At 59.7% G+C, this 42,855-nt stretch carries 42 protein-coding genes and 1 tRNA gene; 36 read left to right on the top strand and 7 right to left on the bottom strand.

What is annotated here, in order from left to right; translation table 11 throughout:
• The 15 genes from AAC126_RS09315 to AAC126_RS09245 all read left to right on the top strand — a co-directional run.
• Positions 1–1,040: deoxyguanosinetriphosphate triphosphohydrolase (locus AAC126_RS09315; RefSeq protein ID WP_339852543.1), on the top strand; the 1,040-nt coding region annotated here is incomplete at its 5' end.
• Positions 1,041–2,798, top strand: coding sequence for an arginine--tRNA ligase (gene argS / locus AAC126_RS09310; protein WP_339852542.1), 1,758 nt, complete (start codon positions 1,041–1,043; stop codon positions 2,796–2,798).
• Positions 2,795–3,724, top strand: coding sequence for an SPOR domain-containing protein (locus tag AAC126_RS09305; RefSeq protein WP_339852539.1), 930 nt, complete (start codon positions 2,795–2,797; stop codon positions 3,722–3,724). Before argS ends, AAC126_RS09305 begins: the two co-directional genes overlap by 4 nt.
• A gap of 14 nt (positions 3,725–3,738) precedes the next feature.
• Positions 3,739–4,767 (top strand): beta-N-acetylhexosaminidase, encoded by a 1,029-nt coding sequence (gene nagZ / locus AAC126_RS09300; RefSeq protein ID WP_339852537.1) that lies wholly within the window; start codon positions 3,739–3,741, stop codon positions 4,765–4,767.
• Positions 4,767–5,474, top strand: coding sequence for a site-2 protease family protein (locus AAC126_RS09295; RefSeq protein WP_339852535.1), 708 nt, complete (start codon positions 4,767–4,769; stop codon positions 5,472–5,474). The genes nagZ and AAC126_RS09295 overlap by 1 nt, the downstream gene beginning before the upstream one ends.
• Positions 5,475–5,482: 8 nt before the next feature.
• The gene (locus AAC126_RS09290; protein ID WP_339852533.1) at positions 5,483–6,277 is read left to right on the top strand and encodes a ScpA family protein; all 795 of its coding nucleotides are present in this window, start codon (positions 5,483–5,485) and stop codon (positions 6,275–6,277) included.
• The gene (gene scpB, locus AAC126_RS09285; protein WP_339852530.1) at positions 6,274–6,933 is read left to right on the top strand and encodes an SMC-Scp complex subunit ScpB; all 660 of its coding nucleotides are present in this window, start codon (positions 6,274–6,276) and stop codon (positions 6,931–6,933) included. Before AAC126_RS09290 ends, scpB begins: the two co-directional genes overlap by 4 nt.
• Before the next feature lie 138 nt (positions 6,934–7,071).
• The gene (locus AAC126_RS09280) at positions 7,072–8,136 is read left to right on the top strand and encodes an ABC transporter ATP-binding protein (protein WP_339852527.1); all 1,065 of its coding nucleotides are present in this window, start codon (positions 7,072–7,074) and stop codon (positions 8,134–8,136) included.
• A 124-nt stretch (positions 8,137–8,260) separates the two neighbouring features.
• The gene (tatA, locus tag AAC126_RS09275; RefSeq protein WP_339852524.1) at positions 8,261–8,500 is read left to right on the top strand and encodes a twin-arginine translocase TatA/TatE family subunit; all 240 of its coding nucleotides are present in this window, start codon (positions 8,261–8,263) and stop codon (positions 8,498–8,500) included.
• Positions 8,501–8,589: 89 nt separating this feature from the next.
• Entirely contained in the window at positions 8,590–9,060 is a 471-nt protein-coding gene (gene tatB, locus AAC126_RS09270; protein ID WP_339852521.1) for a Sec-independent protein translocase protein TatB, read from the top strand.
• A 3-nt stretch (positions 9,061–9,063) separates the two neighbouring features.
• A complete protein-coding gene (tatC, locus tag AAC126_RS09265) occupies positions 9,064–9,885 on the top strand; it encodes a twin-arginine translocase subunit TatC (RefSeq protein ID WP_339852520.1) in 822 nt (273 codons plus the stop codon).
• Between the two features lie 102 nt (positions 9,886–9,987).
• Positions 9,988–11,277, top strand: a complete 1,290-nt coding sequence (gene serS / locus AAC126_RS09260; RefSeq protein ID WP_339852517.1) for a serine--tRNA ligase — start codon at positions 9,988–9,990, stop codon at positions 11,275–11,277.
• A gap of 14 nt (positions 11,278–11,291) precedes the next feature.
• Complete coding sequence (gene surE, locus AAC126_RS09255) at positions 11,292–12,095, top strand: 5'/3'-nucleotidase SurE (protein ID WP_339852514.1); 804 nt, start codon at positions 11,292–11,294, stop codon at positions 12,093–12,095.
• Positions 12,095–12,739, top strand: a complete 645-nt coding sequence (locus AAC126_RS09250; protein WP_339852511.1) for a protein-L-isoaspartate(D-aspartate) O-methyltransferase — start codon at positions 12,095–12,097, stop codon at positions 12,737–12,739. The genes surE and AAC126_RS09250 overlap by 1 nt, the downstream gene beginning before the upstream one ends.
• Before the next feature lie 129 nt (positions 12,740–12,868).
• Positions 12,869–13,933, top strand: coding sequence for a peptidoglycan DD-metalloendopeptidase family protein (locus tag AAC126_RS09245; RefSeq protein ID WP_339852508.1), 1,065 nt, complete (start codon positions 12,869–12,871; stop codon positions 13,931–13,933).
• A 27-nt stretch (positions 13,934–13,960) separates the two neighbouring features.
• On the opposite strand, the gene AAC126_RS09240 is transcribed toward AAC126_RS09245, so the two are convergent.
• On the bottom strand, positions 13,961–14,818 hold the full coding sequence (locus AAC126_RS09240; RefSeq protein ID WP_339852505.1) for an ATP-binding protein: 858 nt from the start codon (positions 14,816–14,818) through the stop codon (positions 13,961–13,963).
• Positions 14,819–15,107: 289 nt separating this feature from the next.
• On the opposite strand from AAC126_RS09240, the gene yajC reads away from it, so the two are divergent.
• From yajC to AAC126_RS09210, 6 genes are all read left to right on the top strand, one after another.
• Complete coding sequence (gene yajC / locus AAC126_RS09235; RefSeq protein WP_339852502.1) at positions 15,108–15,458, top strand: preprotein translocase subunit YajC; 351 nt, start codon at positions 15,108–15,110, stop codon at positions 15,456–15,458.
• An 84-nt stretch (positions 15,459–15,542) separates the two neighbouring features.
• On the top strand, positions 15,543–17,114 hold the full coding sequence (gene secD, locus AAC126_RS09230) for a protein translocase subunit SecD (protein WP_339852499.1): 1,572 nt from the start codon (positions 15,543–15,545) through the stop codon (positions 17,112–17,114).
• A gap of 12 nt (positions 17,115–17,126) precedes the next feature.
• A complete protein-coding gene (gene secF, locus AAC126_RS09225; RefSeq protein WP_339852496.1) occupies positions 17,127–18,098 on the top strand; it encodes a protein translocase subunit SecF in 972 nt (323 codons plus the stop codon).
• A gap of 4 nt (positions 18,099–18,102) precedes the next feature.
• On the top strand, positions 18,103–18,480 hold the full coding sequence (locus tag AAC126_RS09220; RefSeq protein ID WP_339852494.1) for an Mth938-like domain-containing protein: 378 nt from the start codon (positions 18,103–18,105) through the stop codon (positions 18,478–18,480).
• Positions 18,473–19,411: a squalene/phytoene synthase family protein gene (locus AAC126_RS09215; RefSeq protein WP_339852492.1), complete on the top strand. Its 939-nt coding sequence runs from the start codon at positions 18,473–18,475 to the stop codon at positions 19,409–19,411. Before AAC126_RS09220 ends, AAC126_RS09215 begins: the two co-directional genes overlap by 8 nt.
• 8 nt (positions 19,412–19,419) lie before the next feature.
• Positions 19,420–20,268, top strand: coding sequence for a squalene/phytoene synthase family protein (locus AAC126_RS09210; RefSeq protein WP_339852490.1), 849 nt, complete (start codon positions 19,420–19,422; stop codon positions 20,266–20,268).
• 1 nt (position 20,269) lies between these two features.
• Here the strand turns inward: AAC126_RS09210 and trmFO are convergent, their stop codons facing one another.
• Positions 20,270–21,655 carry a methylenetetrahydrofolate--tRNA-(uracil(54)-C(5))-methyltransferase (FADH(2)-oxidizing) TrmFO gene (gene trmFO / locus AAC126_RS09205; protein WP_339852487.1) on the bottom strand — a complete coding sequence of 462 codons (1,386 nt, stop codon included), beginning with the start codon at positions 21,653–21,655 and terminating at the stop codon, positions 20,270–20,272.
• 184 nt (positions 21,656–21,839) lie between these two features.
• Here trmFO and AAC126_RS09200 point away from each other — a divergent pair, with 184 nt between their 5' ends.
• Positions 21,840–23,060 (top strand): hypothetical protein, encoded by a 1,221-nt coding sequence (locus tag AAC126_RS09200; protein WP_339852484.1) that lies wholly within the window; start codon positions 21,840–21,842, stop codon positions 23,058–23,060.
• Between the two features lie 12 nt (positions 23,061–23,072).
• Here the strand turns inward: AAC126_RS09200 and AAC126_RS09195 are convergent, their stop codons facing one another.
• Positions 23,073–23,954: a DMT family transporter gene (locus AAC126_RS09195; RefSeq protein WP_339852481.1), complete on the bottom strand. Its 882-nt coding sequence runs from the start codon at positions 23,952–23,954 to the stop codon at positions 23,073–23,075.
• Positions 23,954–24,862 (bottom strand): DMT family transporter, encoded by a 909-nt coding sequence (locus AAC126_RS09190; protein WP_339852478.1) that lies wholly within the window; start codon positions 24,860–24,862, stop codon positions 23,954–23,956. Before AAC126_RS09190 ends, AAC126_RS09195 begins: the two co-directional genes overlap by 1 nt.
• A 159-nt stretch (positions 24,863–25,021) precedes the next feature.
• Between AAC126_RS09190 and AAC126_RS09185 the strand changes: the two genes are divergently transcribed.
• Positions 25,022–25,288 carry a helix-turn-helix domain-containing protein gene (locus AAC126_RS09185; protein ID WP_339852475.1) on the top strand — a complete coding sequence of 89 codons (267 nt, stop codon included), beginning with the start codon at positions 25,022–25,024 and terminating at the stop codon, positions 25,286–25,288.
• A gap of 7 nt (positions 25,289–25,295) precedes the next feature.
• On the opposite strand, the gene uvrA is transcribed toward AAC126_RS09185, so the two are convergent.
• The gene (uvrA, locus tag AAC126_RS09180) at positions 25,296–28,160 is read right to left on the bottom strand and encodes an excinuclease ABC subunit UvrA (protein WP_339852472.1); all 2,865 of its coding nucleotides are present in this window, start codon (positions 28,158–28,160) and stop codon (positions 25,296–25,298) included.
• A gap of 183 nt (positions 28,161–28,343) precedes the next feature.
• On the opposite strand from uvrA, the gene ssb reads away from it, so the two are divergent.
• The 10 genes from ssb to AAC126_RS09130 all read left to right on the top strand — a co-directional run bounded on the left by ssb (position 28,344) and on the right by AAC126_RS09130 (position 37,499).
• Positions 28,344–28,871 (top strand): single-stranded DNA-binding protein, encoded by a 528-nt coding sequence (gene ssb / locus AAC126_RS09175; protein WP_339852471.1) that lies wholly within the window; start codon positions 28,344–28,346, stop codon positions 28,869–28,871.
• 178 nt (positions 28,872–29,049) lie between these two features.
• Positions 29,050–29,778, top strand: coding sequence for a haloacid dehalogenase type II (locus AAC126_RS09170; RefSeq protein ID WP_339852468.1), 729 nt, complete (start codon positions 29,050–29,052; stop codon positions 29,776–29,778).
• Entirely contained in the window at positions 29,765–30,916 is a 1,152-nt protein-coding gene (locus AAC126_RS09165) for a CoA transferase (protein WP_339852467.1), read from the top strand. The genes AAC126_RS09170 and AAC126_RS09165 overlap by 14 nt, the downstream gene beginning before the upstream one ends.
• A 38-nt stretch (positions 30,917–30,954) precedes the next feature.
• Positions 30,955–31,857: a LysR family transcriptional regulator gene (locus AAC126_RS09160; protein WP_339852465.1), complete on the top strand. Its 903-nt coding sequence runs from the start codon at positions 30,955–30,957 to the stop codon at positions 31,855–31,857.
• Positions 31,858–31,976: 119 nt separating this feature from the next.
• Positions 31,977–32,804 (top strand): class I SAM-dependent methyltransferase, encoded by an 828-nt coding sequence (locus AAC126_RS09155; protein ID WP_339852462.1) that lies wholly within the window; start codon positions 31,977–31,979, stop codon positions 32,802–32,804.
• A 159-nt stretch (positions 32,805–32,963) separates the two neighbouring features.
• Positions 32,964–35,726, top strand: coding sequence for a DNA gyrase subunit A (gyrA, locus tag AAC126_RS09150; RefSeq protein ID WP_339852460.1), 2,763 nt, complete (start codon positions 32,964–32,966; stop codon positions 35,724–35,726).
• Between the two features lie 16 nt (positions 35,727–35,742).
• Complete coding sequence (gene coaD / locus AAC126_RS09145) at positions 35,743–36,249, top strand: pantetheine-phosphate adenylyltransferase (RefSeq protein WP_339852458.1); 507 nt, start codon at positions 35,743–35,745, stop codon at positions 36,247–36,249.
• A gap of 73 nt (positions 36,250–36,322) precedes the next feature.
• A tRNA-Lys gene (locus tag AAC126_RS09140) sits at positions 36,323–36,398 on the top strand.
• Between the two features lie 437 nt (positions 36,399–36,835).
• Positions 36,836–37,171 carry a hypothetical protein gene (locus AAC126_RS09135; protein ID WP_339852457.1) on the top strand — a complete coding sequence of 112 codons (336 nt, stop codon included), beginning with the start codon at positions 36,836–36,838 and terminating at the stop codon, positions 37,169–37,171.
• 94 nt (positions 37,172–37,265) lie between these two features.
• Positions 37,266–37,499 (top strand): hypothetical protein, encoded by a 234-nt coding sequence (locus AAC126_RS09130; RefSeq protein WP_339852455.1) that lies wholly within the window; start codon positions 37,266–37,268, stop codon positions 37,497–37,499.
• Between the two features lie 5 nt (positions 37,500–37,504).
• Here the strand turns inward: AAC126_RS09130 and AAC126_RS09125 are convergent, their stop codons facing one another.
• Positions 37,505–38,686, bottom strand: coding sequence for an aminotransferase class V-fold PLP-dependent enzyme (locus tag AAC126_RS09125; RefSeq protein ID WP_339852453.1), 1,182 nt, complete (start codon positions 38,684–38,686; stop codon positions 37,505–37,507).
• A gap of 75 nt (positions 38,687–38,761) precedes the next feature.
• Between AAC126_RS09125 and AAC126_RS09120 the strand changes: the two genes are divergently transcribed.
• Positions 38,762–39,634, top strand: a complete 873-nt coding sequence (locus AAC126_RS09120) for an alpha/beta hydrolase (RefSeq protein WP_339852450.1) — start codon at positions 38,762–38,764, stop codon at positions 39,632–39,634.
• A gap of 74 nt (positions 39,635–39,708) precedes the next feature.
• A complete protein-coding gene (locus AAC126_RS09115; protein WP_339852449.1) occupies positions 39,709–40,428 on the top strand; it encodes a DUF502 domain-containing protein in 720 nt (239 codons plus the stop codon).
• Here the strand turns inward: AAC126_RS09115 and recG are convergent.
• The gene (gene recG, locus AAC126_RS09110; RefSeq protein ID WP_339852446.1) at positions 40,425–42,506 is read right to left on the bottom strand and encodes an ATP-dependent DNA helicase RecG; all 2,082 of its coding nucleotides are present in this window, start codon (positions 42,504–42,506) and stop codon (positions 40,425–40,427) included. The two genes, AAC126_RS09115 and recG, sit on opposite strands and share 4 nt — an antisense overlap.
• Positions 42,507–42,628: 122 nt before the next feature.
• Between recG and AAC126_RS09105 the strand changes: the two genes are divergently transcribed.
• On the top strand, positions 42,629–42,855 hold a 227-nt coding region (locus tag AAC126_RS09105), incomplete at its 3' end, for a succinate dehydrogenase assembly factor 2 (RefSeq protein ID WP_339852445.1).

The following is a 42,855-nucleotide window of genomic DNA, read 5'->3' as shown; positions in this document are numbered from 1 at the left end:
ACAAGACCCAGGTCTTCGTCTATCACGAGGGCGATTATTACCGCACCCGGCTGACCCACAGCCTTGAGGTGGCGCAGATTGCCCGTTCCATCAGCCGCTCCCTTGGCCTGAACGAGGATCTGGCGGAAGCCTTGGCTCTGGCGCACGATCTTGGCCACACCCCGTTCGGCCATGCTGGCGAGGATGCCCTGCACGCCGTGATGGCGCCTTATGGCGGCTTCGATCACAATGTACAGACGGTTCGGGTTCTGACCCTGCTGGAACAGCGCTACGCGGCGTTTGATGGCCTTAACCCGACATGGGAAACCCTCGAGGGGATCATCAAGCATAACGGTCCGCTGACGGATCGGGATGGCAACGGTGACGTACCCCCGATCATTACCGAACTCGACTCGAAACTTTCATTGCAGTTAGGTGGTTTTGCCAGTGCGGAAGCCCAGATAGCGGCGCTTTCCGACGATATCGCCTATCACGCGCATGATATTGACGACGCGCTGCATGCAGATCTTTTCGAAATCGAAATGATGCTCGATGTGCCGCTTATCGGCCCCATCGTTTCGGAAGTGATGGACAGTTACGGCACGCTCTCCCGTTCCAAGATGGCGCAGGAGATCGTCCGCCGTCTGATCGGCGCCATGGTCGAGGATCTGTTGGGTGAAAGCAGGCGGAGACTGGCGGAACACAGCCCGAACTCGGCCGATGATGTGCGCGGCGCTCCGGTTCCGCTGATCTCTTTTTCTGCCGGGATGGAAGAACAGAATCGCACATTGAAAGCATTTCTGTTCCACAACATGTATCGTCATTACAAAGTCAATCGCATGGCCAGCAAGGCCCGGCGTGTGGTTACGGAAATGTTCGAATTGCTGATGGCGGAGCCCAATTGTCTCCCGGCGCAATGGCAGCGCACCGGCAACGATCAGCCGGGCCAGATTGACGATACGAAACAGGCGCGCCTTGTCGCCGACTATATCGCAGGCATGACCGACCGCTTCGCGGTGATTGAGCATGCCCGTCTCTTTGATCTAAATGCGAAGACTTAAATGAACGTTTTCAGGTACTTTCAAAATAAACTTGATGCAGAACTAGAGGCTTTGTCCAGCGAAGGGGCACTACCTTCCGGCATGGATATCAGCCGCGCGAGCGTCGAGCCCCCGCGCGATCCAAGCCATGGCGACATTGCCACGAACGCCGCGATGGTGCTGGCCAAGCCCGCGAAAATGAAGCCGCGCGACATTGCCGAGTTGCTGATCGTGAAGATGCGCGGCTGGGAAGAGGTGAGCGAGGCAGAAATCGCCGGACCCGGTTTCATCAATCTGCGGATCGTCGACGGCTTCTGGCGCAATGCCATTGCCGGGCTGCTCAAGGATGGCGTGTCTTACGGCCAGTCGGATGTCGGTGCGGGCAAGAAGGTGATGGTGGAATACGTCTCTGCCAACCCGACGGGTCCGCTGCACGCGGCCCATGCCCGTGGCGCCGTGGTCGGCGACGCGCTGGCTGCATTGCTCGCCAAGGCCGGTTTCGACGTGACCCGGGAATATTACATCAACGATGCCGGTGCCCAGGTCGATACGCTCGCCCGCTCTGCCCATCTCCGTTACCGGGAAGCGCTGGGTGAGGATATCGGAACCATTCCGGAAGGCTTCTATCCGGGTGAATATCTGAAAGAGGTCGGCGAAGCGCTGGCAGCGCGCGATGGTAAAAAATGGCTGGATGAGCCGGAAGAGATCTGGCTGCCGGAAATCCGGGCATTCGCCATTGCGCAGCAACTTGCGGGGATCAAGGACGATCTCGGGCTGCTTGGCGTTGATATGGAGATCTACAGCTCCGAAAAGGCATTGGTTGATGCCGGAGCCGTCGACGCCGTGATGCGGACGCTGGAAGAGCGCGACCTGCTCTATACCGGTGTGCTGCAGCCGCCAAAAGGCAAGACGCCTGACGATTGGGAGCCGCGCCCGCAACGCCTGTTCAAGGCGATGCAGTTCGGTGACGATGTCGATCGTCCTATCCAGAAATCGGATGGGAGCTGGACTTATTTCGCCAACGACGTGGCTTATCACCTCGACAAGTATAATCGCGGTTTCACCGAGATGATCGATGTCTGGGGGGCGGATCACGGCGGTTACGTGAAGCGCATGAAGGCCGCGGTTAAGGCGGTGACGGGCGGCGAGGGCGCGCTTGATGTGAAGCTCTGCCAGCTCGTGCATCTGATGGATGGCGGCAAACCGGTGAAGATGTCGAAACGGGCGGGAACGTTCGTGACCCTGCGCGATGTCATCGATTCGGTCGGTAAGGACGTCTTGCGCTTCATCATGCTGACCCGGCGGAACGACCAGACCCTCGACTTCGATTTCAAGAAGGTCACGGAGCAGAGCCGGGAAAACCCTGTTTTCTATGTGCAATATGCCCATGCGCGCTGCCATTCAGTGTTGCGTCATGCCGCTGAAGCGCTTGATGGTGCGGATCTTTCCGACGCAGGGCTGGCCCCGGTAGTGCTGGACGGCTTGACCGATCCGGCCGAGCTTGGTCTCATGAAACTGTTACTCGGATGGCCTCGCACGGTCGAAGGCGCCGCTGAAGCGCATGAACCGCACCGGATCGCCTTTTATCTCGGCGAGGTCGCCGCTGGTTTCCACGGATTGTGGAACAAGGGCAAGGAAGACACGACTTTGAGGTTCCTGGTCGATAATGATCCCGAGTTGACGATGGCCCGGCTCGCGCTGGTCCGGGCAACGCAGACGGTCATTGCCTCCGGCCTCTCGGTCATCGGGGTTGAACCCGTGGAGGAGCTGCGCGCATGAGCTTGCATTCGGGAGCACCGGAACGGCCGCGGATGATCGAGGAAGAGGACCGCCCCGGCCCGCCGCCGCTGATGTCCGAAGAAAAGAACAAGGGCAGGGGATTGACCATCCTTGCCGCGACGCTTGCCGTTGCCGCCTTCGCCGGTGTTGTCTGGTACGCCTATGACCAGGGACGCCGCATCGGCAGTGAAACCGCTGCCCCGCTGATCAAGGCGGGGACGGAGCCAACGAAGGTCCGGCCGGTTTCCCCGGGGGGGATGGAAGTTCCGCACCAGGACAAGCTGGTGCTTGACGATCTCGGCTCTGGCCGTGGGGCGCAGAACGGGCAAAACCGGGTCGAGAGGCTGCTGCCGCCTCCGGAAACGCCTTTGCCGCCGCCAGAGCCATTGAATATTCCGGCAAATAATTCTGCAGAAGCTCCGGCCCCAACACCGGCTCCGAGCGCCTCTGCGGAAACACCGCCGGCACCTCAGACCGGATCAACGGCAACCGCTGCCATCCCGCCGGCTAAAAAACCGGAAGAGACTGTGAGCAAAGCTCTGGTCCCGCCGCCGCCACCAGCCGTACCGCCGGCCAAGGCGGAAGAGCCAGCACCGGCGCCGAAAGTTGCGGCGCCTGCAGCACCAAAACCGGCCCCGGAACCGGCCCCAGCGCCCGCTCCGGCCCCGAAGGCTGTGGCGAGTGGGGGCTTCAACATTCAGATAGCGGCCCTTCGCACCGAAGATGCGGCGGAAAAAGAATGGAAGCGCGTCCAGGCCGGGAACAGCTCCCTTCTTAACGGACTTAGCCCGACCTATCAGCGGGTGACCACTTCCAATGGCGTGTTTTTCCGTGTCCAGGGCGGCCCGTTGACCGAAAGCGCGGCACGGGATGCCTGTGCCGCCTTGAAGGCAAAGGGCCAGGCCTGCCTCGTGGTGAAACGCTAAAACGGGAAACGCCAATGCGCGCCCTGATCCTTGGCTGTGCCGGACCGGAACTGAACCGGGCCGAGCGGCAGTTTTTCATTGATACCGATCCTTTCGGTTTCATCCTGTTCCAGCGCAATTGCGAAAGCCCCGAACAGATCCGGATGCTGACGGAAGACTTGCGCGATTGTGTTGGCCGTCATGCTCCGGTGCTGATCGATCAGGAAGGCGGGCGTGTTCAACGCCTGAAACCGCCGCAATGGCGTGCCGCGCCGCCTGCAGCCATGTTCGGCGAACTCTATGCCGAAGACCCCGTAAGGGCGGAACAGGCGGCACGGGTCAATGCCCGGCTGATTGCCGCCGAGCTCTCGGCCTGCGGTGTTGATGTCGATTGTCTGCCGCTGCTGGATGTACGGCAGCATGGCGCGCATGATGTCATCGGTGACCGCGCTTTTGCCTATACGCCCGAGATCGTTTCACGGCTTGGGCGTGCGCAGTCGGAAGGCCTTGCGGCCGGCGGCGTGGCCCCCGTGATGAAGCATATCCCGGGACATGGCCGGGCGGGTGTGGACAGCCATCATGCCCTGCCGCGGGTCGATACCGGACGGGAAGAGCTGACGGAGATCGATTTCGCGCCGTTCAAGGCCCTCAGGGACCTGCCGATGGCGATGACGGCCCATGTCATCTATGAGACGCTGGATCCGGAGCGGGTAGCCACGGTGTCTCCCAGGATTATCGACGAGATCATCCGGGCGGAAATCGGTTTCGATGGCCTGTTGATGAGCGACGATATCTCGATGAAGGCCTTGGCGGACCCGTTGGAGGTTTCCACGGCACGTGCCCTTGAAGCGGGATGCGATGTCGTCCTGCATTGCAACGGCGATATGGCGGAGATGCAGATGGTTGCCGGCGCGGCTCCCGCTCTCTCCGGTTCAGCATTAGCGCGAGCTGAAGCCGTTCTCGGCTTCCTCGATCGCATACGAAGGGACTCTCGGCCGATGCCGTTCGAGGAATTGCTTGCTTCCTTTGCAGAACTCACGGGCACCAGTCAGGCCGCGACCTGATGGAAGACCTGATTTCGAACGTCCTCTTCACCGCATCTATCTGGGCTTTGCCCGTCCTGATCGCGATCACGCTGCACGAGGCAGCCCACGGCTATGTCGCCAACATGCTGGGGGATCCGACGGCGCGTCTGCTGGGGCGTGTGACGCTCAATCCCTTTGCCCATATAGACAAGTTCGGCACGATTATTCTGCCGATGCTGTGCCTGATTTCAGGCTGGGCACTGGCCGGGGCACCTTTCGTCTTCGGATATGCCAAGCCGGTCCCGGTTGCCGTCTCCCGGCTGAATAATCCCCGCCGCGACATGATGCTGGTCGCCGCCGCCGGTCCGGCCATCAATGTGGTGTTGGCCTTCTGTGCGGCCGCGCTGTTGCATACGGTCCCCTGGTTCCCGGACTGGTTCAGCGCCTGGTGGCAGGCGACGCTGATCAACGGCATTTTGCTCAATCTCGTGCTGGCTGTGTTCAACATGTTACCGATTCCGCCGCTGGACGGCGGGCGGATCGTCACCGGTCTGCTGCCTTACGATTTGGCCGTCCGTTATTCCAAGCTTGAACGCTATGGTCTGTTCATCGTTATCGGGGTGATGTTCCTGGTACCCTATATCGGTCGGGAACTCGGGCTTGATCTGGGCTACGCCATGCAGCTGATCATGTTCTGCGTGAAATATCTGCTACACTTCATCCTGATGCTCACGGGACAACTCTGAGGCGGGGAATGAGCGACGGTTTCGAAAGCCCTGTTCCGGAACACCGCCGGCGGCGGGAGCCGGTTCAGCTTTCACTGTTTCTGAATATCGACGGTTTCGAAGGGCCAATCGATGTTCTGCTGCAGCTGGCGCGGGACCAGAAGGTCGATCTCATTCATGTCTCGGTGCTGCAGCTTGCGGAACAGTATCTTGGTTTCGTCAATCAGGCCCAGAAACTCAATCTTGAACTCGCCGCCGATTATCTGGTGATGGCTGCCTGGCTCGCCTATCTGAAATCGCGTCTGCTTCTGCCGCCTGAGGAGAAGGAAGAGGAGGAGCAGAGCCCGGAAGACATGGCCGAGGCCTTGCGATTCCAGCTCATGCGCCTGGAGGCGATGCAGCAGGCCGGTGAGGCCCTGATGTCCCGACCACAGTTCGGCGCGGACTTCTTCGCCAGAGGGCAGGGTGAAAGTATTTCCGTTCGCAAGCGCCCGATCTATGACGTGACGCTCTATGAGTTGTTGCGGGCCTATGCGGATCACCGGGTGCGCCATGACAGGCTGGCCCTGCGCATTGAGGCGACACACCTCTATTCCGTCGAGGATGCGGTCCAGCGCCTGAGCCGTGTGCTCGGTGCCGTGCCGGAATGGCAAACCCTGTTCTCCTTCCTGCCGAGCGGTCTGCGCAAGGGATTGCGCCTGCGCTCCGCCGTTGCCTCGACCTTTGTTGCCTCCCTGCAACTGGTGAAGGACGGGAAGGCGGAGATTAATCAGGCCGGAAATTTCGCCCCGATCTACTTCCGCTCCCGGGAGGGTGATGCGTGAGTTCTGAAATCCCTGAAAACACCGGGCCAAGCCGGGCTGAACGGATCGTCGAAGCCCTGTTGTTCGCCAGCAAGGACCCGTTGCCGGTCTCTGAAATCGCCGAACGGCTGCCTGATGGTGTTTCCGCCGAAAGCGTTCTGGAAAAATTGCAGACACGCTATGCCGCACGCGGCGTTCATCTGGTGCAGATCAAGGAGCGCTGGGCCTTCCGGACCGCTCCCGACCTGGGAGACGCGCTGCGGGTCGAGATGGCCGTGCGCCGGAAGCTGTCCCGTGCGGCGGTCGAAACCCTGTCCATCGTCGCCTATCATGAGCCGGTCACGCGGGCGGATATCGAAGAAATTCGCGGTGTCGCGGTCAGCAAGGGGACGCTTGATGCGCTGCTTGAAGCCGGCTGGATCCAGCCGCGCGGACGGCGTCAGGTACCGGGGAGGCCGCTGACCTGGGGGACGACGGACGCGTTCCTTGACCATTTTGGGCTGACGGCTCTCAGCGACTTGCCGGGGCTGGAAGAATTGAAGGCAACGGGCATGCTGGACAAGCGGCCGGGCCTGACCTCGATCACCATGGGCGATGATGATGATATCGATCCGGATGATGGCGAAGACGGGGATGACGGTCAGTTCGACCTGCTGGAGACCGAAGACGGGGCATAAGGGAAAGATGTGATCAGTTCTGCGCTTGAGCCCTTCTGCGCCTTCTGATACCTCCCTGTCTGTCATGACATTGCAAATTAATCGCGTTTCACCGCGTACCGGATCAATCCCTACAAGCATCAGAGGCGGGAACGAAGAATGACATCTGTTCTTCGTCTGCAGGGCGTTAGCCATCAGTTCGACAACATTCGTGTTGTCGATGATCTGACCCTGGATATCGCGCAGGGTGAGGTGGTCTGCCTGCTGGGGCCATCCGGCTGCGGCAAAACCACGGCGCTCCGTATTGCGGCCGGCCTGGAGCCGCTGCAAACCGGCCGGGTGCTGATGGGAGAGACCGAAGTCGCCGCGCCGGGCCGGCAGGTCCCGCCCGAGCAGCGCGGTATTGGCCTGGTTTTTCAGGATTACGCATTGTTTCCGCATCTGAGCGTGGCCGACAATGTGGCTTTCGGTCTTTCGGACCTGGCAAAGCCGCTCCGCCGGGAGAAAGCGCTCACTGAATTACGCCGTGTCGGTATGGACAGTGCCGCAAACAAATTTCCGCATGAGTTGTCCGGCGGCCAGCAGCAGCGTGTCGCGCTGGCGCGGGCACTTGCACCAAACCCGCGTATCATCCTGCTGGATGAGCCTTATTCGGGCCTGGACAGCGCGCTCCGGGCCCAGGTGCGTGACGACGTGCTGCATCTCCTGAAGGAAAGCGGGGCCGCCACGCTGATGGTCACGCATGATCCGGAAGAAGCCATGTTCATGGCGGACCGGATTGCCGTCATGCGTGACGGACGGATCGAACAGGAGGGCTCTCCTCACGACCTTTATTGTTATCCGAATTCGGCATTCGTCGCTGGTTTCTTCGGCGAGGTAAACGCCTTTACGGGGCCCGTAAGGGATGGCCATGTAGAGACGCCGGTTGGTCTTGCGGCGGCGGGGGATTTGCCGGAAGGGGCGCAGGCAACAGTGATTATACGGCCTGAAGGCTTGCGCGTGACGACCCAGAAATCCGGCGAGAACCTCTATACGGCCAGAGTTATGCAGGCGCGTCTTCTGGGGCGTAGCAGCCTGATCCATTTGCATGTCCAGTCCGGCGAGAACGGGAGTACAAAGGAATGGCATTTCCACTCTCGGATGCCCGGGATATTCCTGCCGGATGCCGGTACGCGGCTGCATGTGGAATTCGACCTTGGGCAAATCTTCGTGTTTCCCGCGTAGCACGGTTGAATTCGTTAGGCGAAAAGCCCTGCGGGACATTGCAGTGGACCTATGATCATGCCTATATACGGCAAAAGTCCCGTTACGGGACGTAACAAATCTAGACAGACGGGAGCGTTCGCTCATGGGATTCGGTAGTATTTGGCATTGGCTCGTTGTCTTGCTGGTCGTCGTTGTACTTTTCGGCGGTAGCGGGAAGATTTCCTCGCTGATGGGCGATTTCGGCAAGGGCCTGCGCAACTTCAAGAAAAGCATCAAGGATGAGGACGGGGATCAGGCAGCCGAGGGCGATTCCTCGAAGAGCCTTAACTCCGAGCAATCCGCTGCCGCACAGCCCAAGGCTGATGAAGCACAGAAAAGCTGACGGACCCCTCTTGGTTAACCGGCCCATATGCCGGAAACTGACCACGTACGGGCCTACAGGTACCGTCGCGTGAATAATGGTATGCGCTGATGTTTGATCTCGGCTGGCAGGAATTTATGCTGATCGCGTTTGTCGCGGTGGTCGTTGTAGGCCCCCGTGACCTGCCGCGCGTCGTACGCTCGGTCAGCACCTATCTCCGGAAGGCGCGGTCGATCGCGCGCGATTTTCAGAACAGTCTGGAAGAAGTCGCCCGAGAGGCCGAACTCGACGACCTCCGCAAGGAAGCCAAAAGTATCTCCAGCGGAGATATCGAAAAGCGCATCAACGACTGGGTGGACCCGGAAGGGGACACCAAGAAGGAGATGGAGCGCATCGCCAGTCAGGCGCGGGATGTCGCATCTTCACGCCCGGTAGAAGCGGCTAAGCCTGAAGCCAAGCCCAAAACCAAGACTGAAGCGAAGGCCGAGACAAAAGCGCCGGATACAGCCAAATCGGCCGAAGCGACCCCCTCTAAATCTGACGGTAAGAGCGGGCAGGAAAGCGCCGCGGCAGGACAATGATCCATGAGTGAGGATATCGAAGAGAAGCGGATGCCGCTGCTGGACCATCTGGTCGAATTGCGCAGCCGCCTGATCTACTCCTTTGCTGCTTTCATCATCGCATTCTTTATCTGTTATGCGTTCGCGGAGCCTATTTTCTCGTTCCTGGTTGAGCCGCTTGCCAGCCTGACCGAGGGTGAGCCCGGCCGGAGGATGATCTATACGGCGCTGCACGAGGCTTTCTTCACTTACCTGAAGGTCGCCTTCTTCGCCGCTGCCTGCCTGGCTTTCCCGATCATCTCGATGCAGCTCTGGAGCTTCATCGCGCCCGGTCTCTACAAGGATGAGAAGACCGCATTCCTGCCGTTTTTGATCGCAACGCCGATCCTGTTCACCATCGGCGCGGCCATGGTCTATTACCTGGTCATTCCGCTGGCCTGGAAGTTCTTCCTCGGCTTCGAGCATCCGGGCACGGACGGATCGCTGCCACTGGTGCTTGAGCCGAAGGTCGATCAGTATCTCTCGCTGGTGATGCGCCTGATTTTCGCCTTTGGCGTCTGTTTCGAGTTGCCCGTGCTGATCATCCTGCTGGCCAAGGTCGGCATGGTGAGTTCCAAGGGGCTCGCCAAGAAACGGAAATATGCGATTCTCATCGCGTTCGTCGTCGCCGCCGTGCTGACGCCCCCGGATGTGATCTCCCAGATCCTGCTCGCCATTCCGGTCGCGATTCTCTACGAGATCTCGATCATCGGTGCGCGCATCATCGAAAAAAAGCGCGGCACTCAGGCCGATGACGACGATGATGACGAGGACGAAGGCGAGACCTCGTCTAGCACCGCCACCTGATAGAGCGAGGCCCCGGCAACTGACCGGGGCCTGCCGCTGGACCCGTCGGGTGGCACTGCCTATAAGATCAAACAGAATTTCCGAACAGAATGGACGTGTGAGATGCACGATATCAGATGGATTCGCGAGGACGGAGCCGCCTTCGACAAGGCCATGGCGCGCCGCGGGTTTGCCCCACAGGCGGACACGATCCTCGAGCTGGACAAGCAATGGCGCGATACGACGACCGAGCTGCAGAGCCTGCAGCAACGGCGTAACGAAGCCTCCAAGGAAATCGGCAAGGTGAAATCCCAGGGCGGCGATGCAGATGCCCTGATGAAGGAAGTCGCCGACATCAAGGACCGGATGCAAAGCCTTGAGGAAGAGGGGCGTGCCTTCTCCGAAAAGCTGGATGCCGTTCTGTCGGGTCTGCCGAACAAGCTGGATGACGATGTGCCGGACGGTCCGGACGAGAGCGCCAATGTGCTCTTGCGGACGGTTGGGGACACGCCCCGGACGAACGAAGCCTCCCCGGATCATGTCGCCATCGGCGAAGGTCTCGGCATGATGGATTTCGAAACGGCCGCCAAGCTCTCCGGCGCCCGGTTCTCGCTGCTGCGCGGTCAGTTGTCCCGTCTGGAGCGGGCACTGGCGAACTACATGCTCGATATCCATACGGGCGAGTTCGGCTACACCGAAGTATCCCCGCCTTATCTGGTGCGGGACACGGCGCTTTACGGCACCAGCCAGCTTCCAAAATTCGGCGAGGATCTGTTCAAGACCACGGGCGACCACTGGCTGATCCCGACGGCGGAAGTGCCGCTGACCAATATCGCTGCCGGAGAGATCCTGGCGGAAGAGGAACTGCCGCTCCGTTTCACGGCCTATACGCCCTGTTTCCGGTCGGAAGCGGGCTCGGCCGGACGCGATACACGGGGCATGATCCGGCTACACCAGTTCAGCAAGGTCGAGCTTGTCTCCGTCACGCATCCGGACAAGTCGATGGAAGAGCATGAACGGATGACCGGTTGCGCCGAGGAGATGCTGAAACGTCTCGGACTTTCCTATCGTGTCGTCACGCTCTGTTCGGGTGATACCGGGTTCGGCGCGCGCAAGACCTACGATATCGAGGTCTGGCTACCGGGGCAGGATGACGGCAAGGGCATGTACCGGGAGATTTCCAGCTGCTCCAACTGCGGTGATTTCCAGGCCCGTCGCATGAAGGCTCGCTACCGGGTAGATGGCGGCAAGCAGACCGGCTTCGTGCATACCCTGAACGGCTCCGCCCTGGCGGTTGGCCGGACATTGATCGCCGTGCTTGAAAATTATGCCGAAGCAGATGGTTCGGTCAGCATTCCGGAAGTGCTGCGTCCCTATATGGGTGGGCTCGAGAAGATCTCGGCCGAACGCTGAGCGGGGAGCGCGACATGACCTGGCCGCTCGATGTCAGCAAGGCCCGCATCCTGATTTCGAACGATGACGGTTATTACGCACCGGGACTGCAGGTCCTGGTGCGTATGGCCCGGTCGCTGACGGAAGATGTCTGGGTGGTGGCGCCGGAGACGGAGCAGAGCGGGGCCGGGCACTCGCTGACCTTGCGCAGACCTCTACAGGCCCGGGAGCATCAGCCGAACTGGTTTTCCGTGAACGGTACGCCAACAGATTGCGTGCTGCTTGCGGTGAACGAGCTGATGAAGGAAAAGCGCCCCGATATCGTTCTGTCCGGGGTGAACCGGCACGGTAATCTTGCGGATGACGTGACCTATTCCGGCACCGTGTCGGCTGCCATGGAAGCCACCATTCTCGGTGTGCCGGCGGTCGCCTTCAGCCAGGAGCTGATCGAGGGGCAGCCGGCGGACTGGACTCCGGCGGAAACATATGGCCCCAATCTTCTGCGCCGGATTTTACATGAAGGTTTCCCGCCTAACACATTGTTAAACGTGAATTTTCCGCCCGTTCCCGCCGATCAGGTGAGGGGAATTCAGGTAACCACACAAGGCCGCCGCAAAAGCGGAGACGATATTCTTGAGGTGACAGACCCGCGCGGCTCGCGGCATTACTGGATCGGTCATATGCAGAGCATGAAGCCCTACGCGGAGGGGACCGACCTTGCCGCGATCGATGCGGGCTATATCTCGGTCACGCCGATCAAGATGAACATGACCGATCATGAGACTCTGGAGACACTCCAGGACGCCTTTCAGCTGGAAAAACAACCGACTGAGTCGTGATGATCCTCGAGGAAAGCAAGATACGCCTGATCATGGAGCTGCGGCGCGAGGGAATCGCCGACAGTGACGTATTGGGCGCTATCGAGCGCGTTCCACGGGAGATCTTCATCCCGTCGCCGATCAAGACCTTCGCCTATGACAACAGGGCGCTTCCCATTGGGGCGGGGCAAACCATCAGCCAGCCCTATGTGGTTGCTTTCATGACCCAGGTTCTTGCGCTGAATGACCGCTGCAAGGTTTTGGAGATCGGGACCGGGTCCGGCTACCAAACCGCCATACTCGCCCGTCTGGCACGCCGTATCTACACAGTGGAACGGCATCGCAGCCTGTCCGAGGAGGCGGCGGAACGATTCGCGACTCTCGATCTGCATAAGGTGGTGACCCGGGTCGGCGATGGCAGCAAAGGCTGGCCAGAACAAGCGCCATTTGACCGGATCATTGTTACCGCAGCATCCGAAAGCGTGCCGGAGCTCCTGCTGGAACAACTGGGCGAGGGCGGTATAATGGTTGTTCCGATCGGCCCGCAGGACGGCACCCAGCACATCCATCGCTTCACCCGGACGGAAGACGGCATTAAGGATGATTGCCTGCTTCCGGTGCGATTCGTGCCTTTGGTTGAGAGCGAAGTGCGGGACAGTGCCTGATTGTTCCAGCGTTCAGTGGCTCTTGGCGCGGGCTTGCGGGCACCGCTTGAGCGGGCGGTTGGCAAAACCTAAACTGGCCTGATGGCGATGACGGTTCCACATTTTCGAAATTGGACGGCCCTTCTTGTCGTGGCCGGTCTGCTGACTGCCTGCGGCGCGGGCGGACCGCGTCTTGCCTATAGCCCGTCTGAAAAGCGCTCAGCCCATCTTGCCATCCCGTCGGGCGGGCGGATCAGCGCTGGCCCGAATGACACGGTCTATGAGATTTCCCGGCGCTACGGAGTGCCTGTGCGGGATATCATCATCGCCAATCAGCTACAGCCGCCCTACAAGCTGTATGTCGGACAGGACCTCCGCCTGCCGGCGCCGAGCAGCTATCTGGTACGGCCGGGTGATACGGTTTTCTCGATCTCGCGGCGCTTCAATGTCGATATGCGCACGGTCGTGCAGATGAATGACATCACACCGCCTTACCAGATCAGGGTCGGGCAGGAGATGCGGCTGCCATCGCAGGAGATCGCGAAAGGCGGAGCCGTCGCCTCCAACACGCGGTCATCTCTCAATGTACCGCAATTCCCGAAGGGGCCGGGAACGCGCGGAAGCACGACCAGAACAGCATTGCTCTCGCCGGGAACCGTGGCCTTGCCGTCGCTCAATCCGCGTAATGAGGCGCCGTCCGGGCAAACAGCGGCAGTGCTTCAGCCTCCCGCACCCCGCGCACAGACTTCGCAGCCCGCTGCGGTGCCCGCGCCGCCCGCACCTAAGGCGAAAACCGGCCTTGAGGTCGCAAAAATACGGCCTCCCGAGCGTGCCGGCTCAAAATTTCACTGGCCCGTCCGGGGGCGTGTCATTGCGAATTTCGGCCCACGCCAGGGCGGACTGCATAATGACGGCATCAATATAGCCGCGCCACGAGGCGCGGCCGTGGCCGCTGCCGATAACGGGGTGGTTGCCTATGCCGGTGACGGGCTCCCGGGATTCGGAAAGCTTTTGCTGCTGAAACATGCGAATGGCTGGATCACGGCCTATGCCCATAGTGACCGGTTGCTCGTCACGCGGGGCGAGGTCGTCAAGCGCGGCCAAACCATTGCGACAGTCGGGTCCAGCGGCAATGTGGATCAGCCGCAGCTCCATTTCGAGGTGCGCAGGGAAAAGCGGGCGGTCGACCCGCGCCAGTATTTAGACAGAACCTGACCCCGGCAGAACCCGGTTTTCAGCCGGTCAGGCCAATTTCTTGCCGAGATCGCCGGCAAGATCCTGAATGAATTGCCAGGCAACACGGCCGGAGCGGGCACCGCGGGTGACCTGCCATTCCTTGGCCTTGGCGCGAAGGTCCTCCGTGCTGATCGGCAGATCATAGGCCGAGGCGTAGCCTTCGATCATGGCCAGGAAGGTATCCTGATCGCAGGAATGGAAGCCGAGCCACAGGCCGAAGCGATCAGACAGCGAAACCTTTTCCTCGACAGCCTCGCCGGGGTTGATCGCCGTCGAGCGCTCATTGTCGATCATGTCGCGCGCCATCAGATGGCGGCGGTTGGATGTCGCATAGAACAGCACATTGTCGGGCCGGCCTTCGACGCCGCCTTCCAGGACCGCTTTCAGGGATTTGTAAGAATTGTCGGCGAAATCGAAGGACAGATCGTCGCAGAACACGATCAGGCGGCGCTCCGTATCGCGTGCCAGGTTCAGCAGGCGCGGCAGGGTTTCCAGATCCTCGCGATGAATTTCCACCAGGGCGAGGATGCCGTCGCGCTTCTCGTTGACCTCGGCGTGCACGGCCTTGACCAGCGAGCTTTTGCCCATGCCGCGCGAGCCCCAGAGCAGAGCGTTGTTGGCGGGCAGGCCACGGGCGAACCGGTCCGTGTTCTCGCGCAGCTGATCGAGTTGCGGGCCAACTCCCTTGAGGAGAGAGATATCTACGCGATTGATCTTCCTGACCGGATCGACCTGTCCTGCCTGGGCATTCCAGACAAAGCCTTCGGCATCCCCGAGATCGGCGGCCTTGGCCGGCGGCGGGGCGATGCGCTCAAGCGCATCTGCAATACGGGCGAGAATCTCAAGCTCTCGGGCGTCGGACATGTCACTGGACCTTGAAAATAAGAATCGTCGAACTTTCTTCCGGCTGTAAAACCGGGGCGGCGGGAAAGTATCACACGCCGTCTGTCCGTCAATTCCCGGGCCCGTCTTTTCCTCGGTCTTTCCAGCCATTGAAATTGCCTGCCGGACCGTTATAGTCCGCCGTTCCGAGTTTTCGGGGTGTTTTGGTGGAAATCGCTGGCAGACACGCCGAGGAACGACTATTTGAGCGAAGTGCGCGCGGGACCGGACCGGGGCCGGGCTAAACTTCTCGTATGACTGGGAGAACTTGATGTTCATTTCACCGGCTTATGCCCAAGCGGCTGGCGGCGTCGGCGGCGGCTTTGATGTAATGGCGTTCCTGCCGTTGGTCCTGATTTTCGTCGTCTTTTATTTCCTGCTGATCCGTCCGCAGCAGAAGCGGGTCAAAGAGCATAAAGCCATGCTCTCCAAAGTGCGCCGGAGCGACGTCGTGGTCACCAATGGCGGCCTGATCGGTACCGTTTCGAAGGTTATCGACGAGAAAGATGAACTGCTTGTGGAAATCGCCGAGGGTGTGAAGGTCCGTGTGGCCCGCAGCATGCTCTCCGATGTTCGGGCAAAGACCGAGCCCGCAGCGGCCGACTCGTCCGACAAGAAGTAAAGTTCTCGCGGCGCCCTCAGGGGCGCCGCAGACATATCGATGATCCGCACACCCGATGGCCCGTTCGGCTAGAGGCATATAAAGATGCTCCAATTTCAGCCTTGGAAAACTGCCCTTATTGCGCTGATCTGCGCCTTCGGCGTGCTTTATGCACTGCCGAACGTGATCCAGCGCGATTTGACACAGGACCTTCCTTCCTGGCTCCCCGGCAAGAAGATCAATCTCGGTCTCGACCTGCAGGGTGGTTCGCACTTGCTTCTCGAAGTCGATGTCGATGTGGTCATCGCGGAGCGACTCGAAGCGATCGTAGATCAGACACGACGCAACCTCCGCCAGGAGCGGATCGGGTATCGTGGTCTTGGTGTGGCGAACGATGCGGTTCACTTCACCGTCCGCAACGCGGAAGATCTTGAAAAAGCGCGGGATACCGTTCGCAAGATCGATCCCGAGACGGATACGGAAACCGGTGCCGGAAACACTGTCCGGATCACGCTGACGGAAGTCGCCGTGCGTGACCTGAAAGCCCGGGCCATCGCTCAGTCGATCGAGATCGTCCGCCGCCGTATCGATGAGACGGGTGTGCGCGAACCGACAATCCAGCGCCAGGGCGAAGACCGTATCCTGTTGCAGCTTCCGGGCGTTGACGATCCCGAGCGGATCAAGGCACTGCTCGGGCAGACAGCGAAGCTGACGTTCCGGATGGTCGATGTGACGGCTTCGGTACAGGACGCTCAGCAGGGCCGGGTGCCGCCGGGCTCGCAATTGCTTCCGGCTGCGGATGAACGGCCGGGTGCTCCCGCAAATTACGTCGTGAAGCGACGGGTGATGGTGAGCGGCGAGAATCTCGTCGACGCCCAGCCCAGCTTCCAGGACGGCCAGCCAGTTGTCAGCTTCCGCTTCGACACTGTTGGTGGCCGCCGCTTCGGCAAGGCGACGACCGAAAATGTCGGACGCCCCTTCGCCATTGTGCTCGACGGCAAGGTGATCAGTGCGCCGGTGATCCAGACCGCTATTCTTGGCGGATCGGGGATCATTTCCGGCAGTTTCACCGTGCAGGAAGTGCAGGACCTTTCACTGCTGCTGCGTGCCGGTGCTCTACCGGCGCCGCTTCAGGTGCTTGAAGAGCGCACGGTTGGTCCGGGACTGGGGGCCGATTCCATCGCCGCCGGCAAGATCGCCAGTATCATCGGCCTGCTGCTGGTGATCGGTTTCATGATCGTCGCGTACGGGTTCTTCGGCTTGCTGGCCAATTTTGCCCTGTTCTTCAACATGACGCTGATCGTGGCCGCTCTTTCCTGCCTGCAGGCAACCCTGACACTTCCGGGCATTGCCGGTATCGTCCTGACCGTCGGTATGGCCGTGGATGCGAACGTGCTGATCTTCGAGCGTATCCGCGAGGAAATCAGGAATGGACGGACCCCGATGGCCTCTATCGAGGCAGGCTATCAGCGCGCCTTCCGGACCATTGTTGACGCGAACCTGACGACCCTGTTCGCGGCTTTGTTCCTTTACTTCATGGGCTCCGGCCCGGTGAAGGGCTTCGCCGTGACCCTGGGGATCGGCATTATAACGTCGCTTTTCACGGCAACGCTGGTCAGCCGCCTTTTCATCGTGCTCTGGATGCGGCGTAGCCGGCCGAGCGAACTGCCGATCTGAGGGAATAGACAGATGTTCAGACCACTTCGCATCGTTCCCCACGGAACCAAGCTGCCATTCGTCGCCAATCGCTATAAAGCCTTTGCTTTCTCGATTGCGCTGATGATTCTCAGCCTTGGTGGCCTGGTCGTAAACGGCCTCAACTTCGGTATCGATTTCCGGGGCGGCATTCTGATGGAGGTTAAGACCGATGGTCCGGCCAACATCGAGTCACTGCGGACCGAACTCGGCAACCTCGACCTTGGTGATGTCAGCATCCAGGAATTTGGCGCTGACGATGACATCCTGATCCGCATTCAGCGCCAGGATGGCTCCGAGGCAGAACAGCTCACCGCCGTCGAAAAAGTAAAAGAGGTGCTGGGTGAGGGCGTCGAATATCGCCGTACCGAGTTCGTCGGGCCGACTGTTGGAGAGGAACTGAAGGAAGCCGGGCTTATCGCGGTCATTTGCGCCCTCTCGGCGATCATGATCTACATCTGGCTCCGCTTCGAATGGCAGTTCGGTGTGTGCGCCCTTATCGCGCTCAGCCACGACGTGTTCTCGACCCTCGGCCTGTTCGCTCTCAACGGGCACGAGTTCAACCTGCCGACGGTCGCGGCCATCCTGACGATTGCCGGGTACTCCATCAACGACACCGTGGTCGTGTTCGACCGCGTGCGGGAAAATTTCCGTAAATACAAGAAGATGTCGTTCGCGGATCTGTTCAATCTCTCGATCAACGAGACCCTGTCGCGTACCACGATGACGTCGGTCACCACCTTGCTTGCGCTTGTGGCGATTTACTTCTTCGGGGGGGCGGTGCTGGCCGATTTCGCACTTGCCATGATCTGGGGTGTTGTCATCGGGACCTATTCGTCGATCTTCATTGCCGTGCCGCTGCTGCTTTACATGCAGCCGCGCCGGGGCGACGAGGACGAAGACGCGGACTCTCCGGTGCAGATGCCGGAATATGAGCGGCAGGGAGCTGCCGGCGAAAAGGACTGATCCAATGGATGTAACGCCCCTGATCCCGGAAGGCCTTCAGCTTATCGAGGCCTATGGTGACGGGGCGTTCCGGATCACCGGCGTCCGATATACGGGCGCCGTCTTTGTTTTCCCGGATGAAACACTGATCTGGCAGCAAGCCGGTATAGAGAACCTGACGGCAGACACGCTATCGCCGGTGACAGATCGGGAGACGGTTCCGGAGATCCTGTTGCTGGGCACGGGTGCGCGGACCGAGTTCATCCTGCCCTCTATCCGCACGGCGGTTCGGGAAAAGGGGCCGGTAGTGGATATCATGGATACTGGCGCCGCCTGCCGCACCTACAATGTGCTTCTGGCCGAAGGGCGCCGTGTCGCCGCCGCGCTGCTGCCCGTTGACTGATTCCGCAGACACCAGCCAGGCAACAGAGGAAGATTTCGCGTTCTGCCGCGCCATTGCGGGACGGGCTAATGCCAATCTTCTGCATGCCGCGCGATTGCTGTCTGCACCGCGCCAGAGCTTTTTCTTCGCAACCTACGCCGCCATGCGCCTGATCGACGACGCGGTCGATGACGAATTTCTCTGCCGCCCGGCGCCGGATCGGGAGAAAGAGCGCGGCGCGATGCTGGCCGATATCGACCAGTGGCAGGCGCAATGCCTTGGCGTGGCGGAAGAGGGCCCGCTTCCCGGGACTGTTCTGAGAGCCTTGCAGGCAACGGCGCATCGTTCTGATCTGGGCGATGCGCCCTGGACCGGTCTCGCCGATGCCATGCGCCGTGATGTCCGTGAGCAACCGATGCCGGGCTGGGATGATTTCCTCGCCTATGCGGCAGGGGCGACCGTGGCTCCGGCAACGATCTTCATCTACCTCCTCGGCGCGCAGCCTGCGGAAGACGGGTTCTCCTGGGCGTTACCAGAGCAGCCAGTGCATTACGCCGCCGACCTTGGCATTTTCTGCTATCTGGTGCATATTCTGCGCGACCTCGCCAAAGATGCCGAGCGGTCGGAACGGCTGGTGACAATTCCCGATGCTTTGATCGAGCATGCCGGGCTTGATAAAGCAGGGCTTTCGGACGCAATCAAGTCTCGCGATCCCCGCATTGCTGTCCTGGCGTCGGATCTGCGACAGCGGGCGGATTCCCATCTCGAATCTGGGCGGCATTCCTTGCAGGCGTTCAAGGCACTGATCGGGCGCCGCGAGCAACTGGCGCTTTCCGGCTTGATCGGTATATACGAATCCCTGTTCAGCCGTTTTTCGACGGACTATTTCGCCGGGATGGCCGATGCGCCGGCGCTGGAACAGGCACTCCGCAAGAAACTATTGCCTTCGTAAAGCGAGTCATGAGCTCTCAACCTTCTTCACTCTCCGCACCGGCCGCTCTGGTTCGGCAGCATGATCCGGACCGTTTCCGGTTCGCCCTCTTTGCGCCAGTGCTACATCGCGAGGCGGTTTTCACGCTGTACGCCTTCAATCACGAGGTGGCGAAGACCCGTGAAAGCGTGAGTGAAACCATGATCGGTGCGATCAGGTTGCAATGGTGGCGCGATAGTATCGACGGAATTTACGCTGGGACACCGCGCCAGCATGAAGTGATCGGGCCGTTGGCTGCCTGTATCGCAGCCTATGGGCTACCCCGTGCACCATTCGATGATCTGATCAACGCCCGGGAACGTGATCTCGAGGATCGCCCGATGGAGAGCTTGGCGGAAACGGAGGCCTACCTCCGGGCGACGACGTTCCCCCTGGTGGCTCTGCTGGCGGATGTGCTGGTTCCTGATCGGGAAATGGAATTGACCGATCTTGCCGACATTGCCGCCGGGCATGCTCTGATCGGAAAACTGCGCGCGGCCGCTTTTGACGAATCGGTCAGGCGGCCGTTCCTGCCGCGTACCGTTCTCGAGGAACATGGTGGGGAGAGCCGGGATTTTGCTGAGCTGAAGGCGGATGAGGGCGCGCGTCGTGCCGTGAAAGCGTTGGCTCAGCATGCGCAAAACCTGATAGATCGCGGACTGACGCATACAGGTAAGAACCCGGCTCTTGCGCCCGTGCTATTGCCAGCCCGCCAGGCACGCGCACGCATCCGGTTGCTGGCAAGGCTGGATTACGATCCGTTCCGGCCGGAGCTCGCCGACCATGATCCGCTTGATGTCTGGCGGTTCTGGCTGGCGAGGTTGATCCGGCGGTACTGAGTTACTCCGCAGCCGCGGCCTTGTTTGCCGACAGCCACTCATCGATATCGCGCAGGGCGCGTCCGGCCATGGCCGCCTTGCGGTCGCGGCCCTTCAGCTTCCGTTTTTTCCCGTTCGGGGTAATCTCCGGCTCAATCGTCGGGAACAAACCGAAATTCACATTCATCGGCTGGAAGGTTTCGACATTGGCATCGCCGGTGATGTGGGCGAGCAATGCACCCAGCGCAGTGGTCCGTGGCGGCAGGGACAAATCCTTATCCAGACGCTCGGCGGCGGCGAACCTCCCGGCGAGCATGCCGATGGCAGCGCTTTCGATATAGCCTTCGACACCGGTGATCTGCCCGGCAAAACGCAGCCGCGGCATCGCTTTCATGCGAAGGGTGCCGTCCAGCAACAGCGGTGAATTGATGAAGGTATTGCGGTGAATGCCGCCCAGCCGCGCAAACTCGGCCTTTTCCAGTCCCGGAATGCTTCGGAACACCTCGGTTTGCGGGCCATATTTCATCTTGGTCTGGAAGCCGACCATGTTGTAGAGCGTGCCGAGGGCGTTATCCTGACGCAGCTGGACCACGGCATGCGCCCGGGTGCCGGTGCGCGGATCGGTCAGGCCGACAGGCTTCATCGGACCGAAGCGAAGCGTCTCGGAACCGCGTTCCGCCATGACCTCGATCGGCATGCAGCCTTCGAAATAGGGCGTGTCTTTTTCCCACTCGCGGAACTCCATTTTCTCCGCATCGAGCAGGGCCTGGATGAAGGCTTCGTACTGGGCCTCATCCATCGGGCAGTTGATGTAATCCTTGCCGTCTCCGCCGGGGCCGACCTTGTCGTAGCGGGACTGGAACCAGGCTTTGTCGAAATCGATGCTTTCCTTGTACACGATGGGCGCAATGGCATCGAAAAAGGCGAGAGAGTCCTGCCCGGTCAACTTCGCGACGGCTTCGGAAAGCGCGGGTGACGTCAGCGGGCCCGTCGCGATGATGACGGAATCCCAGTCTTCCGGCGGCAATCCGTCAACTTCACCACGCTCGACCGTGATCATCGGATGCCCGGTGAGGGCTTCCTGGACCGCAGCGGAGAAATGATCGCGGTCCACTGCAAGGGCGGAGCCGGCGGGCACTTTGTGCGTATCGGCGGCCGTCATGATCACGGAGCCGACACGGCGCATTTCTTCATGCAGCACGCCAACGGCGTTACCTTCCGCATCGTCCGAGCGGAAGGAATTGGAACAGACAAGCTCGGCAAGACCATCTGTCTGATGCGCATCCGTCGAGCGATCCGGGCGCATTTCATGCAACACAACGGGCACTCCGGCCTGGGCCAGTTGCCAGGCAGCCTCGGATCCGGCAAGGCCACCGCCGATCACATGAACCGGGCGTATGTTCTCCATGAAATTTCCTAATATGTCGCTGCTGATGCTGTCTCGCAGAGAGATAGACTGGAACTCCGTCAACATCAACGGACGACCGAAGAAAGCGCTCGGCGTTAACCCTGTTTTCAATAGTTTTGGTCATCATGCCATCAGATTGGCGGCACTGCCGGTCACACAACAGGCATAAAGATTAATAAATCAGATGAGCGATACAGGGTATTTCGAGAGTTTCGACCGGCAGAAACTGGACCCGACCGACAAGGACGGTTTCAAATCTTCCATGATCGACTTCTGCCGAACCAACAAGATGGCGGCGGACGCCTTGATGGCCGGCAATGTCGAGATGCTCGGTCTGGAAAACCTGAAGGAAAAATTCGGGCCTAACTGGACGAAGGTTCGCGGCAAGGTCCACCTGCTGACCGAGACCATCATCAAGAAGATCATCACGCCGAACGATGTCTATGTGCTGGCCAATGCCGAGCAGTTCATCGTGCTGTTTGGCAAGGACGACAAGGCAACGGCCAACATGAAGGCCCGGCAGATCGCCAAGGAGGTGAACCGGCGCCTGCATGGCAGTGGCCCGGATAGCGGGCTCGACGGTGTTACCGTCAAGTCCATGGTCTTCGATATTCCGCGTGACGAGCCGGAGAAGCTGACAGACGTCAAGGCTCTGACCCAGACCGTGGAAGATACACGACAAGAAAAGCAGGCAGAAGAAACCGAGGCATTCGAACAAGCCCGGGACAAAATCAAGCTGGTCTACTGGCCGGTTACCAATATTCGCAAACGCCTTGTTTCCATGTACCGCGCCGAATTGTCGGTGCCTGACGGCATGATGTCAGAGGCTGGAAGCGAAACCGGTGCGCTTGAATGCGCGATGGATATTTCGGCGCTTCAATTGGCGCAGGCCATGCTGAAGGAAGCACCGAAGGCAAAGCCTTTTCTGCTGCTGCCTGTCCATATGGACACGTTGACCAACAAGCAGTTCCGGGAATCTCTTCTTGCCGAACTCAAGTTGCTTCCGGAATGGGCTGAGCGCCGGCTTTTTCTTTATATCAAGGGGCTGGACGACGACGTTCCCCAGACTGTTCTGCATAATAATTTTGCCTATATATCACCGTTCTGTGCCGGGTTCGTTGGAGGGTTTTCACGCTCTTTCAAACGGGCGGAACAATTACAGGGCGCCGGATTGATCGGAAGCGGTTGCAGCACCGGCGACGCGACAGAGATTACGCCCTCGCTGGTCGAGGAGCTGAGCAACTTTGTCGTAAACAATCATGCTGGCAGGAACCGGATATTTGTCTTCAATGCCCCCGATCTCGACACCGCGACAACGGCACGCAAGGTTCATTGCGATTATGTCGACGGCCCCGGGGTGGCACCCGCTCTCGGGGCTTTCGGCCCCGTTTTCAAGATCGCCTGAGCGGCCGGGACATTAGCAGAGTACGATAATCGCGCAGCCGAACACCGAGAGAAACGCTCCCAGAGAAGCCTGTAGAGATGGCCTCCGTCCTTCAACGATCCAGGCCATTGGCAAGATAAGAACCGGTGAGAGCGATCCCAGAACCGCTGCTATCCCTGCTTCGATATGGGCAAAGGCATAGAGCAGAAGCGTCGTTGATATGCAGTAACCGATCAGCCCGGGTGTGGTTGTGCGAAGCAGCAAGGCTGGTGTCAGAGTGGCTTTCTCCCGCGTATTGGGAAATGGCCAGAGAGCGATCAGGGAAACCACGAATGCCGCGCCGAGCAACCGGATGGCGGATAAAGCAATGGGCTCGCTCCCTGCCAGCATGGCCGGCTTCAAGGCCAGAAAGCCTATTCCCTGTGATAGGGCGGCAAGTCCACCGAACAGGATAACGGCGCCTGTGTGACCCTTTGGAGCGCTTTGCTCCCTGTTTTTCCCGGACGTTACAGCGAGGGCAATTCCGGCAAGAACGACGGAGCCGCCAATCATGTCCGAAAGGGTGAGTGTTTCGCCCAGATAGAGATAGGCCAGGAGGGCGACAATCGGAGCCTTCAGGGAGATGATCAGCTCGGTCTCTCGTGGAGTGCACCGGCGCAGGCATTCCACCATCGCCAGATTTCCGAGGATGACGCCGACCAGAATGCTGAATAGAAATGCGGGCCATTCATCCCAGCTCACGCTTTGCCAATAACCGAAAATGGCGGCAAGCATGCCCATCGTGAAGCCGGACGTGAGCAACTGTATCCGGGTGAACTCGAATGCGCCCAACTGTCTGGCTGGAGCATGGGCAATCATCATACCGGCCGCCCAGCCGCAGGACGCGCAGGTTGCCGCAAGGGCGCCAAGCAACATCACGGCGCCTCGGGCATGTCATGCCGTAAAGTCACCGGAGAGGGACGCCGTGCCGATGTCACCAGATAGACCGCGATGGTGATCAGGGCGAGGGAAGCCAGAGCGTTTGCCTGCAGAGGCTCTCCCAATAAGGCGACACCGAAAAGTGTTCCGAGCGCGGGAACCACGAAATTGATCTGTTGCATGCGCCCGGCACCAAGATGCGGCACCAGATAAAAGTAGATCAGCGTCGCGGCAGCTGTCGAACAGACACCAAGATAAAGCAGAGCCAGGATAGGGGCTGGTCCGGCATTTCCTGTCTCAAAAGGGGTTTCAAGCGCGAAAGCGCCGATTGTCGCGGGGATGGCGCTGAGCACAAGGGAGCCGGTTGCCATCTGCAGTGGAGGAAGTGTTATCCAGCGGCGGACATAGAGCGTTGTTCCCGCATAGCAAAGTGCGGCGCCAAGGATAGCCAGTTGTCCTGTGACATGCTGACCGAGACCGGAAAGCGCCGTGGTTCCGACCAGCACCAGCAGACCAGCCAGGCCAAAGGCTATGCCGAACAGGGAGCGCGGGGTCAGATATTCATCCGTGATCAAAAGCGGGGCCAGCATCACCGTTACAACCGGCGCAATTCCCATAAGCAGTGCGGCCAACCCGCTATCCACATGGAGTTCTCCGAAACCAATCAGGAGAAACGGCACCAGGTTTCCGAAGAGTGCGGGAACGGCATAGGCAAGCAGGGCAGGCCCGTTGACGGGCAACTGTCCCGCACGGAAACGCATGATGACATAGAGCATGCCGGCGCCGATCAGAAGGCGGCCGGCAACAATGGTGAAGGGGCCAAATCCGTCCAGTCCGATTTTTACGGCGGCGTAGGAGCCGCTCCAGGACACCGCAAGAAGACTCCAAAGAATGACGAGATGCATCGCAACCTCCTGCATGAGGGTTGGTAGGTGTGACAAAGCATGCTACAAATTAAGTAGCGATATTGCTACGTTTTTAATAGCGACATGACAAGAGAAAACCTGACAAAAATTCCCCGGCCCGGAGAACCCGTACGCGGATCGCGTACCGGTCAGCCGATCATGGTCCTTTTCGATCTGCTTGGCCGCCGCTGGGCGCTGGGCATCCTGTGGAATCTCAGTTCCGAAGCGTTGACGTTCAGGGAATTGCAGAGCCGCTGCGACACGGTCTCTCCAACCGTGCTCAATACGCGCCTGAAGGAGTTGAGAACCGCTGGGCTGGTTGAGAAAGCCGAAGGCGGATATGTCCTCACAGCCTCGGGCACCGAGCTGTTCCAGAAACTGAAACCGCTCGGTGACTGGGCTGCGGACTGGACCCGGACTCTATAGGCCGGGATCAGGCGCTTTTCTTCGCTCCGGCGGCTGCCAGATAGGGCGCGAGATATTTGCCGGTGTAACTGCCCGCTGTCTCGGCAACGGTCTCGGGCGTGCCTTCAGCGATGATCCTGCCCCCGCCTGAACCGCCCTCGGGACCAAGATCCACGATCCAGTCGGCGGTTTTGATGACCTCGAGATTATGCTCGATGACAATCACCGTGTTGCCCTGGTCAACAAGAGTATGGAGCACTTCCATCAGCTTGCGGATATCCTCGAAATGCAGCCCGGTCGTGGGTTCGTCGAGGATATAGAGTGTCTTACCCGTTGCCCGGCGTGACAGTTCCTTGGACAGCTTCACCCGTTGAGCTTCACCGCCGGAGAGTGTCGTCGCCGCCTGGCCGATCTGGACATATCCAAGCCCGACCTGATCCAGGGTCACAAGCTTGTCACGGATCGACGGCACCGCCATGAAAAACTCCACGCCTTCCTCGACCGTGAGGGCGAGCACGTCGGCAATGGATTTCTCCTTGTAGGTGATCTCAAGCGTTTCCCGGTTGTAGCGCTTGCCCTTGCAGACATCGCACTGGACATAAACGTCCGGCAGGAAGTGCATCTCGATCTTGATGACGCCGTCGCCCTGACAGGCCTCGCAACGGCCGCCTTTCACGTTGAAAGAAAAGCGCCCGGCTTTGTAGCCGCGCGTCTTGGCTTCCGGCAAGCCGGCGAACCAGTCCCGGATTGGCGTGAAGGCGCCGGTATAGGTCGCGGGGTTCGAGCGCGGCGTGCGGCCGATCGGCGACTGATCGATATCCACGACCTTGTCGATGAACTCGAGTCCGTGAATTTCGTCGTACGGTCCCGGATGCTCGCGGGCGCCATGCAGCTTCTTGGCAATGGCTTTCCACAGGGTCTCAATGATCAGGGAAGACTTGCCGCCGCCGGAAACCCCGGTGATGCAGGTCATGGTACCGAGCGGGATCGAGACCGTGACATCGTCCAGATTGTTCGCCGTAGCGCCGGTCAGCCGGATATGCCGCTTCTTGGTCGCTTTACGCCGCTTTGCCGGGATCGGCACCTGGCGAAGGCCAGTGAGGTACTGCCCTGTCAGGCTCTGCGGTGCCCGCATGACTTCTTCCGGCGTGCCGGCGGCAACCACGGTACCGCCATGAACGCCTGCGCCGGGGCCCATATCGACCACATAGTCGGCGGCCCGGATCGCATCCTCGTCATGCTCCACCACGAGCACGGTGTTACCGAGATTGCGCAACCGGACGAGGGTGGTCAGCAGCCGGTCATTATCCCTCTGGTGCAAACCGATGGAGGGTTCATCCAGTACATAGAGCACGCCGGTCAGGCCGGAGCCGATCTGGGAGGCGAGGCGGATACGCTGGCTTTCGCCGCCTGACAGAGTGCCTGACGCCCGCGACATGGTGAGGTAGTCGAGCCCGACATTGTTAAGAAAACCAAGACGTTCGTTGATTTCCTTCAGGATGCGCTCGGCAATCTCCGCCTGCTGTCCCGTCAGGCTTTCACTCAACCCGGTGAACCATTTCACCGCCTCGGAGATCGACAGCTCCGTCAGCTCACTGATATTGCGGCCTTCGATTTTCACCGCCAGCGCTTCAGGTTTCAGACGCTGCCCGTGACAGACCTCGCATGGTGCCACGGATTGATATTTGGAAAGCTCTTCACGGCTCCAGGCGGAATCGGTCTCCCGGAAACGCCGCTCCATATTCGGCACCAGCCCTTCGAAGGGCTTGTTGGTTTGATAGCTACGCAGTCCGTCGTCGAAGGTCATCACCACGCGTTCGCTACCTGTACCGTAGAGCAGGGCGCGCTGCGCCATTTCGGGCAGATCCTTGAACGGGGTGTCGAGAGAGACATCCAGATGCTTCGCCAGACTCTCCAGGGATTGCATGTAATATTTCGAGGAGGAGCCGGCCCATGGCGCAATGGCCCCCTTGCGCAGGGTCTTACTGCCGTCCGGAACAATCAGGTCCGGGTCAAAATACATGCTGTTGCCGAGCCCGTCGCAGGTCGGGCAGGCGCCAAAGGGATTATTGAAGGAAAACAGCCGCGGCTCGATCTCGTCAATGGTGAAGCCGGAAACCGGGCAGGCGAACTTGGCAGAGAAAGTCTTGCGCTCACCGCTGGACGCGTCCTCGGCAATCAGCAGGCCGTCCGACAGTTCCAGCGCGGTCTCCACGGAATCGGCGAGCCGGGTGCCTATACCTTCACGGACGACGAGCCGGTCCACCACCACTTCGATATTGTGTTTCAGCTTCTTGTTCAGCGCCGGTACGTCATCGATTTCATAAAGTTCGCCATTGACCTTGAGGCGCTGGAAGCCCTGCTTGCGCAGCTCCGCCATTTCCTTGCGATACTCACCCTTGCGGCCACGCACGATCGGCGCCAGCAGGTAAAGCCGGGTGCCTTCTTCCATCTCGAGAATCAGGTCGACCATCTGGCTGACAGTCTGGCTCTCGATCGGCAGGCCGGTCGCGGGCGAGTAGGGGATACCGATCCGGGCATAGAGAAGCCGCAGATAATCGTAGATCTCCGTCACCGTGCCAACCGTGGAGCGCGGGTTCCGGGACGTTGTCTTCTGCTCGATGGAGATCGCCGGTGACAGACCCTCGATCAGGTCCACGTCCGGTTTCTGCATCAGCTCCAGGAACTGCCGGGCATAGGCCGACAGGCTCTCGACATAGCGGCGTTGCCCTTCGGCATAGATTGTATCGAAGGCCAGCGAGGATTTGCCGGAACCGCTCAACCCGGTCAGAACCGTCAGGCTGTTCCTCGGTATGGAGACATCGACGCTTTTCAGGTTGTGCTCGCGGGCACCCTGGACACGGATATCTTTAGGTTCGGAAGAGGCTGACATTGGCGGAATCCGGACTAAGAACGAAACAGAAACATTTATACGGTGCGCAGCCGGTCTTGACCACCCGCATTTTGCAGGTGCAGCAAATCCCGAGGATTGACGCCCTGAAAGCATCACGACTGGATTAGCCGCTTCGGATATGGGACAGTCCGGCAAACAAATTCGCAGAGTGGAAATAGAACCATGGCAGGCAGCGTCAATAAGGTCATCCTTGTCGGCAATCTCGGACGCGATCCGGACATCCGGAGCATGCAGGACGGCAACAAGGTCGTGAACCTCTCGGTCGCAACCTCGGAATCCTGGCGCGACCGCAATAGTGGTGAGCGCAAGGAGAAGACCGAATGGCACCGGGTGGTGATCTTTAACGAGAACCTCGCAAAGGTCGCCGAGCAGTATCTCCGCAAGGGCTCGAAAATTTATGTCGAGGGCCAGTTGCAGACCCGCAAATGGACCGACCAGTCGGGCGTCGAAAAATACAGCACCGAAATCGTGTTGCAGCGCTTCCGTGGCGAGCTGCAGATGCTCGACGGCCGTAATGAAGGCGGTGGCGGCCAGGGCGGCGGCTATGGCGGTGACGACGGTTACAATCAGGGCGGCGGTTACGGCGGCGGCTCTGGAGGCGGGAACCAGGGTGGCGGTTATGGCGGCGGAGGCAGCGGCCCGGCACCGGCGGGCGGCCCGGGTGATCTCGATGACGAGATCCCGTTCTAGGCACTGCTCATATTTCAGGGAAAAGCCCGGGCCGCTCAGCAGCCCGGGCTTTTCTTTGCCTGCAAGGCAAAGAGATGGCCGTTATCAATTTTGACAATGACGGCATCCGGATTATCGATTTCCAGAATGGCTTTCGTTGTGGCCCCAATCTCCCGAACCAACACAGGGGGATTCACAAATGGCGCAACACGCAATTCTGAAACGGGAAATCAAGGCACTGGTCTTTGACCAGTACGGTACGGTCGTCGATATGCAATCGGGCCTGACCGAGATTGCCACTCCCTTCCTCAAGGACAAAGGCTGGGACGGCGAGGCGCACCGCTTCGTCACATGGTGGCGCCGGACTCATTTCGAAAACTCGATGATCGATGCGCTCTGTGATCGCGGTCACACGCCCTATCGTCAGATAGGCCATCGGGCGGTTTCGTTCGTCCTCGATCGTTGCGGAGTTGAATACAGGCAGGCCGAGGTGGAATGGCTTGTATCGGAGATCGAAAAGCTTCGCCCGTTCCCGGATGTCCTTGCCGCGCTGGCGAAACTTCGGGCGGCCGGATACAAGCTGATCATCCTGTCGAACGGGGACAGCGACATGCTGAAAGCAGCCGGTCCCTATATAGGTTTCGATTTTGATGACGTGATCTCGGTCGACCAGGCCGGTTATTTCAAACCGCACTGGAAAACCTACGCCAAGGCAGAGGAATTATCCGGCCTCGACCGGTCAGGCTGCCTCTTCGTCGCCAATCACGCCTTCGACTGTATCGGTGCGAAATCCTATGGCATGCGAGCTGCCTTCATCGACAGGCGCAAGAGGCCGTTCGGCGAAACACCGCATCAGCCGGATCTGATCGTCTCTGATTTCACCGAACTCGCGGACACGATGTGCGGGGCTAGCCGTGAGACCGCTTGACGGGATTCGTGTCGTCGATCTGACGCGGGTTGTCTCGGGACCGTTCTGCACAATGCAGCTTGGCGATTTCGGCGCCGAGGTGATCAAGATCGAGCGTCCGGGGAAGGGGGATGACGCGCGGGCTTTCGCTCCGCCCTATCAGGGCGATCAGTCCGCCTATTTCCTGTCCGTGAACCGGAACAAGAAAAGCGTCGTTCTTGATCTCAAGTCGGATAGGGACAAGGAAGAGCTCTGGCGCCTGATCGATGCCAGCGATGTCCTGGTCGAGAATTTCAGGCCGGGTGTCATGGACCGGCTGGGTTTCGGGTATGACGCGGTGAGACAGCGCCGGCCGGAGCTTGTCTATGCCTCGATTTCCGGATTTGGCGATACCGGCCCCGGGCGGGATCGGCCGGGATATGATGTTATCATCCAGGGAGAGGCCGGATTGATGGACCTGACCGGCCCGGAAGATGGTGCTCCCTATAAAGTTGGCACCTCAATCGCTGACCTGACGGCCGGCCTCACGGCATCGCAGGCGATTATGGCTGCGCTCTATGCCCGTCAACGGGATGGAGCGGGCCAGCATGTGCAGATCTCCATGTATGAGACTGTGGCTTCGCTGCTGACATTCAATGCCGGGATCTATTTTGCCACGGGCGAACCGCCAAGGCGGCGCGGAAATGCGCATCCGACGATTGTTCCCTACGAAACCTTCAAGGCCGCCGATGGTTGGATCAATCTGGGGATCGCCAATGACGGTTTGTGGCGTGCTTTCTGCGGCGCCATCGATCGCCCGGAGCTTGCCGCTGACGAACGGTTCGCGGGCGCGGAGGACCGGGTGCGCAACAGGGATGTGCTGACACCTCTTGTCACCGCAATCATTGCCGGGCGGGACAGGGACGAGTGGCTGGAATTATTGCAGCCGCTTGGTCTTCCCTGCGGTGCAATCCGGACCGTTGCCGAGGTTTGCGACAGCGAGATTCTGGAGATGCGCGGCATGATCGCCGGTATGCCCCATGCAAGCGCGGGTACGGTGAGAAACATCAAAAACCCGGCACGAATGAGCCGGACTCCTCTCGATATCTATGAAGCCCCGCCCATACTCGGGGAACATACGGAAGAGGTTCTCTCTGGCTTGCCGGAACGGAATAGCTGAGGCCGGACAACATGGCCCTGTCACGATAAGATGCGTGGATGAGCCTGCACAAAACCGATTTCAATCTTCTGAAGGCTTTCGATGCCCTGATGCAGACCCGCCATGTCACGCGGGCGGCGCAACTTGCCGGGATCGGGCAGCCGGGCATGAGTGCGGCGCTGAGCCGTCTTCGGGAGACATTTCAGGATGATCTGCTGGTCAGGCAGGGCGGAGAAATGGTTCCGACCCCGCGCGCCCTGGCCCTGGAGCCGGATATCCGGCGGGTGTTGCGGGAGATCGGGCGTCTGGTCGAGGAGCCCGACAATTTTGATCCGCGTGCCAGCACCCGCTGTGTGCCGATCAGGCTCTCGGATCTGCTGTCACGGCTGTTGCTGCCAGGGTTGCTTGAGTGTCTCAGTCGTGACGCACCGGGGATGGAGCTGGAAATTCTGCATCTGAGCCCGGATGCGACGGTCGATGCGCTGGAGCAGAATCGCATCGAGCTTGCCGTCAGTACGGATCTGCGCGCGCCGAAATCGATCCGAAGTGAGTTTTTCTTCAGGGACCGCGTGGTTATTGCCGCGCGCGGGGACCATCCGGACCTTGTCCGGCTCGGAACGCTGGAAGGGTTTCTTGCGACATCACAGATCAAGGTCGCGCAGAGCCCGATCGATGACCGTTTCGCCGATCGTCAGCTTGCCAGCCTTGGGCGCCGGCGGCACGTCCGGGCGACGGTGCCGCACTGGCTTGCGGTTCCGGACATTGTGGCGCAATCCGATCTGGTCGCGATCCTGCCGCACAGCATCGCCAGTAAGACACAGGCACAATATGGCCTGGCGCTGCTCGAGCCGCCTTTTCCGGATACCACCTTCGATTGGTCGCTCTACTGGCATCGCCGCCTTGCCGACGACCCGGCAATCCTCTTCCTGCGTGAGAGAATCATGCGCATCCGTCCTGACTGATCGGCGCATTGCGGGCTGCAACCTTGCCAATCAGTCTGAAACTTCATACTGAGTGATCCTGTTTTCGCAAGGGCACGGGCAAAACAGAGCCATGCGTGAACCGCTCGGGGGAGAGAGCAATGGATCGCTTTCAGGAAGCCAACAGGCAGAAATGGAACGAGCTGGCGGAGGTGAACTACACCTCGCGGAACAGCGACTATGGCGTAGAGGCCTTCCTCGGTGGCTCCGACAATACGCGTGACCTGCATAAGACGGAACTGGAGGAACTGGGCTCAGTCGAGGGCCTGGATATCCTGCATCTGCAATGTCATTTCGGGATGGACACGCTGCTGCTGGCCCAGAAGGGCGCTAAAAGTGTGACCGGGCTGGATTTCTCTCCCGTGGCCATCAAGCAGGCGCGAGAGCTGGCGGAGAAGGCGGGCATTGAAGCAACCTTCGTTGAAGGAAATGTCTACGACGCTCCATCCCTGATCGATGGTGTTTACGATCTGGTTTTCGTCAGTTGGGGGACGATCTGCTGGCTGCCCGACATCGAGGGCTGGGCAAAAGTCATCTCGCATTTTGTGAAGCCCGGCGGCCGATTCTATTTTCTGGACCAGCATCCGGTCATCTTGAGCTTTGACGATCACGCACCTGCGCCGCATGCGCCGGTCTATGATTATTTCCACAAGCCGGACCCGATATCTTTCGACGATACCGCTGTTTATTCGGACGAAAACGCGGCTTTGAAGACAAAACGATCCTATGAATGGACCCATCCGGTCGGTGAAGTCGTGACCGCTTTGGTCGATGCCGGGCTGCGGATTGAATACCTGCATGAGTTCGATACGGTGGCCTGGAAGGCGCTGGCTTTCATGGAGCCGTGCGAGGGTGGTCTGTACCGTTTGCCCGAAGGCATGCCACGGCTTCCGCTAAGTTATTCAATATCGGCTCGCAAGCCATTGTAATAAAGCAATAATTCCGGACGAAAAAAACGCCGTAAAGATTGTTCCTTCGTTACCGTTCTGTTATAAATTCAAGGACTCTGAAGGTCCTGGCGGAGGGCTGACGTTTAAACGGGTACCGCCGCCGTCGACAGGGACGTAACTAACCGGAAATCGCGTGAATTGACCTCATCCGAATCCTCCTCATTCGACATTTCGCCTGTCTCCATCGAAGACGAAATGAAGCGCTCCTATCTCGATTACGCGATGAGCGTGATCGTCTCGCGGGCGCTCCCCGATGTACGTGACGGCCTGAAACCGGTTCATCGCCGGATTCTCTATGCCATGAAGGAGGGCGGATACGACTGGTCCAAGCCCTACCGTAAATCGGCGAACATCGTCGGTGCCGTCATGGGGCAGTATCACCCGCACGGCGACAGCGCGATCTATGACGCGATGGTCCGCATGGCGCAGGAATTCTCCATGCGCCTGCCGCTGGTCGACGGCCAGGGTAACTTCGGCTCGATGGACGGCGATCCGGCCGCGGCCATGCGTTATACCGAAGCACGCCTCGCGAAATCCGCCGAGGGTCTGCTCCGCGATATCGACAAGGATACGGTCGACTACATCGCGAACTATGACGAAACGACGACCGAACCCAGTGTTCTGCCTGCCGAATATCCGAACCTGCTGGTGAACGGTGCCGGCGGTATCGCCGTCGGCATGGCCACGAATATTCCGCCGCACAATCTGGGCGAGGTTATCGACGCCTGCTGTGCCTATGTGGACAATCCGGGAATCACCATTGATGAGCTGATCGAGATCGTGCCGGGCCCGGATTTCCCGACCGGCGCCATGATCCTCGGTAAGAACGGTATCCGCGACGCCTATCATACCGGGCGCGGCTCGGTGATGATGCGGTCCAAGGCGGATATTCAGGAAATCCGCAAGGATCGTCACGCTATCGTCGTCAGCGAAATCCCTTATCAGGTGAACAAATCCCGCCTGATGGAGCGTATCGCTGAACTTGTGCGCGAAAAAACCATCGAAGGCATCGCCGAGTTGCGGGACGAGAGTGACCGCGACGGGGTGCGCGTCGTTGTCGAGCTCAAGCGAGATGCCGTGCCGGACGTGGTGCTGAGCCAGCTCTACCGTTTCACCCCGCTACAGACCAGCTTCGGCGTCAATATGCTGGCGCTGAATGGCGGCAAGCCGGAACAGATGAATCTGCGCGACGTGATCGTTGCCTTCATTGCGTTCCGCGAAGTCGTCATTACCCGGCGGACCCGCTTCCTTCTGCGCAAGGCGCGGGACCGGGCGCATGTCTTGGCCGGTCTGCTGGTCGCCGTGAACAATATCGATGAGGTGATCCGGGTAATCCGGGCTTCCCGCGATGCGGCGGATGCCCGCGAGCAGTTGATGGGCCGGGACTGGCCGGCGGAGGATGTCGAGGAATTCATCGGCATCATCGATGACCCGGGACACAAGGTCGTCGACGGCAAATACCGCCTGTCCGATGCCCAGGTCCGCGCCATTCTGGAGTTGCGTCTGCAACGCCTGACCGGGATGGAACGCGACAAGCTGATCGAGGAAACCAAGGAACTGGCGTCCAAGATCGCCGGGTACCTGGAAATCCTGCAGTCACGCCAGCGCATGATGGAAGTGCTGCGCGAGGAGCTGGTCGCAGCCAAGGAAGCCTACGCCACACCGCGCCGGACCGAACTTGTCGATGCCGAGTTCGAGCACGACATGGAAGACCTGATCCAGCGTGAAGACATGGTCGTTACGGTCAGCCATAACGGCTATATCAAGCGCGTGCCGCTTTCGACCTACAGATCCCAGAAGCGTGGTGGCAAGGGCCGTTCCGGTATGGCCACACGGGACGAGGATTTCGTCAGTCGGCTGTTCGTCGCCAACACCCACACGCCGATTCTCTTCTTCACCTCGCGCGGCATGGTCTATCAGATGAAGACCTACCGCCTGCCGATCGGCACCCCGCAATCGCGGGGCAAGGCGCTGGTGAATCTGCTTCCGCTGGAGCCAGGGGAGTGGATCCAGACCATCATGCCGATGCCAGCGGAAGAGGAAGAATGGGCGGGCATGCACATCATGTTCGCGACCTCGGCAGGCACCGTGCGCCGGAACGCGCTGTCCGACTTCACCAACATCAAGCGCAACGGCAAGATCGCCATGCGGCTTGATGAAAATGATCGTCTGATCAATGTGCAGCCCTGCATGGAGGAGGACGATGTCTTCCTGACCACACGGGACGGCAAGGCGATTCGCTTCCGGGCAACCGATGTCCGGCTGTTCCGCGGCCGTGATTCGCTTGGTGTTCGCGGGATCCGGCTTGGCGCGGGTGACGAGGTCGTCTCGATGTCGATCCTGCACCATGTCGATTATCAGGATATTCCTGATTCCGATGTGCTGGAGCGCGACGTTTACCTGAAACTTGCCGGGCAGATGCGCCGGGCAACGGGTGAAGGCGACGAGGAGATCGATTCTCCGGCGGCAACCGGTTCTCTGACACCGGAGCGATTCGCACAGCTCGGAGCGGAAGAGGAATTCATCCTCACGCTCACTGAAAGCGGGCTTGGCAAACGGACATCCGCCCACGAATACCGGATCACCAACCGGGGCGGGCAGGGTATCGCGAATATGGAGCTCACCAAGCGCAGCGGCGGTGTCGTCGCCGCGTTCCCGGTGACAGACAATGATCAGATCATGCTTGTGACCGACGGCGGACAGGTGATTCGCTGTGCGGTCGGTGAAATCAGCATCACTGGGCGGAGAACCCAGGGTGTCTGGGTCTTCCGCGTCGATGAAGGCGAAAAAGTCGTATCCGTGGGCCTGGCTGGCGACGAAAACGGAGACGATGTGGAAGTGGAAGGTGAGGAAGAAACCGGCATCGACGAAGGCGGCAACGGAGATACCGCCGAGAGCTAACGGGGGACTTGGAAACATGAGGATTGGGGTTTATCCAGGCACGTTCGACCCTATTACGAACGGGCATCTGGACATCATCCGGCGTGGCAGCAAACTGGTCGATAAACTGATCGTTGCCGTTGCGCGCAATGCTGGCAAAGGCCCGCTTTTCAGCCTGGATGAACGGGTTGAGATGGTGCAGGACGAAATCGACAAACTGAACGAATCCTATAAGGGGGATGGCGTTCATGGCGAGATCGTCGTTGTCTCTTTCGGCAACCTTCTGATGCATTTTGTTGAACAAAATGGTGCCGCGACCATCATACGCGGCCTGCGGGCGGTTTCGGATTTCGAGTATGAATTCCAGATGGTTGGGATGAATGCCCGTCTGAATGCCGACGTTGAAACCGTGTTTCTCATGGCATCTGACCGCAACCAGTTTATCTCGTCGCGGCTGGTCAAGGAGATCGCGAACATGGGCGGTGCGATCGATCAGTTCGTGCCCGAACACGTGGTCGCGCGGGTCGAGGACAAGTTCCAGTAACAGGAACAAAAAAAACTTTCCGGAAGAGGTTGACCGGGCCGCGCTGTTTGCATAGGTTCCGGCTTCCTTTCGGGGGCGCGTAGCTCAGCTGGTAGAGCATCTGACTTTTAATCAGACGGTCACAGGTTCGAACCCTGTCGCGCTCACCATTCCTCCGAATTTTCAGACGCTGCACCGATACGCCTCGAATAATGAGAGCGTTCAGGGGTATGTATTATCCTCTTGGTGTGAGGCGCGGGCCTCTCATTCGTTTTATACCCGCTAAATTCCTGAAAAAATCCTGATCATTAAAACTAGGGCGCAATGGATGAAAGACAGTCCGATGTTGTCGCCTAAACTCGTAAATTAAGAATGGAAAGACTATTTAAATAAAATTTTCCCCATTTTGGCGGAAAGAGAGCTCAGCCTATTTGACTTGAATTTTGAGCCTTTTTCTTGGAGAATCACCGTGAATTGTACTTACAAAGCACCGATTTAGCAGAGATCTCGCTTGCTAAGCTTTGTCCAAACACCAGATTGCGTATATTAGAATAAATATCGCACCAGATAGCGCCATTGTGGCGCTCTGAAGAAAAGGGATTCGAGCGTGGGGCTTTTTGACTTCCTCAAAGTCAGGACCAAGGGTCCAGCCAGGCCAACCAAGGCCCAGGGCATCAAAAGCGTCAAGGCCAAGGGAAAGCTCGAGGCTTGCGGAATCGTGAAAATCGACAGCTTCACGTTTGTCGTGAAGGACTACAATCTGAAGGGCTTCATTATTGAACCCTACGACAAGGATGTGCTGATCAAGAGTCAGCGCTTCCGTTTCGAGATTGATGTGTCGAAGGGCAATCACAAGATGAAGGGGCAGGCGGAAGCGGTCGTGACCAAGATTACGGATAACGCTCTGGCCGCCGCATTTACGATCAAGCCATACGATCACTAGAGAACCTAAAACCCGTTTAGGCTATATTCTTACGGTCAGGTTCGGGCAGAACACCGGCGCATGAACCGGGATGCCGCCGACAGGGAGTTTCATCATGGATGAACGTAAGAAGCTGCTCATGATGATGCGGGAGATCCGCAAGAAGATTGATCCCCGGGTCCTGGAACAGGCTCGGCAGGCCGCGCTGTCCCAGATGGGGAAACAGCCGGAGCCGCCGCAGGACAATGAAGCTTCCCGGTTGTTCAAACTGGCGCGCGAGGATAATGGCGCCCGGAAGAGCGAAGTCCTCGCCTATCTCGAGAAGAAATTCCGCAGCAAGCTGAATTAAAGAGCTTATCCGGCAAGTTTCGTGATTGCCGATTCCAGCCGCTCATAATCTCCCATCTCGTTGTAAATCTGCGCCGAAAGACGGCACCAAAGCGTGCCGGTCAGGGCATTGATCGGTATCTGGACCCGGAATTCATCGACCAGGCGGTTTCGAAGCGCATCGGCATCGCCCAGGGTCGTCCCGAGCCCGTCCGGAAGGCGGACCATGGCTATCGAGCCGGTAAGGGCCGGACCGGCACCGCGCCCGGTCTTCCAGGCAGCGGCAAGCATGTCTGCCGCATCGTTCACAAGAGCATGATTGTGCGACCGGATCCGTGCCGGGCCATGGGCGTCCATGAAAGCCAGCACGCTTGGCATGCAGAGCATGCTGGATGCATCGCGGGTACCGACATAGTCGAACTCGACCGTATATCCTTCTTCATACCAATGAGATATCGCAAGCGGGTGCATGTCATCGCGGCGGGCTTCGGCACTCCAAAGGAACCCGCTCCCTTTCGGCGCGAACATCCATTTATGGCAATTGCCGGTGTACCAGTCACAGGGGATCTGGGAGATATCCAGGTCGAGCATGCCAGGCGCATGGGCGCCATCGACCAGCACCAAGGCTCCCGCCTCACGCGCGGCTGCCGCCATTTCAGCAAGCGGCATCACCAAGGCGGTCGGCGATGTGACATGATCAATGATAACCAGTGCAGGAGCCGGGGTTAGCGCCGCCTTGAAAGCCGCGAGAATCTCTTCCGCCGATGCGACCGGGAAGGGCAGTGCGACATCCCGCAGAATCCAGCCATTGCGTTTGCAGTTATGGCGCACTGCATTCCTGACCGCGCCATAGGTCTGGTCGGTGATGAGAATCCCGGCGCCCGCCGGCAATTGAAGCTCGCGCAGGATTGCGTTCACGGCCTGGGTAACGTTCTCGACCAGGACCACACCATCCGCTTCGACACCAAGCCTTGGCGCCAGCGCCTCGGCTGCGGCCCGCATCGCCGGTTTGTATTCGCGGCGCATGAACCGGCTCGGTTCCAGCTCCAGGCGGTCCTGCCAAACCCGCTGTGCGGCCAGCACGGATACCGGCGTGGCTCCGTAAGAGCCATGATTCAGATGAGCGTAATCGCGCTCCAGCATGAAGGCGGTTCGGGCCGCTTTGCCGAATCCGGCAAAGGCGTCATTCGGGTGGAGAGATGTATCCATGAAACTCACTCTGGTATGGTCGCGCCAGAATGGCACGATCAAACAATGACATGACCAGGGATGGGGCGAAAGAGCATGTTCGAGGGCTTTGAAAGACGCCGGATTGCGACCTCCGGAACAGAAATCGAACTGGTGGTTGGCGGTAATGGCCCCGGCCTTCTCCTGCTGCACGGCTATCCGCAAACCCATGTCATCTGGCACAAGGTCGCGCCGATCCTCGCCGAGAAATTCACTGTCGTAGCGCCTGATTTGCGCGGTTATGGCGACAGCGGTAAGCCGGAGACCGATGCCGCGCATACTCCATATTCCAAGCGGGAGATGGCGCGGGATCAGGCGGAAGTCATGTCAGCGCTCGGAATTGATACATTTGCCGTGGTCGGGCACGACCGTGGTGCCCGCGTCGGTCACCGGCTTGCGCGGGATCACCGGGAAAGGGTGAGCAAGCTCTGCACGCTCGATATCTGCCCGACACTGGATATGTACGAGACGACCGATATGGCCTTCGCGGCGGCGTACTATCACTGGTTCTTTCTGATTCAGCCGGCCGATTATCCGGAGCGAATGATCGGGCAGGATCCGGCTTTCTATCTGTCGAAAAAGCTGAAATTTCTGGCCGATGGCACCGCCATCACGCCTGAAGCCATGGCTGAATATCAGCGTTGCTTCGCCATGCCCGGAACGATCCATGCCAGTTGTGAGGATTACCGGGCCGCCGCGACCATAGATCTGGAGCATGACCGGGCGGATCGTGACCAGTTGCTCGATATTCCGATCCACGCGCTCTGGGGCGAAAAGGGGATTATCGGCCGCTTCTACGAGCCGCTTTCCGTCTGGCAGCGTTATACGACCGGTGTGGTCACCGGGTGCGCCGTGCCTTCGGGGCACTATATCCCGGAGGAGGTTCCTGACCGGTTGATCTCGGAGCTGGCCGGCTTTCTCGACAGTTAAGCGAACCGTTTGCGTCGCCGCGCTTCGTCCCTATATGGTCAGGCGAGGGCACTGAGCATCGGGCGGCATTCCACATGACTAAAGAGAAGAACCCGGGCGTTGTCCGGCCAACTGTTTTCGGCCGGATGCGCGCTTATATGTTCGCCGGCATTCTGGTGACGGCACCTATCGGGATTACACTCTACCTGACCTGGGTTATCGTCCATTTCATCGATAATCAGGTGATGCCGTTGATCCCGCGGCAATATAATCCGGAAAATTTCCTGCCGTTCTCCGTTCCCGGCATAGGCCTGATCGTGATGCTGATCAGCCTGACCCTGATCGGCTGGCTGACGGCCGGTATTCTGGGCCGCTGGATGATTCGCTTCAGCGAGCATCTTCTGGCCCGCATGCCGGTTGTCCGTAATGTCTACAGCGCCATCAAGCAGATCATGGAAACCGTGATGGCGCAGCAGTCGAACGCCTTCCGGGAAGTGGTCCTGATTGAATATCCCCGGCGCGGCATCTGGGCGGTCGGTTTCATCACCGGCGGCACGGTTGGTGAAGTTCAGCATGTGACGGACGACACGATGGTGAACGTCTTCCTGCCGACCACGCCGAACCCGACCTCCGGTTTTCTCCTGTTTCTGCCGGACAGGGACGTCTATCGCCTCTCCATGACCGTGGAAGAGGGAATCAAGATGGTGATTTCAGCGGGTATTGTGACACCGCCGGATCGCCGTCCGGCGGAAGAACAGGCAAAGCCGGTTATTCATGTTGAAAGCGAACCGGGCTCTGGTGACGCTAAAGCCTAGCCGCCGCGCAAATAGCGGATCGCTGCATCCCGTTCGAACAGGTATAGCAACACCCGGAGCGCTTCGCCGCGTTCGCCCTTGAGATCGGGATCGTTGTTCAGCACCAGACGGGCATCGTCACGTGCGGCGGCCAGCAGCTCGCTGTGTGCGGCGAGGTCCGCCAGTCTGAATGTCGGCAGGCCGCTCTGCTTGGTGCCCAGGATTTCGCCCGCGCCGCGCAGCTTCAGATCCTCCTCCGCGATCCGGAAACCGTCTTCGGTATCGCGCATCACGGCCAGCCGTGCCCGGCCGGTTTCCGAAATCGGGGAGCCGAACAGCAGCAGACAGGTCGAGGCCGCGCTCCCCCGGCCAACCCGGCCGCGTAGCTGATGCAGCTGTGCCAGCCCGAAGCGCTCCGCATGCTCGATCACGATGACCGTCGCGGCAGGCACGTCGACTCCGACCTCGATCACCGTGGTGGCGACCAGGATATCCAGCGGACCGTTTTTGAACTGGTCCATCACCGCGTCTTTTTCCGCTGCTTTCATCTTGCCGTGCACGAGGCCGACGCGATCCGGATAAAGCCGGCTCAGATGCTGGAACCGTTCCTCGGCGGCGGCAACGTCCAGCTTTTCGGATTCCTCCACCAGTGGGCAAACCCAATAGGCCTTGTCGCCGGAGGCAGCCTTGCGGCCGATGGCCTCGGCGACCTCCGCAAGACGATTGAGCGGGATGGTGCGTGTGTCGATCGGCTGGCGTCCCGGCGGCTTTTCGTTAAGGCGCGAGACGTCGAGATCCCCATAGGCGGTCATGGTCAGCGTTCTGGGTATCGGTGTTGCCGTCATGACCAGCGTATCGACCGCGAGGCCCTTCTCGCCAAGGCTCATGCGTTGATGCACCCCGAAGCGGTGTTGCTCGTCGATCACCGCCAGCGCCAGATCCTTGAAAGCCACGCTTTCCTGAAACAGGGCGTGGGTGCCAACGGCTATATCGACGGCACCCTCGGCGATCTCGGCGACCAGTTTTTCCCTTGCCTTGCCCTTGTCCCGGCCGGTCAGCACCGCGATCCGTACGCCGGCTGCTTCCGCCAGCGGCTGCATGGAAGCGAAATGCTGCCGTGCCAAGATCTCCGTCGGCGCCATCAGCGCGGCCTGAGCGCCGCATTCGACCGCGTTCAGCATGGCCAGCAGCGCGACGACCGTTTTACCGCTGCCAACATCACCCTGGATCATCCGCAACATGCGCTCCGGCGCGGCCATGTCCCGATAGATATCGGTCAACGCCGTCGCCTGAGCCGTTGTCAGCGTGAATGGCAGGGCCTGTTCGGCCGTCCGGCGCAACTGGCCGTCACCCGTCAGTGCACGGCCCTTCTGGCGCTTCTGGTGCGCCCGGACCAGTGCGAGGGCCAACTGGTTCGCCAACAGCTCGTCATAGGCAAGGCGCCGCCTTGGCTGGGCGTGCGGGTCGATATCCTCCAGCGAGCCGGGTGCATGGGCGGCGAGCAATGCTTCCCGCCAGGCCGGGAACTGCTGTACGGCAAGGAAAGGCTTGTTGCCCCATTCGGGCAATTCCGGAACACCCGCGAGCCCGGCCGTGATGGCCTTGCGCAGGGTTTTCTGGGTCAGGCCGCCGGTCAGCGGGTATGTCGGCTCCACCCGCATGATGCTCTGGACGTCATCCGCCGGCACCATGTGATCCGGATGGGTCATCTGTGCCCGGCCGTTGAAATGTTCGACCTTGCCGCTGACGGCACAGCGCGTGCCGACGGGAAGCATCTGCGCCACATAGTCCGGTTTTGCATTGAAGAAGATGATGTCGAGCTGACCGCTCTCATCTTCGGCCAGGACCCGGTAAGGCTGCTTCCGGCTGCGACCCGGCCGGTGCTCGACTATGCTGACGATCAGGGTGGCGATGACATCGTCCGGCGCCCCGGAGATCCGGGGATTGAAGCGGCGATCTATAATGCCGCTCGGCAGGTGCCAGAGCAGATCCAGCACCGCGCGCCCGGCCAGAGTCTCCAGCAATTTCGCGATACGCGGGCCGACGCCGGGAAGGCGGGTCGTATCGGCAAAAAGGGAATAGAGAATTTCCGGTCGCAAATTACTCGCCGATGCTATTAAGGGCGCGGCTTGGAGCCGCTGGCCGTTGTTCCGGGGGCTGACATGCCAGAACTTCGATTTATATCCTAGCGCAACGCGTTGACAAACAAGGAGTGCGCCGAATGACCGGTCTCGACGATAGGCGAAAAAAGCTGATCTACCGCAGCGCCTATACCGGCACCAAGGAAACCGACCTGCTGCTCGGCGCCTTTGCCCGCACCCATATTGCGGATCTTGATGAAGCAGGGCTCGACACGTATGAAACCCTTCTCGAAATTCCCGATCCGCGGCTCTACAAGTGGATTACCGGCCAGGAAGAAGCGCCGGAGGAATATGAAACGCCCATCCT

Origin of the sequence: uncultured Nisaea sp., assembly GCF_963974195.1 — a bacterium.
Lineage (GTDB): Bacteria > Pseudomonadota > Alphaproteobacteria > Thalassobaculales > Thalassobaculaceae > Nisaea.
The sequence above is the reverse complement of the archived record's forward strand: the minus strand, read 5'-3'. Positions and strand labels throughout refer to the sequence as shown.

What these genes read in the sequence shown, in the direction of transcription:
- argS (WP_339852542.1), top strand. Translation starts at nt 1,041, where the DNA reads ATGAACGTTTTCAGGTACTTTCAAAATAAACTTGATGCAGAACTAGAG.
- AAC126_RS09305 (WP_339852539.1), top strand. Translation starts at nt 2,795, where the DNA reads ATGAGCTTGCATTCGGGAGCACCGGAACGGCCGCGGATGATCGAGGAA.
- nagZ (WP_339852537.1), top strand. Translation starts at nt 3,739, where the DNA reads ATGCGCGCCCTGATCCTTGGCTGTGCCGGACCGGAACTGAACCGGGCC.
- AAC126_RS09295 (WP_339852535.1), top strand. Translation starts at nt 4,767, where the DNA reads ATGGAAGACCTGATTTCGAACGTCCTCTTCACCGCATCTATCTGGGCT.
- AAC126_RS09290 (WP_339852533.1), top strand. Translation starts at nt 5,483, where the DNA reads ATGAGCGACGGTTTCGAAAGCCCTGTTCCGGAACACCGCCGGCGGCGG.
- AAC126_RS09280 (WP_339852527.1), top strand. Translation starts at nt 7,072, where the DNA reads ATGACATCTGTTCTTCGTCTGCAGGGCGTTAGCCATCAGTTCGACAAC.
- tatA (WP_339852524.1), top strand. Translation starts at nt 8,261, where the DNA reads ATGGGATTCGGTAGTATTTGGCATTGGCTCGTTGTCTTGCTGGTCGTC.
- tatB (WP_339852521.1), top strand. Translation starts at nt 8,590, where the DNA reads ATGTTTGATCTCGGCTGGCAGGAATTTATGCTGATCGCGTTTGTCGCG.
- tatC (WP_339852520.1), top strand. Translation starts at nt 9,064, where the DNA reads ATGAGTGAGGATATCGAAGAGAAGCGGATGCCGCTGCTGGACCATCTG.
- serS (WP_339852517.1), top strand. Translation starts at nt 9,988, where the DNA reads ATGCACGATATCAGATGGATTCGCGAGGACGGAGCCGCCTTCGACAAG.
- surE (WP_339852514.1), top strand. Translation starts at nt 11,292, where the DNA reads ATGACCTGGCCGCTCGATGTCAGCAAGGCCCGCATCCTGATTTCGAAC.
- AAC126_RS09250 (WP_339852511.1), top strand. Translation starts at nt 12,095, where the DNA reads ATGATCCTCGAGGAAAGCAAGATACGCCTGATCATGGAGCTGCGGCGC.
- AAC126_RS09240 (WP_339852505.1), bottom strand. Translation starts at nt 14,818, where the DNA reads ATGTCCGACGCCCGAGAGCTTGAGATTCTCGCCCGTATTGCAGATGCG.
- yajC (WP_339852502.1), top strand. Translation starts at nt 15,108, where the DNA reads ATGTTCATTTCACCGGCTTATGCCCAAGCGGCTGGCGGCGTCGGCGGC.
- secD (WP_339852499.1), top strand. Translation starts at nt 15,543, where the DNA reads ATGCTCCAATTTCAGCCTTGGAAAACTGCCCTTATTGCGCTGATCTGC.
- secF (WP_339852496.1), top strand. Translation starts at nt 17,127, where the DNA reads ATGTTCAGACCACTTCGCATCGTTCCCCACGGAACCAAGCTGCCATTC.
- AAC126_RS09220 (WP_339852494.1), top strand. Translation starts at nt 18,103, where the DNA reads ATGGATGTAACGCCCCTGATCCCGGAAGGCCTTCAGCTTATCGAGGCC.
- AAC126_RS09210 (WP_339852490.1), top strand. Translation starts at nt 19,420, where the DNA reads ATGAGCTCTCAACCTTCTTCACTCTCCGCACCGGCCGCTCTGGTTCGG.
- trmFO (WP_339852487.1), bottom strand. Translation starts at nt 21,655, where the DNA reads ATGGAGAACATACGCCCGGTTCATGTGATCGGCGGTGGCCTTGCCGGA.
- AAC126_RS09200 (WP_339852484.1), top strand. Translation starts at nt 21,840, where the DNA reads ATGAGCGATACAGGGTATTTCGAGAGTTTCGACCGGCAGAAACTGGAC.
- AAC126_RS09195 (WP_339852481.1), bottom strand. Translation starts at nt 23,954, where the DNA reads ATGTTGCTTGGCGCCCTTGCGGCAACCTGCGCGTCCTGCGGCTGGGCG.
- AAC126_RS09190 (WP_339852478.1), bottom strand. Translation starts at nt 24,862, where the DNA reads ATGCATCTCGTCATTCTTTGGAGTCTTCTTGCGGTGTCCTGGAGCGGC.
- AAC126_RS09185 (WP_339852475.1), top strand. Translation starts at nt 25,022, where the DNA reads ATGGTCCTTTTCGATCTGCTTGGCCGCCGCTGGGCGCTGGGCATCCTG.
- uvrA (WP_339852472.1), bottom strand. Translation starts at nt 28,160, where the DNA reads ATGTCAGCCTCTTCCGAACCTAAAGATATCCGTGTCCAGGGTGCCCGC.
- ssb (WP_339852471.1), top strand. Translation starts at nt 28,344, where the DNA reads ATGGCAGGCAGCGTCAATAAGGTCATCCTTGTCGGCAATCTCGGACGC.
- AAC126_RS09170 (WP_339852468.1), top strand. Translation starts at nt 29,050, where the DNA reads ATGGCGCAACACGCAATTCTGAAACGGGAAATCAAGGCACTGGTCTTT.
- AAC126_RS09160 (WP_339852465.1), top strand. Translation starts at nt 30,955, where the DNA reads ATGAGCCTGCACAAAACCGATTTCAATCTTCTGAAGGCTTTCGATGCC.
- AAC126_RS09155 (WP_339852462.1), top strand. Translation starts at nt 31,977, where the DNA reads ATGGATCGCTTTCAGGAAGCCAACAGGCAGAAATGGAACGAGCTGGCG.
- coaD (WP_339852458.1), top strand. Translation starts at nt 35,743, where the DNA reads ATGAGGATTGGGGTTTATCCAGGCACGTTCGACCCTATTACGAACGGG.
- AAC126_RS09130 (WP_339852455.1), top strand. Translation starts at nt 37,266, where the DNA reads ATGGATGAACGTAAGAAGCTGCTCATGATGATGCGGGAGATCCGCAAG.
- AAC126_RS09125 (WP_339852453.1), bottom strand. Translation starts at nt 38,686, where the DNA reads ATGGATACATCTCTCCACCCGAATGACGCCTTTGCCGGATTCGGCAAA.
- AAC126_RS09120 (WP_339852450.1), top strand. Translation starts at nt 38,762, where the DNA reads ATGTTCGAGGGCTTTGAAAGACGCCGGATTGCGACCTCCGGAACAGAA.
- AAC126_RS09115 (WP_339852449.1), top strand. Translation starts at nt 39,709, where the DNA reads ATGACTAAAGAGAAGAACCCGGGCGTTGTCCGGCCAACTGTTTTCGGC.